56 protein-coding genes, 5 tRNA genes and 1 pseudogene (1 of these 62 cut by a window edge) are annotated in these 54,973 nt (G+C 60.0%); 24 read left to right on the plus strand and 38 right to left on the minus strand.

Annotated features, from left to right (window positions below; all coding sequences use genetic code 11):
- Positions 1 to 75: 75 nt before the first annotated feature.
- From ACTJKL_RS16170 to metG, 4 genes are all read right to left on the minus strand, one after another.
- Positions 76 to 1,503 carry an ISNCY family transposase gene (locus ACTJKL_RS16170; RefSeq protein ID WP_440852859.1) on the minus strand — a complete coding sequence of 476 codons (1,428 nt, stop codon included), beginning with the start codon at positions 1,501 to 1,503 and terminating at the stop codon, positions 76 to 78.
- Positions 1,504 to 1,752: 249 nt separating this feature from the next.
- Positions 1,753 to 2,589, minus strand: a complete 837-nt coding sequence (locus ACTJKL_RS16175) for an MBL fold metallo-hydrolase (protein WP_440853297.1) — start codon at positions 2,587 to 2,589, stop codon at positions 1,753 to 1,755.
- A gap of 1 nt (position 2,590) precedes the next feature.
- Positions 2,591 to 3,370, minus strand: coding sequence for a TatD family hydrolase (locus ACTJKL_RS16180; protein ID WP_440853298.1), 780 nt, complete (start codon positions 3,368 to 3,370; stop codon positions 2,591 to 2,593).
- A gap of 13 nt (positions 3,371 to 3,383) precedes the next feature.
- Positions 3,384 to 4,934, minus strand: coding sequence for a methionine--tRNA ligase (gene metG / locus ACTJKL_RS16185; RefSeq protein WP_440853299.1), 1,551 nt, complete (start codon positions 4,932 to 4,934; stop codon positions 3,384 to 3,386).
- Between the two features lie 286 nt (positions 4,935 to 5,220).
- On the opposite strand from metG, the gene ACTJKL_RS16190 reads away from it, so the two are divergent.
- Positions 5,221 to 5,526, plus strand: coding sequence for a pyrophosphohydrolase domain-containing protein (locus ACTJKL_RS16190; RefSeq protein WP_338283076.1), 306 nt, complete (start codon positions 5,221 to 5,223; stop codon positions 5,524 to 5,526).
- Here ACTJKL_RS16190 and ACTJKL_RS16195 read toward each other — a convergent pair.
- From ACTJKL_RS16195 to ACTJKL_RS16210, 4 genes are read right to left on the minus strand one after another with little or no spacing between them, the layout of a single operon-like run.
- On the minus strand, positions 5,521 to 6,552 hold the full coding sequence (locus ACTJKL_RS16195; RefSeq protein WP_018094911.1) for a DNA polymerase III subunit delta': 1,032 nt from the start codon (positions 6,550 to 6,552) through the stop codon (positions 5,521 to 5,523). The two genes, ACTJKL_RS16190 and ACTJKL_RS16195, sit on opposite strands and share 6 nt — an antisense overlap.
- On the minus strand, positions 6,549 to 7,253 hold the full coding sequence (gene tmk, locus ACTJKL_RS16200; RefSeq protein ID WP_440853300.1) for a dTMP kinase: 705 nt from the start codon (positions 7,251 to 7,253) through the stop codon (positions 6,549 to 6,551). The genes ACTJKL_RS16195 and tmk overlap by 4 nt, the downstream gene beginning before the upstream one ends.
- A 57-nt stretch (positions 7,254 to 7,310) precedes the next feature.
- The gene (locus ACTJKL_RS16205; RefSeq protein WP_324763384.1) at positions 7,311 to 8,465 is read right to left on the minus strand and encodes a D-alanyl-D-alanine carboxypeptidase family protein; all 1,155 of its coding nucleotides are present in this window, start codon (positions 8,463 to 8,465) and stop codon (positions 7,311 to 7,313) included.
- 56 nt (positions 8,466 to 8,521) lie between these two features.
- Positions 8,522 to 9,562 carry a septal ring lytic transglycosylase RlpA family protein gene (locus ACTJKL_RS16210; protein WP_440853301.1) on the minus strand — a complete coding sequence of 347 codons (1,041 nt, stop codon included), beginning with the start codon at positions 9,560 to 9,562 and terminating at the stop codon, positions 8,522 to 8,524.
- 450 nt (positions 9,563 to 10,012) lie between these two features.
- Here ACTJKL_RS16210 and ACTJKL_RS16215 point away from each other — a divergent pair, with 450 nt between their 5' ends.
- From ACTJKL_RS16215 to ACTJKL_RS16240, 6 genes are all read left to right on the plus strand, one after another.
- Positions 10,013 to 10,225: a hypothetical protein gene (locus ACTJKL_RS16215; RefSeq protein WP_440853302.1), complete on the plus strand. Its 213-nt coding sequence runs from the start codon at positions 10,013 to 10,015 to the stop codon at positions 10,223 to 10,225.
- A 193-nt stretch (positions 10,226 to 10,418) separates the two neighbouring features.
- Positions 10,419 to 10,508 (plus strand) — tRNA-Ser (locus ACTJKL_RS16220).
- 267 nt (positions 10,509 to 10,775) lie between these two features.
- Positions 10,776 to 10,851, plus strand: a tRNA-Ala gene (locus ACTJKL_RS16225).
- A gap of 195 nt (positions 10,852 to 11,046) precedes the next feature.
- Positions 11,047 to 11,211: a hypothetical protein gene (locus tag ACTJKL_RS16230; protein WP_013844460.1), complete on the plus strand. Its 165-nt coding sequence runs from the start codon at positions 11,047 to 11,049 to the stop codon at positions 11,209 to 11,211.
- 222 nt (positions 11,212 to 11,433) lie between these two features.
- Entirely contained in the window at positions 11,434 to 12,150 is a 717-nt protein-coding gene (gene lexA, locus ACTJKL_RS16235) for a transcriptional repressor LexA (RefSeq protein ID WP_018094916.1), read from the plus strand.
- Positions 12,151 to 12,368: 218 nt separating this feature from the next.
- A tRNA-Cys gene (locus tag ACTJKL_RS16240) sits at positions 12,369 to 12,442 on the plus strand.
- A gap of 46 nt (positions 12,443 to 12,488) precedes the next feature.
- On the opposite strand, the gene ACTJKL_RS16245 is transcribed toward ACTJKL_RS16240, so the two are convergent.
- The gene (locus ACTJKL_RS16245; RefSeq protein ID WP_440853303.1) at positions 12,489 to 13,568 is read right to left on the minus strand and encodes a calcium-binding protein; all 1,080 of its coding nucleotides are present in this window, start codon (positions 13,566 to 13,568) and stop codon (positions 12,489 to 12,491) included.
- Between the two features lie 396 nt (positions 13,569 to 13,964).
- Here ACTJKL_RS16245 and ACTJKL_RS16250 point away from each other — a divergent pair, with 396 nt between their 5' ends.
- Entirely contained in the window at positions 13,965 to 14,312 is a 348-nt protein-coding gene (locus ACTJKL_RS16250; protein WP_440853406.1) for a hypothetical protein, read from the plus strand.
- Positions 14,313 to 14,359: 47 nt separating this feature from the next.
- Here ACTJKL_RS16250 and ACTJKL_RS16255 read toward each other — a convergent pair whose 3' ends face one another.
- A complete protein-coding gene (locus ACTJKL_RS16255) occupies positions 14,360 to 14,641 on the minus strand; it encodes a hypothetical protein (protein ID WP_440853304.1) in 282 nt (93 codons plus the stop codon).
- Between the two features lie 142 nt (positions 14,642 to 14,783).
- Between ACTJKL_RS16255 and ACTJKL_RS16260 the strand changes: the two genes are divergently transcribed.
- A tRNA-Asn gene (locus ACTJKL_RS16260) sits at positions 14,784 to 14,858 on the plus strand.
- A 375-nt stretch (positions 14,859 to 15,233) separates the two neighbouring features.
- Here the strand turns inward: ACTJKL_RS16260 and ACTJKL_RS16265 are convergent.
- From ACTJKL_RS16265 to ACTJKL_RS16280, 4 genes are all read right to left on the minus strand, one after another.
- Entirely contained in the window at positions 15,234 to 15,407 is a 174-nt protein-coding gene (locus ACTJKL_RS16265) for a DUF3606 domain-containing protein (RefSeq protein WP_100674268.1), read from the minus strand.
- Between the two features lie 537 nt (positions 15,408 to 15,944).
- Positions 15,945 to 16,787: a type 1 glutamine amidotransferase domain-containing protein gene (locus ACTJKL_RS16270; protein WP_440853305.1), complete on the minus strand. Its 843-nt coding sequence runs from the start codon at positions 16,785 to 16,787 to the stop codon at positions 15,945 to 15,947.
- Positions 16,788 to 16,841: 54 nt separating this feature from the next.
- Positions 16,842 to 17,144 (minus strand): putative quinol monooxygenase, encoded by a 303-nt coding sequence (locus tag ACTJKL_RS16275; protein WP_440853306.1) that lies wholly within the window; start codon positions 17,142 to 17,144, stop codon positions 16,842 to 16,844.
- Between the two features lie 13 nt (positions 17,145 to 17,157).
- Positions 17,158 to 17,949 carry an SDR family NAD(P)-dependent oxidoreductase gene (locus ACTJKL_RS16280; RefSeq protein WP_440853307.1) on the minus strand — a complete coding sequence of 264 codons (792 nt, stop codon included), beginning with the start codon at positions 17,947 to 17,949 and terminating at the stop codon, positions 17,158 to 17,160.
- Positions 17,950 to 18,046: 97 nt separating this feature from the next.
- Between ACTJKL_RS16280 and ACTJKL_RS16285 the strand changes: the two genes are divergently transcribed.
- On the plus strand, positions 18,047 to 18,964 hold the full coding sequence (locus tag ACTJKL_RS16285) for a LysR family transcriptional regulator (RefSeq protein WP_324763394.1): 918 nt from the start codon (positions 18,047 to 18,049) through the stop codon (positions 18,962 to 18,964).
- 17 nt (positions 18,965 to 18,981) lie between these two features.
- Here the strand turns inward: ACTJKL_RS16285 and ACTJKL_RS16290 are convergent, their stop codons facing one another.
- Positions 18,982 to 19,371 (minus strand): cupin domain-containing protein, encoded by a 390-nt coding sequence (locus ACTJKL_RS16290; RefSeq protein ID WP_440853308.1) that lies wholly within the window; start codon positions 19,369 to 19,371, stop codon positions 18,982 to 18,984.
- A gap of 167 nt (positions 19,372 to 19,538) precedes the next feature.
- Positions 19,539 to 19,922 carry a VOC family protein gene (locus ACTJKL_RS16295; protein WP_440853309.1) on the minus strand — a complete coding sequence of 128 codons (384 nt, stop codon included), beginning with the start codon at positions 19,920 to 19,922 and terminating at the stop codon, positions 19,539 to 19,541.
- A gap of 462 nt (positions 19,923 to 20,384) precedes the next feature.
- On the opposite strand from ACTJKL_RS16295, the gene ACTJKL_RS16300 reads away from it, so the two are divergent.
- The gene (locus tag ACTJKL_RS16300) at positions 20,385 to 20,729 is read left to right on the plus strand and encodes an SMR family transporter (RefSeq protein WP_440853310.1); all 345 of its coding nucleotides are present in this window, start codon (positions 20,385 to 20,387) and stop codon (positions 20,727 to 20,729) included.
- On the plus strand, positions 20,726 to 21,052 hold the full coding sequence (locus tag ACTJKL_RS16305; protein WP_100674260.1) for an SMR family transporter: 327 nt from the start codon (positions 20,726 to 20,728) through the stop codon (positions 21,050 to 21,052). The genes ACTJKL_RS16300 and ACTJKL_RS16305 overlap by 4 nt, the downstream gene beginning before the upstream one ends.
- 77 nt (positions 21,053 to 21,129) lie before the next feature.
- Here ACTJKL_RS16305 and ACTJKL_RS16310 read toward each other — a convergent pair whose 3' ends face one another.
- Genes ACTJKL_RS16310 through ACTJKL_RS16320 form a run of 3 tightly spaced genes read right to left on the minus strand, consistent with a single transcriptional unit; the run spans position 21,130 to position 22,619 of the window.
- Entirely contained in the window at positions 21,130 to 21,528 is a 399-nt protein-coding gene (locus ACTJKL_RS16310) for a type II toxin-antitoxin system VapC family toxin (protein WP_440853311.1), read from the minus strand.
- Positions 21,525 to 21,731, minus strand: a complete 207-nt coding sequence (locus ACTJKL_RS16315; RefSeq protein ID WP_440853407.1) for an AbrB/MazE/SpoVT family DNA-binding domain-containing protein — start codon at positions 21,729 to 21,731, stop codon at positions 21,525 to 21,527. Before ACTJKL_RS16315 ends, ACTJKL_RS16310 begins: the two co-directional genes overlap by 4 nt.
- A 6-nt stretch (positions 21,732 to 21,737) precedes the next feature.
- Complete coding sequence (locus ACTJKL_RS16320) at positions 21,738 to 22,619, minus strand: SDR family NAD(P)-dependent oxidoreductase (RefSeq protein WP_440853312.1); 882 nt, start codon at positions 22,617 to 22,619, stop codon at positions 21,738 to 21,740.
- A 313-nt stretch (positions 22,620 to 22,932) separates the two neighbouring features.
- Here ACTJKL_RS16320 and ACTJKL_RS16325 point away from each other — a divergent pair, with 313 nt between their 5' ends.
- The 5 genes and pseudogenes from ACTJKL_RS16325 to ACTJKL_RS16345 all read left to right on the plus strand — a co-directional run bounded on the left by ACTJKL_RS16325 (position 22,933) and on the right by ACTJKL_RS16345 (position 26,784).
- Positions 22,933 to 23,973: a cysteine synthase A gene (locus tag ACTJKL_RS16325; RefSeq protein ID WP_026168589.1), complete on the plus strand. Its 1,041-nt coding sequence runs from the start codon at positions 22,933 to 22,935 to the stop codon at positions 23,971 to 23,973.
- Between the two features lie 7 nt (positions 23,974 to 23,980).
- Positions 23,981 to 24,730, plus strand: a complete 750-nt coding sequence (locus ACTJKL_RS16330; RefSeq protein WP_440853313.1) for an alanyl-tRNA editing protein — start codon at positions 23,981 to 23,983, stop codon at positions 24,728 to 24,730.
- A gap of 52 nt (positions 24,731 to 24,782) precedes the next feature.
- Positions 24,783 to 25,646 carry a 3-mercaptopyruvate sulfurtransferase gene (gene sseA, locus ACTJKL_RS16335; protein ID WP_440853314.1) on the plus strand — a complete coding sequence of 288 codons (864 nt, stop codon included), beginning with the start codon at positions 24,783 to 24,785 and terminating at the stop codon, positions 25,644 to 25,646.
- A gap of 5 nt (positions 25,647 to 25,651) precedes the next feature.
- Positions 25,652 to 26,215, plus strand: a complete 564-nt coding sequence (locus tag ACTJKL_RS16340; protein WP_440853315.1) for a GNAT family N-acetyltransferase — start codon at positions 25,652 to 25,654, stop codon at positions 26,213 to 26,215.
- Positions 26,216 to 26,317: 102 nt separating this feature from the next.
- Positions 26,318 to 26,784 (plus strand): annotated as a pseudogene (locus ACTJKL_RS16345) (DUF1203 domain-containing protein).
- A gap of 41 nt (positions 26,785 to 26,825) precedes the next feature.
- On the opposite strand, the gene ald reads toward ACTJKL_RS16345, so the two are convergent.
- Positions 26,826 to 27,944: an alanine dehydrogenase gene (gene ald, locus ACTJKL_RS16350; protein ID WP_100674253.1), complete on the minus strand. Its 1,119-nt coding sequence runs from the start codon at positions 27,942 to 27,944 to the stop codon at positions 26,826 to 26,828.
- A 158-nt stretch (positions 27,945 to 28,102) separates the two neighbouring features.
- On the opposite strand from ald, the gene ACTJKL_RS16355 reads away from it, so the two are divergent.
- Positions 28,103 to 28,564 (plus strand): Lrp/AsnC family transcriptional regulator, encoded by a 462-nt coding sequence (locus tag ACTJKL_RS16355; protein WP_018094938.1) that lies wholly within the window; start codon positions 28,103 to 28,105, stop codon positions 28,562 to 28,564.
- 119 nt (positions 28,565 to 28,683) lie between these two features.
- Complete coding sequence (locus ACTJKL_RS16360) at positions 28,684 to 30,657, plus strand: bifunctional 2',3'-cyclic-nucleotide 2'-phosphodiesterase/3'-nucleotidase (protein WP_440853316.1); 1,974 nt, start codon at positions 28,684 to 28,686, stop codon at positions 30,655 to 30,657.
- A gap of 94 nt (positions 30,658 to 30,751) precedes the next feature.
- Here ACTJKL_RS16360 and ACTJKL_RS16365 read toward each other — a convergent pair whose 3' ends face one another.
- Both ACTJKL_RS16365 and ilvA read right to left on the minus strand, forming a co-directional pair.
- The gene (locus ACTJKL_RS16365) at positions 30,752 to 31,072 is read right to left on the minus strand and encodes an HlyU family transcriptional regulator (RefSeq protein WP_100674251.1); all 321 of its coding nucleotides are present in this window, start codon (positions 31,070 to 31,072) and stop codon (positions 30,752 to 30,754) included.
- Between the two features lie 76 nt (positions 31,073 to 31,148).
- The gene (gene ilvA, locus ACTJKL_RS16370) at positions 31,149 to 32,396 is read right to left on the minus strand and encodes a threonine ammonia-lyase (RefSeq protein ID WP_100674250.1); all 1,248 of its coding nucleotides are present in this window, start codon (positions 32,394 to 32,396) and stop codon (positions 31,149 to 31,151) included.
- A 160-nt stretch (positions 32,397 to 32,556) separates the two neighbouring features.
- Between ilvA and ACTJKL_RS16375 the strand changes: the two genes are divergently transcribed.
- Positions 32,557 to 34,011, plus strand: a complete 1,455-nt coding sequence (locus tag ACTJKL_RS16375; protein ID WP_100674319.1) for a TrkH family potassium uptake protein — start codon at positions 32,557 to 32,559, stop codon at positions 34,009 to 34,011.
- Positions 34,012 to 34,096: 85 nt separating this feature from the next.
- Positions 34,097 to 34,687, plus strand: a complete 591-nt coding sequence (locus ACTJKL_RS16380) for a hypothetical protein (protein WP_100674249.1) — start codon at positions 34,097 to 34,099, stop codon at positions 34,685 to 34,687.
- A gap of 876 nt (positions 34,688 to 35,563) precedes the next feature.
- On the opposite strand, the gene ACTJKL_RS16385 is transcribed toward ACTJKL_RS16380, so the two are convergent.
- From ACTJKL_RS16385 to ACTJKL_RS16425, 9 genes are all read right to left on the minus strand, one after another.
- On the minus strand, positions 35,564 to 36,265 hold the full coding sequence (locus tag ACTJKL_RS16385; RefSeq protein WP_440853317.1) for a DUF4238 domain-containing protein: 702 nt from the start codon (positions 36,263 to 36,265) through the stop codon (positions 35,564 to 35,566).
- A gap of 311 nt (positions 36,266 to 36,576) precedes the next feature.
- The gene (locus ACTJKL_RS16390) at positions 36,577 to 36,831 is read right to left on the minus strand and encodes a hypothetical protein (protein WP_440853318.1); all 255 of its coding nucleotides are present in this window, start codon (positions 36,829 to 36,831) and stop codon (positions 36,577 to 36,579) included.
- 236 nt (positions 36,832 to 37,067) lie between these two features.
- A tRNA-Leu gene (locus ACTJKL_RS16395) sits at positions 37,068 to 37,156 on the minus strand.
- A 40-nt stretch (positions 37,157 to 37,196) separates the two neighbouring features.
- Positions 37,197 to 37,982: a DUF4145 domain-containing protein gene (locus ACTJKL_RS16400; RefSeq protein ID WP_440853319.1), complete on the minus strand. Its 786-nt coding sequence runs from the start codon at positions 37,980 to 37,982 to the stop codon at positions 37,197 to 37,199.
- Positions 37,983 to 38,049: 67 nt separating this feature from the next.
- Positions 38,050 to 39,060 carry a tyrosine-type recombinase/integrase gene (locus ACTJKL_RS16405; RefSeq protein ID WP_440853320.1) on the minus strand — a complete coding sequence of 337 codons (1,011 nt, stop codon included), beginning with the start codon at positions 39,058 to 39,060 and terminating at the stop codon, positions 38,050 to 38,052.
- A gap of 38 nt (positions 39,061 to 39,098) precedes the next feature.
- Positions 39,099 to 39,461 carry a winged helix DNA-binding protein gene (locus ACTJKL_RS16410; protein WP_440853321.1) on the minus strand — a complete coding sequence of 121 codons (363 nt, stop codon included), beginning with the start codon at positions 39,459 to 39,461 and terminating at the stop codon, positions 39,099 to 39,101.
- 1,119 nt (positions 39,462 to 40,580) lie between these two features.
- The gene (locus tag ACTJKL_RS16415; RefSeq protein ID WP_440853322.1) at positions 40,581 to 43,706 is read right to left on the minus strand and encodes a type I restriction endonuclease subunit R; all 3,126 of its coding nucleotides are present in this window, start codon (positions 43,704 to 43,706) and stop codon (positions 40,581 to 40,583) included.
- On the minus strand, positions 43,706 to 45,619 hold the full coding sequence (locus tag ACTJKL_RS16420) for a restriction endonuclease subunit S (RefSeq protein ID WP_440853323.1): 1,914 nt from the start codon (positions 45,617 to 45,619) through the stop codon (positions 43,706 to 43,708). Before ACTJKL_RS16420 ends, ACTJKL_RS16415 begins: the two co-directional genes overlap by 1 nt.
- The gene (locus ACTJKL_RS16425; RefSeq protein ID WP_440853324.1) at positions 45,616 to 47,451 is read right to left on the minus strand and encodes a type I restriction-modification system subunit M; all 1,836 of its coding nucleotides are present in this window, start codon (positions 47,449 to 47,451) and stop codon (positions 45,616 to 45,618) included. The genes ACTJKL_RS16420 and ACTJKL_RS16425 overlap by 4 nt, the downstream gene beginning before the upstream one ends.
- A 275-nt stretch (positions 47,452 to 47,726) precedes the next feature.
- On the opposite strand from ACTJKL_RS16425, the gene ACTJKL_RS16430 reads away from it, so the two are divergent.
- On the plus strand, positions 47,727 to 49,415 hold the full coding sequence (locus tag ACTJKL_RS16430) for a DUF262 domain-containing protein (RefSeq protein WP_440853325.1): 1,689 nt from the start codon (positions 47,727 to 47,729) through the stop codon (positions 49,413 to 49,415).
- Between the two features lie 226 nt (positions 49,416 to 49,641).
- On the opposite strand, the gene ACTJKL_RS16435 is transcribed toward ACTJKL_RS16430, so the two are convergent.
- From ACTJKL_RS16435 to ACTJKL_RS16450, 4 genes are all read right to left on the minus strand, one after another.
- A complete protein-coding gene (locus tag ACTJKL_RS16435) occupies positions 49,642 to 50,379 on the minus strand; it encodes a BRO-N domain-containing protein (protein WP_440853326.1) in 738 nt (245 codons plus the stop codon).
- 397 nt (positions 50,380 to 50,776) lie between these two features.
- Entirely contained in the window at positions 50,777 to 51,082 is a 306-nt protein-coding gene (locus ACTJKL_RS16440; protein ID WP_018094956.1) for a hypothetical protein, read from the minus strand.
- A gap of 258 nt (positions 51,083 to 51,340) precedes the next feature.
- Complete coding sequence (locus tag ACTJKL_RS16445; RefSeq protein WP_440853327.1) at positions 51,341 to 51,730, minus strand: YciI family protein; 390 nt, start codon at positions 51,728 to 51,730, stop codon at positions 51,341 to 51,343.
- A gap of 180 nt (positions 51,731 to 51,910) precedes the next feature.
- The gene (locus tag ACTJKL_RS16450; protein WP_440853328.1) at positions 51,911 to 52,171 is read right to left on the minus strand and encodes a hypothetical protein; all 261 of its coding nucleotides are present in this window, start codon (positions 52,169 to 52,171) and stop codon (positions 51,911 to 51,913) included.
- A gap of 207 nt (positions 52,172 to 52,378) precedes the next feature.
- Between ACTJKL_RS16450 and ACTJKL_RS16455 the strand changes: the two genes are divergently transcribed.
- Positions 52,379 to 52,618, plus strand: a complete 240-nt coding sequence (locus ACTJKL_RS16455; protein WP_324763406.1) for a hypothetical protein — start codon at positions 52,379 to 52,381, stop codon at positions 52,616 to 52,618.
- Between the two features lie 44 nt (positions 52,619 to 52,662).
- Here ACTJKL_RS16455 and ACTJKL_RS16460 read toward each other — a convergent pair whose 3' ends face one another.
- The 3 genes from ACTJKL_RS16460 to wrbA all read right to left on the minus strand — a co-directional run bounded on the left by ACTJKL_RS16460 (position 52,663) and on the right by wrbA (position 54,166).
- The gene (locus ACTJKL_RS16460; protein WP_018094960.1) at positions 52,663 to 52,881 is read right to left on the minus strand and encodes a hypothetical protein; all 219 of its coding nucleotides are present in this window, start codon (positions 52,879 to 52,881) and stop codon (positions 52,663 to 52,665) included.
- An 86-nt stretch (positions 52,882 to 52,967) separates the two neighbouring features.
- The gene (locus ACTJKL_RS16465) at positions 52,968 to 53,210 is read right to left on the minus strand and encodes a DUF2188 domain-containing protein (protein WP_003528075.1); all 243 of its coding nucleotides are present in this window, start codon (positions 53,208 to 53,210) and stop codon (positions 52,968 to 52,970) included.
- Between the two features lie 356 nt (positions 53,211 to 53,566).
- Complete coding sequence (gene wrbA, locus ACTJKL_RS16470; protein WP_100674230.1) at positions 53,567 to 54,166, minus strand: NAD(P)H:quinone oxidoreductase type IV; 600 nt, start codon at positions 54,164 to 54,166, stop codon at positions 53,567 to 53,569.
- A 161-nt stretch (positions 54,167 to 54,327) separates the two neighbouring features.
- Between wrbA and ACTJKL_RS16475 the strand changes: the two genes are divergently transcribed.
- A protein-coding gene (locus tag ACTJKL_RS16475; protein WP_018094962.1) for a competence/damage-inducible protein A crosses the window boundary here: on the plus strand, positions 54,328 to 54,973 show its 5' portion. 116 nt of this gene lie beyond the right edge of the window; 646 of the gene's 762 nt are visible here — the first part of the coding sequence; its start codon is at positions 54,328 to 54,330; the stop codon falls past the right edge of the window.

Here is a 54,973-nt window from a genome sequence, read left to right on the forward strand (position 1 = left end):
CTGGTCAGGGTTGCGCAGCCCGGTCGGCGGCGGATGGCTCCAGCTGCAAGATAAACTTTAGCTTTGACATCCCGATCACTCCGCCGCTTTCAGCTGCGCAAGGGCTTGCTGGCGCTTGGCGATGACCACCGGATCCTTGGTAAAATCCGTCTTCCGGCCAGGCTTCGTGCCGCGCTTTTGATAGCCATTGCTCTGGCTGCCGTCGCGAATGCCGAACATATGGTCCGTCTGGCCGGTGCGGCGCGGCCCGCCCTTGCTGCGCTGTTGCTCTCGTCCGGCCTGCATCTCGGCCACCACCGCCAGCATGTCATCAAGGCGCTTGTTCTCAACCACCTCGCAGCGGTGCACCGAGCGCAGCGTGTCGAAGGTTCTGTAGGGCAGGGACGTCCCCTCATGGGTGACCTCGAGGCGACCGTCGGGATAGTCGCAGACAATGACCTTCTTGCCGGCGAGCGCCGTGGCGAGGTCGGTCGGATCGAGGATGAACATCACCTTGTCATAGCGCAGCGTCAGCGACTGCGACAGCTTGCGGATCTCCTTGCGGCACATCGCGCCATCGAGGTTCTCATGCGCGGCAAACGGCCGATGCATGTCCTTCGGATTGCGCGGCGCCTTGCCAAAGCGGCGATTGAAGTCGGCCATGAACTCCGGCGCATAGGCATTCGCCGCCGCGATCGTGTCGATGCCGCGCAGCCGCAGTTCCTTGACGAGGCGATCCTGCAGCGTCTGGTTGGCGCGCTCGACGCGTCCCTTGGCCTGCGGGGTGTTGGCGCAGATGATGTCGATGTTGAGTTCATAAAGGGCTCGCCCGAACTGCGTCAGGCCACTGGTTCTGTCCTTCTTGGAAGCATGGGTGGTGCGGAAGACGCCATGCTTGTCGCTATAGAAGGCGATCGGCTTGCCCCATTGCTGCAGGTAGGCCTTCGTCGCGTGCAGATAGTCGAAGGTGTTCTCCGATCCGGCGAAGCGTAAGTGCAACAGCTTGCCGGTGGCATCGTCGATATAGACGAGCAGGGCGCATTTGGGGCCGCGGCCTTCGAACCACCAATGAAGCGAGCCGTCGATCTGAACGAGTTCGCCGAAACAATCGCGCCGGCCGCGCGGCTGGAAGACCCGCTTCTTGCGCTCGCGTCGCGACACCCAGATGCCGACTTCCATCATCCACTGACGCAGCGTCTCCTTGCTGACGGCAATCCGGTGGCGCTCCAGCAGCTTCTCGGCCGCCAACGTTGGTCCAAAATCCCCGTAATGCTCACGCACCAGATCGAGCACCAGGTTGCGGAAATCCTCGCTATGACGCCGGTTGCTCGGACGGCCGCGCTTCTTCGACACGAGACCGTCGGCGCCGTCCAGGTCATAGGCCTGCAACAGCCGGTGGACCTGACTGCGGCTGAGACGAAGCAACGCGGCCGCCTCGACGACGGTCAGGCTGCCACCGCGAATCCGCTGTATGAGTTCAAGACGATGCAATTCCTTCTGCGACATGGTGATCAAACAAGACATGACGACTCCGAACGCTCATGGTCTCAACCACGCTTCACGTCGCCAGTCTTCCTTCCAAACGTTGACGTTTGACCAGCATCCCGAGAGGCGACGACTGTCGCATCTCTAACCGGCTCATATGTCGCGTCTCTAAACTGCCGCTACATGCATCCATCGCATAAGATAGATTATGGAACGGATCGCTGTGATCTAAGAGAGGCGTAAGTCGCATCGGATCAGTGACTTATATAAGATCTCTGATATGGGACTTTATGCGTCTTCCGCCGACGGCCGGTCGATATCGAATTCCATGCGCATCATGTCGTAAGCCGGCTCGACGTGATCCGGCGTCTCCGCGCACACGGTCTCGTAATCCATCGGCACATGCATATGCGTGAGCACGGCGCGTTTCGGCCGCAGCCGGTTGATCCACACGAGCGACTGCACCAGGGACAAGTGACTCGGGTGAAATTTGTACTGCAGCGTGTCGATGACGAGCAGATCGAGTCCGCCGAGCTTCCCGACCGTTTCTGCCGGAAAGTCGCTGACGTCGCTGCAATAGGCAAAACCGCCGATACGGAAGCCGAGCGAATGGACGTTGCCGTGAAACTGCGTCAGCGGCTCGAACGAGATCGGCCCGCCGGCGCCATGGATGGTCAACGGCGGCAGGTCGTCGGGAATCACATAGGGGTCGACGATCGGCGGATAGCCGCTGCCTGGCGGCGACTCCAGACAATAGCGGAAGCCGTCGCGAATACGGGCCATCGTGAACGCATCGGCCCAGATCGGCACGCGCCTGCGATTCTCGATGACGAAACCGCGCAGATCGTCGATCCCGTGCAGATGGTCCGCATGGGCATGGGTGTAGAGCACGGCATCGATGTGGCGTACATTCGCCGCGATCATCTGGGCTCGGAAATCCGGGCCGGTGTCGATCACCACGGTCGTCTTGCCGCCGTCCGGCGCAAACTGTTCTACGAGCAAGGCCGCTCGCATGCGACGGTTGCGCGGGTTCGACGGATCGCAGGCGCCCCAATCACCGGTGATGCGCGGCACGCCCGGCGACGAGCCGCAGCCCAGAATGGTGAAGACCCGCCGAAACGCCATTTCAAAGCCTCGGCATCTTCGAGAAGATCCTGAAGGCGTTTTCGGTGGTGATTTCGGCAATCTCCTCGCTGGAGACGCCGATGGCTTGCGCCAGCACCTCGGCCGTGTGCGCCACGTAGGCCGGTTCGTTGCGCTTGCCGCGGAAGGGCTTCGGTGCCAAATAGGGCGCGTCCGTCTCGACGATCATCCGATCGCGCGGGACTGTCCTGGCGATGTCCCTCAGTTCCTCGGATTTCGGGAATGTCAGGATCCCCGAAAAGGACACATAGCCGCCGAGCTCGACGCCGATTCGGGCGAGGTCCGGGCCGGACGAGAAGCAATGGAGAAGGAAGGGGAAGGCGCCCTTCCCCGATTCCTCGGTTAGAATCGCAGCCATATCGTCGTCGGCCGACCTGCTATGGATGACGAGCGGCAGTCCGGTTGTTCGCGCCGCCGCGATATGCCGCCTCAATCCCTCCGCCTGCGCGTCGCGCGGCGCGTTGTCGTAAAAATAATCCAGCCCCGCCTCGCCGATCGCGACGACCTTGGGATGGGCGGAGAGCCGAACGAGATCGTCGGCCGTCACGTCCAGTTCCTCATCGGCATTATGAGGATGCGTGCCGACGGAACAGGAGACGTTCGGATATTTTTCGGCGATGGCGAGGATCGTGTCGAACCGTTTCACCCGGGTCGAAATCGTCACCATCTGCGCGACGCCGGCCTCGCGCGCGCGCTCGATGATTGCGTCGCGTTCGGCCTCAAAATCTGGAAAATCGAGGTGGCAATGGGTGTCGATCAGCATGCTTTCGTCTCGTTCAGGCTTCCGGCGCGACGTAGCGCGGGAAGACCGGCTTGGGTGCTTCGAGCGGCGTTCCGGACACGAGGCGCCCGGCTTCGCCAAGATGGGCGAAATCGCGACGGTCGGCCGGCACGGCGACGAGATCCAGGAGTTTTCCCGCCGATTCCGGCATGAATGGCTGCAGAAGGATCGCGACCTGGCGAACGACCTCCGCCGTGACGTAAAGCACGGTTGCCATGCGGCTCGGATCGATCTTCTTCAGCGCCCAGGGCTCCTGGCCTGCGAAGTAGCGGTCGGTCTCGGAAACGACGGCGATGATCGCCGCAAGTGCGCGATGAATGAGCTGCTTGCCCATTTCCTCGCGTGCGGTGTCGATCAGCGAGTCGGCGGCGGCGAGCATCGCCTTGTCTTCGTCGGTCAGCGGTCCACAGAGCGGAATCTGGCCGTCACAATTCTTGACGATCATCGACAGGGAACGGCTGGCGAGATTGCCGATACCGTTGGCGAGGTCGGAATTGATGCGGGTCGCGATCCCCTCCTCGCTGTAGCTGCCGTCCTGGCCGAACGAGACTTCGCGAAGGAAGAAATAGCGGATCTGATCGAGGCCGAAATGCTCGACCAGATTGAACGGATCGACCACGTTGCCGAGCGACTTCGACATCTTCTCGCCCTTGTTGAGCAGGAATCCGTGAGCGAAGACGCGCTTGGGAAGCGGAAGACCGGCCGACATCAGGAAAGCCGGCCAATAGACGGCGTGGAAACGGATGATGTCCTTGCCGATGACGTGGATATTTGCCGGCCAGAATTTCGCGCGCGGACCCGTCGGGTCGGTCAGATAGCCGGTGGCGGTGACGTAGTTGGTCAGCGCGTCGACCCAGACATACATCACATGAGCGGGATCGTTCGGAACTTTGATTCCCCAGTCGAATGTGGTGCGCGAGACGGAGAGGTCCTTCAAGCCCGACTTGACGAAGGAAATGACCTCGTTGCGCCGTTCCGCCGGACCGATGAAGTCGGGATTTTCCTCGTAGTGCTTGAGGAGCTTGTCCTGGTAGGCGGACAGCCGGAAGAAGTAGCTCTCTTCCTCCACCCATTCCACGGGCGTTCCCTGCGGTCCGTAACGTACGCCGTCGCCGCGCAGTTCCGTCTCGTTTTCCTGGTAATAGGCCTCGTCCCGAACGGAATACCACCCGGCATAGGAATCCTTGTAAAGGTCGCCCGCCTCGCCCATGCGGATCCAGATCGCCTGCGAGGCCTCGTGGTGGCGCTGTTCGGTCGTGCGGATGAAATCGTCGTTGGAGGCGTTGAGCAGCCGCGCCATATTCTGGAATTCGGCCGAATTGCGGGCGGCAAGCTCCTGCGGCGAAATTCCTTCCTTCTTCGCCGTCTGCTGCATCTTCTGTCCATGCTCGTCCGTCCCAGTCAGGAAGAAGACCTCGCGCCCATCAAGCCGCTGAAAGCGTGCCATGGCATCCGTCGCGATCAGCTCGTAGGCATGACCGATATGCGGCTTGCCGTTCGGATAGGAAATCGCGGTGGTGATGTAGAACGGGGACGTATCTCTCATAGCGGGCTTCGATATCCTCGGGACAGAAACTATGGGGTGCTATTACCGCATCGCCTTCGGGTAGGAAACCGGTAGATCACGTTGAATTTAGGCCGGAGCGACCTGACCATGGCCGTGAACCGTCTTCGAGGGGGAAAATTCGGGCTCCGCGGAAACCTCGCATACCCTTCTCCACCCGGAGCGCAAGTGAAAGCTTCTCTCCAGCCGCGGGGCTTCCCGCGATATCAGACGGGATTGACACGAAAGATCGTCTGGAACAAAACAAAAACAAACGGGGGGAGAGTGTGTGCTCAACGAACTCAGACGAAAATTCGAGAAAGCGTCGGCGGGCTATGCGGCGATGCATTCGATCAGCCGTGATCCGGATTGGTTTATATTGAAACTGCAGGAGGAAATGGGGGAACTGACGCAGGCCTGGAACAACGCCACAGGACGGGGGCGCGACCGGCAGGTCTCCCCGGAGACGCTGCGCCAGTCGATCGCCGACGAAACGGCCGATCTCCTCGGCCACGTTCTGCTCTTCGCCCACCACAACGATATAGACCTGGCTGCGGCAATCGAGCGAAAATGGAAGTTCGCTCCCTACCTATAGAGCTTCCTTGAGATCATCGAGGAGGGAAAGAACCGTCTGCTTGCGGTCGAGGTTATAGGCCGCGCTCAGCGTCAGGCGTTCGCCAACGGTGCTGGACAGCCTGGCGAACCGTTCGGCCGCGCCGACGTCGCCGGCGATCGCCGCCTCGCGAGCCATCCGCATGATGCGCCCCGACAGCAGCGACGAAAAGAAATCGAAGATCGTTTCGCTGTCCTTGCCCGAAAGCACGTCGGCCAGCTTGTGCATGTTCTTGCGAACGGCCGGGCCCTGCCCCGCCAGAATGTCTTCGAAAGCCTCGGCTATATCCAGCCCGCCATAGTTGACGAGCTTCAGCGCCTCAGAAACGCTGCCGTTTGCGGCGGCGAGGACGCGCTCTGCATTCAGGCCCGCGAGATCGAGCCCGAGATGCGCAAGCGCCTGGCGCAGCGCTTCCGTGTCCAGAGGCTTCAGCCGCAAAGGCAGGCAACGCGAGCGGATGGTCGGCAGGAGTTTTCCCGGCGCATGGGTGAGCACCAGAAACAGCGAACGGCGCGGCGGCTCCTCCAACATCTTCAAAATGGCATTGGCGGCGTTGCGGTTGAGATCGTCGGCCGGATCGATGATGACGATGCGCCAGTTTCCGGTGCCCGACGTCTGGCCGAAGAACTTGCCGGCGCGGCGAACCTCGTCGACCGTGATCGCGCCCTTCGTCCTGCCCGTCTTTTCGTCCACTGGGCGCGCGAGATGCAGGAGATTGTGCGATGCGCCCGAACCGAGCTGTCTCGTGACGATAGAGGCGGGATCAGGGTCGGCAAGCCTTTCGGGGGCGTCTGCCGGATCCGGATGGCTCAGGACATGATTGGCGAAGCGGAAGGCGAGTGTGGCCTTGCCTATCCCCTCCGGCCCTTCGATCAGGATCGCGTGATGACCCTTTCCGGACCGGTAGCTCTGTGCGAGAAAGGCTTCCGCCTCCCGATGACCGAAGAGCTTGCTGTTCATCACGGGAGCAAGCGCGCCCTCCAGCACACCTGGCTGTTCCGGGGTCATGACGTCGCTTCCACATTCGAGGGTTGCGGCTTGCCCTCAAGCGGCAATAGCGCCTCGGCGAGACTCAATACTTCGGCAGCGATCGCGGTCGGCGGACGGTTGGCATCGACGACGCGGCATCGCTCCGGATCGGCCGCGGCAATATCGAGAAAGGCTTCGCGCCGCTTTTCATGCGTCGCCAGCTGTTCCTTTTCAAATCGGTCGGGACTGTCGTTTGCGGCGCGGCGGCGGGCGCGCTCCAGCCCGACCGAGGCGGGAAGATCGAAAATGATGGTGCAGTCGGGAATGACACCGTTCACCGCAACGCGTTCCATGGTCTCGACGAAGGCCGGTTCCAGATTGCCGGTCACGCCCTGATAGACGCGCGAGGAATCCATGAACCGATCGCAAAGGACGATCGTTCCTTGCTGGAGCGCCGGCCGGATCACCTCCTCGACGTGGTCGCTGCGAGCGGCCGCAAAGAGGATCGCCTCCATCCGGACTCCGAAGGACTCCGCCGCGCCCGAAAGAAGGACGTGGCGAACGGCTTCGGCACCCGCGGAGCCTCCCGGCTCGCGCGTGGTGAGCACGCGGTAGCCGCGCGCGCTCAGCGCTTGCGCAAGAAGGCGCATCTGGGTCGACTTGCCGGCCCCCTCTCCCCCCTCGAATGTTATGAACAAACCCTTGGTCAGCGACACTTCAATTCCCGGATCGGCGTGCATTATCGTCCCTGTTTAGCCGATCGGTCCCGCGGAAGAAACCGTCGCAAAGCGCATTTGTCACAGCCAGAAGAACAGCAGTTCCTGCAGCGCGTCGAGCGCCCGGCTCGTGAGCGTTCCGGACTCGACCGCCCTCGCCGTCTTCACGGGAACTTCCCGCAGCAGCTTGTCCCCGTTCCAGAGCTTGACGACGCCGACCTGCTGACCGGCAGCGACGGGTGCGTTGAGCGGCCATTTGTAGACGATGCGTGCCGTCAGCCGTTCGGGATTTTTTACCGGCAGCAGAACGTCGACCGGGCTGCCCGCCACGAGCGCCACTCGGGAATCCGCGCCGCCGTAGACGCTCGCCTCTCCGATGGTTTCACCATCTGCGAAAATGCGCCGTTTCTCGAAAGCGGTCATCGCCCAATCCAGGACCCTGCGGCTCTCGTCGATTCTCTCCTTTTCGCTCTCGAGGCCCCCCATCGCGAGAAAGACCCGGCGGTCGCCCCGTTGCATCGAGACGGCGAGCGAGAAGCCGAAACCCTCCGCAAAGCCGGTCGCCAATCCATCGACGCCGACATTCGCGGCGATCAGAGGGTTCTTGTTGCGCTGAAGGATCTTGTTCCACTCGAATTCCGGCTGCGAATAGAGCCGGTAGTAATTCGGGTGCGCCTCGTACAGGTGCCGCGTAAGGGCGACGAGTTCGCGCATCGTGATCTTGTTTTCCGGATGCGGCAGCCCCGTGGCATTCCTGAATGTGGCGACCGGCAGCCCTAGCTCGCGGGCCCGCTTGGTCATCAGTTCGGCAAAAGCAGCCTCGCTGCCAGCAATTCCCTCAGCCAGGACAATGCACGCATCGTTGGCGAGTTGCACCGTTGCGCCCTGGATGAGATCCGCAACGCGGATCCTGGATTTGATCGCGGCGAACATCGTTGCAGTGCCGGAGGGGGCCCCGCCTGTACGCCACGCATGTTCAGAAACCTCGAAACTCGTCTCGGACGTCAGGTCGCCCTTATCCAGGGCTTCGAAAACCACCTCCATCGCCATGAGTTTGGCGAGCGAGGCAGGCGGGACGGGTGCATCCTCGTCGCGTGAAAAGAGCACTGTGCCCGTCTCGGCATCGACGAGATATATCTGCTTCGCTTTGGTGTCGAAGGCGGGCGTCTGTGCGACCGCTGGTCCCGAAACGATGGCCGCGAGGAAACCTACGACCGCAAGCCACTTCATGCGCATGAGAAACTCCGGTTCTGCATGGGCATATCAGCGCGAAAAGCCCTCTTCAACCGGCGTCAGCGCGAGTCGGCGTTTCGGTACTGGCGCTTCGCATAGGCGAGAATGGAATCGGGGGTCAGCGGATTGCGATCGACCATGATCGCCTCGAAGGGCGAAGGCTTGTCGCTGACGCGAACTTCGACATAGGCCGCAGCATAGGCCATGCTGCCATCCGGCAGCGGGATCAATTGCGGGCGCGACGTAGGCATGGGGCCGATCTGCGGCAGAACGACGAATTCGCCGAAGGCGCTTGGTGCCGCCGAGGCCTGGGCCGGCTTTGCCAGCGCGTTCACCGGTACGCCGGCATCGAGCGTCGATCTGTTCGGAACCGGAACGGCGCGGAGATTCGGAACCATGTCGCGCAGCGGCTCGTTGGAAGCCACCATCACGCCTGAGGCGATCTGCCCTTCCGGCATCACGCTCGGGCCACGGTCGCCCTTCCTGACGTACGAAGCCATGAGGTAGGGCATGTCATTGCCTTCGAGCGGCGCACGACCGACATATTGAACGCGAACATTGGCGCTTCCCTTGCGCTTGATGTCCAGCAGGTCGGCGGTTTTCGAAGAGACGTCGATGATCCGGCCGTACTCATAGGGGCCGCGATCATTGACACGCACGATGACGGACGTGCCGTTCTCCAGGTTGGTCACGCGCGCATAGCTCGGCAGCGGAAAGGTCGGGTGAGCGGCCGAAAGGTGATGCTTGTCATAGACTTCGCCATTGGCCGTCAGCCGGCCATGGAAGGCAGACCCGTACCAGGAGGCCATCCCGCTCTTGTTGTAGCCGAAATCCTCCTTCGGCTGATACCACCTGCCTTTGACCTGATAGGGTTTGCCTACCTGGTAGCGGCCACCGCCCTTGGGAATGTTGTTTCCGGTAGCGACTCTGGGGCTGGCTTTGACGCCATAGACGGACTCGGCGAAGTATTCCTTGCTCCGCGACTTGGTCTTCTTGACGCTCGACGTCGACCCGCAGGCCGCAAGCACCGCGCAAAGCAACGGAACCGCTGCGAGACGGAGCCCCCTCACAAGATATGCCGCACCGTTATTGGATGTCATCTGTCCCACAAGATCATTCGCAAAGCCGCACCCGAAATCCGCTCCTGCAGCGCTCGCGCATCCGACCGAACGCGCAACGATCGTCGCAATCGTGCAGTAGTTCCCCCCGCGAGAATTTCGCCGTCCCGAAACGGAACAGTCGAACAATCATGACAACAACAAGGCGAAATTGCGAACCGGAGGACGAACGGAGGCTAAAAAACGCTCGCTATGGTTTATGAAGCGTAAATGAGTCGCTGGACCATGGTCCGATAGAGCGCGCCAAAGGTCCGAAACCCGTTGCCGGGTTTCCCTGCCGATACATATCGCAATAAGCACCCGCGCGGCTCGTCGGCCGCGGGGTGCGGCGGCCTCAGAGCTGGCCGAAGCTTCCCGTCGGTGCAACTCTGAGGCTCCGTCCCCGGTTGGCGTGGTGCCCGTGCTCCGGCCCAAGTCCGAGAGGATATCGCAATGGACGACAGATACGATTATGGGCCGCCGGAGCGACGGGCGGCAACCGGCCTCCCCTTAGGCATAATGCTCCTGTCGATGTTGGCGATTGCCGTTTATCTGCTTGCCGGAGCGGCGCTCCTGGACGGCAGAAGTCCGGATGTCGCGGCCTACGTCGCCCGGGCAGGCGACGAAAGACCGCCTGCAGCGCCGGACAGCGGACGGCGCCCGTGACGATGGCCCACAACCGTGCCACGGCGTATGCGGCGCGGCACGCCTCGAATGCAAGCAAATGCTCCGGAGCAAGTTGACGCTGTGATCAAAGCTGCTAAAAAGCCAGCCGTTGGTGAATGGGCAGCAAACCCGGTAGCGATCGCCGGTCCATCGAGAACTCGGAAACGAATTTCACGAAGCTCCGCAATCACCTGGAAGAGTGGCCGAGCGGTTTAAGGCACCGGTCTTGAAAACCGGCGTGCGTGAAAGCGTACCGTGGGTTCGAATCCCACCTCTTCCGCCATTTCAGAATTGATCCGGGCACGCCGGAATTCCCAGCTTCTCGTCACTGATGGCCGTCTTCCCCAGCCGCAAGGCTCGTGGCCGCCCTGCCCTTCCGACGCTTTGCGTCACCTGCCGGAGCGGAAGAAGCTGCTTGGGACTCCATCGCGAAGGGGCGATATTCGGGTGGGTGAATTGCAGCGTGCCCTACCGGGCGGCAAGGGTGAAGCCGGCAAACGGAATGCACTGGCGCGCGGGGCCGAAAAATCTTATACAATGGGTGACCAGTGGGGTCGTAGCTCAGTTGGGAGAGCGCCGCAATCGCACTGCGGAGGTCGAGGGTTCGACTCCCTTCGACTCCACCATTCCCATCTTTTGTCCAGCCCGGAGACCTAGGTGACAGAACTTACCTGGGGCAACTTCGACCGATGCCGGACGTCAGGCTGCCAGGGCTCGGTCGATGCCGAGGCTCGGCTGCGCTTGCCAAAAAAGCTGATTTGAGAGAAAGTTTTAGTCTGACCCGTTCGAGGTCTGGGCAACTCCCGCGAGTGGAGAAAAACATGCCTGTTAAATCTTTGGTGGCAGCCGTAATTTTTTCCCTCTTCGCCCTTTCGGGGTGCGCCAGCACAGGCTCGACCAACACGACCTATACCCAGTGGTACGGGCCCTATCCCGAGCCTGAATTCGACGTTCTTACGCCGGGCGGACTGCGGCTTGCCTATTAGCATGGCATAGGCGAGCGACTGGGGCGGCCGCTGTAAGCCAAACATGCGAGAGCGTATCGCCCCCTGCCCCGACATTCCGAGCGATCGCCAACGACACGCCGGATCGGAAGCGGACAGGCATTCAGCAGCAAGCGGTATTCACGGAATTTTAGGCACTTGCGGAACACATATGGAACAGATAGGTTCTGTTCTTGATTTGTTTCGCGATTCTGGAGTGACGCCATGCTAACCCGCAAGCAACAGGAATTGCTTCTGTTCATTCATGAACGAATGAAGGAATCCGGGGTTCCGCCGTCCTTCGACGAGATGAAAGATGCCCTGGACCTTGCCTCCAAATCGGGCATCCATCGTCTGATCACCGCACTCGAAGAGCGCGGGTTCATTCGCCGGCTACCGAATCGCGCTCGAGCCCTCGAAGTCATCAAGCTGCCGGAGGCCTATGCCGGTGTTTCGCAGGTCCGCCGCGGCTTTTCGCCGAGCGTGATCGAAGGCAGTCTGGGCAAGCCTGCGGCCCCGCCCCCCGCACCGAAACCGGCGCCCCCGGCCGAGATCGCGTCGGTCGCTGTCCCGGTCATGGGCCGCATTGCCGCCGGCGTGCCGATTTCCGCAATCCAGAACAACATGCACGATATTTCCGTACCGGTCGAAATGATCGGCAGCGGCGAGCACTACGCTCTCGAGATCAAGGGTGATTCGATGATCGAGGCCGGCATCCTCGATGGCGATACGGTGATCATCCGGAACGGAAGCACTGCCACCCCCGGGGATATCGTCGTCGCCCTGATCGACGACGAGGAAGCAACTCTGAAGCGTTTCCGTCGCAAGGGCGCCTCTATTGCGCTCGAAGCCGCCAATCCGGCTTACGAGACACGGATATTCGGTCCGGATCGGGTCAAGATCCAAGGCAGGCTTGTCGGCCTCATCCGGCGGTACCACTAGCCTCCCGACCAGGTGTGCAGGCGTTTCCCACGGAAGTACGCAATTTCAAAGCGTTAGAAGTGGGGGCATTGCGCCTTGGGGCGCTATGGCCACGCCTCCACAGAACCGAAGCCATATTATACAGAATAAAAAAGACCCTATTCCAAATGTACCCTCTTGCGGATTGCGGGCAATCATTCTAAATCCGCGCCACGATTTGAAAAATCGCAAATCGTAGAGGCCTCGTGGCGGAGTGGTGACGCAGAGGACTGCAAATCCTTGTACCCCGGTTCAATTCCGGGCGAGGCCTCCAAAAAACCACCCCTATTCAGCTTTGTTACCGACAAATCTTACCTGCGTCAGACGAAGGCGAAATCCGCGCCCGCAAAGACGAAGTTGGCAGCGCTGAGGTCGGCAGCGTGGATGCCGATCAGAGTGACCTGATCGACCGTGCCATTCAACTGCAGGACAGCGTTCCCGTCGGCATCGTTGCCGATGTTGGGCAAAAAATCAGCGAAGTCGTCGTAGCCATAGCCAGCGATTTGGATGACGTCCTTGTCCAATTCGAAGTCGAAGATCTCATCCCGACCACTGTTTCGTGAAAACAGGAACTGATCGGCACCGGTCTCGACCGCGAAGGCTGCGGTCAGTCGACCATCACCCCAGAGCTGATCGTTACCGGTGCCGCCGATCAAGAGGTCGTTCCCACCCGCGGTGTCCACGCCGACCTCTGCATCGCCATACAGGACATCATTGCCTTTGCCTCCGTCGAGCAGGTCGTCGCCGCCACTGCCGCCACGTGAGAAAAGAACGTCTCCAACGAGAAAGTCATTGCCCGAACCACCATACAGGTGGTCGTTGCCGCCAATGCCGGATTCCACGACGCCCTGGTCGAGGCCATCGCCGTAGAGCTTGTCATGGCCCTCTCCGCCCTGGAGGCGATCGTTCCCGCCAACGAAAAAATCGCCCAGGGAGAAAGCGTCGCCCGAGAGAGTATCGTCTCCGGCGCCGCCGTCGAGCCAGTCGTCTCCACCACGTCCGCTGAGGCAATCGTAGCCATCGCCATAGAGTGTATCGTTGCCTTTGCCGCCAGAGAGACGATCATTCCCTCCGGCGACGATAGCGGAATCAATCGCATCGATCTGGAAGGCATCGCCGTACAGCGTGTCGTCGCCGGCGCCGCCGTCGAGCTGGTCGTCGCCACCACGCCCCTGATTGGAGATCGTCCAAGCGTCGCCGAAGAGCGTGTCGTTGCCCCCAAGGCCGTCAAGGCTGTCGCGGCCACCCTGCCCCGAAGACAGGAAGCCGCCGATTTCGGAGACTCCCAGGCTATTGCCGGTCGTGAACGGGTCTCCGAAGATAATGTCCGGATCGTTCGTTCCGAAGATGTGGTTGTCCAGCCCGAGCCAAGGGGCGATGCCACCGATTAGATGCGCCATTTTTCTCTCCACAGTGCTGTAAAGTAGGCGATGCTCGTCTTGGGAAACCAGGACGGCCTTCGCGGCGCCGACTTCGTCGGGCCCCGTCGGAGTGACGAGCTAACGCTATGAAAATACGGATTTCCTACGAAAGACCGTTACACCCTTTTCCTGAAAGCGCTCCAATGTTGCCGAACGCGATGCTCCTGTCTATTGACCACTTTGGATTAACTACAAGTTGTACTTTGCGACCACACTCAGCGTCCGGATACTGGAAGAAGGACGAGCTCTCCCACGCTACCGAAGACGTCCGCGAAGGCGAAACCTCGAGGATCGTGTGGTCTCGTGATCGGCGGTTGTGATATAGCGGTCCGTCGGCCGGCCTCATCGGGAGGGCGGCACTCGAAGCGCGACATGATGGATATTCCTTGGGGCTACATTCAGCGCCACTTCGATTGGCTCGGGCATGTGGTCGAGGGCTTCTGTATTGCAGCAGTCGTCGCCCTCCTGTTCATGGCGATTGCGCCGAGAAGGCTGGCGCTGATCATCGGCCTCGCCTTCGCCATCGGACACTTCCACGGCCGCGAGAAACGTGATTTCGAGATCAGCGCAAAGCTGCCGCCGCCTCACCTGGAGGGTTATGAAATGTGGAGGTGGAGTTGGGATCAGGCGACCGATTTCTGGCCGGTCGCTTTGGTCCTCGCCTGCGTCATTGTCGCCCTCCTGCCCGAACGACGTCGAAAGCCGCGCAATTCCGACGACTGAAATGCGTGCATCCGGATGCTGGCGGAACTCTTGGCAAGGCCCACCTCTCAGGACCTGCCGGACGAGTTCGGCTTGCTGCGCCATCGGGCCCACCATACGGCCAGCTTGCGCCGCCGTCGGCGCATCGAGGGAATATCGTGCGAAAGCACGAGCAGGCCCAGAGGAACCATCCAGAAGCCCAGGATGGGCAGAAAACCGAGCAGACCGCCGAAGACGAGCAGAACGCCGATGAGCACGCGCAATGCCGGCGAATTGGGCAGGCTCATCCGCCATTTGCCGAGCACAATCTCACGCGTCTTGGGATTGATGCCAAAATGCTTCTTCGCCATCACTCTTCTTCCGTACCAATGACCCCACAGTTGGTGCCTTCTCCACAGGGCGGCAACCGCCTGCCGACATTTTTTTTGAAAAACCGCTTGGCAAATCGGAAAAGCATTTGTATTAGCAGCCTCACTTCTGCGGCGCAGATGATCCCTGGTAGCTCAGCGGTAGAGCACTCGACTGTTAATCGATAGGTCGCCGGTTCGAATCCGGCCCGGGGAGCCAGTTTCCAAAGCCCTGCACCTCACGGTGCGGGGCTTTTTCTTTGAATATTTTCAATCGCTTAACCGATCATGGCAAATGCACCAAGCCTCTAAGGGTTCGGTGCTGGCTTGCTTTTTGGTTACATTTTGGCTGCTTTTCGGACCACACAGGCCGGCAAACGGGGAATTCCTAGGGTTCGAAGATATTGCGTGTTACGCAATGAGAAACGCCGCAAGCGGCATCTATCGCTATTATCGCCGCGCCCGAGCTGCACAAGAACTATCACGCGGCATGGGAGAAGGCGCGGATCAGGAGACGAACGCCACGAAAGGCGGGACGCGACCGCCATTTGAGCCGGAGACAAAGGAGGTCCAGCAGGCGACGCTCTTTTGAGCGTTATTTCTTGCCGAGATATTCCATCACTTTTTCGCGGTTCGGCCCAGCTTCACGGATCGCCTTCAACGCCTTTTGCCGCGTCACCTTCGCCGTTCTCATGAGGTAGGCCACCTCGTGCTCCTGTTCGGAAACGAGCTCACGGTCGCGGCCTTTCTTCTTCGGATTATCTGCCATGCTTTCCTCTCATCGACGGTCTACCACGAGCCGCCCGACAACCATCTATTGCTGAGATAGTCCTTCGTTTTCACCCCGGCAGGGTTTCCTTCACGGAGGGCCTCCTGCACCATCCTTCTCCTATAGGCCGCACTTTTCTCATCACTGGCGACCCCATGCCCCTCAGTGGAAACGAGATCGCGGTTACGATCCGGCTCCTTGTCATTATCTGCCACTCTTTTTCTCCATGTACTTGGATGAAGAATAGGAGCGGATCACACTTCGGCAAGGGCGGGCTTATGACGCGTCACTAGGTGATGTCATAGTCCGGGGCGCGCCGTCGACCGGTAGCATTTCACTATCCGTATCAGGGACGTCCACGGCTCAATCAGTGCCTCGATGTTCTCAGCTTCAGATGTCCTCTTTGCTCAATTCAACTCGAGGTCCGGCGCGGCATTCCTGCTGCGCCGGGCTTTTGCATTCGATGAGCCCCGCATCAACACCGCAACTGAGCGCGGTCTCGCCGGCTGGCCTCGTGCTGGCCGGACATGTCGCCTCTTACTTCAAGCGCTCGAGGAGTTCCTGCGCCACGGCGGGGGCCGAGGCCGGATTTTGGCCCGTGATCAGTTCCCGATCGGTGACGACATGCGCGCTGAAGGGCGCATCGGAATGACTATAGCGAGCACCTGCTTGCGTGAGAGCATCCTGCGGATAGAACTTCATCGCGCCGCCGCCGAGCAATCCCTTTGCCAGTTCCTCTTCCTCATTGCTGATCACAGTCAGGTTGTAGCCGGCATAGATCCATTCACGGTCTGCTTTCGCTGCGCCTTCGGTTTCGAGCTGTGTGGTGAAAGCCTTCGGGTCCCGCAGGGTCGAGATGAGCGCGATGGGGCCATGGCAGGCGAGCGCGGTCGTCTTGCCCTGTTCATGGAAATGCGTCAGCAACTTGCCGAGCTCAGGGCTGACAAGAAGATCCTGCATCGGGGCATGGCCGCCAGGGACATAGACCGCGTCGAAATGGTCGTAGCCGATCTGCTCGACCCGCGCGAGACTGATTACGGGCGAGGCAGTGTCAGACAGCAAGCCGATTTCCTCAAGCTGCGCTTCGCTCGCCTTCATCGCAGCTTCGTCTCCGCCGAAATACATCTTGTCGATAGAGGTTTTGTCGATGGACGGCGCCGTGCCCTTGGGGGTGGCGAAGGTGATCTCGTGACCGGCATCGAGCAGCGCCTCGACCGGCTGCATCAGTTCGTTGAGGTAAAAGCCGGTCTGGAAGACCTTGCCGTCCGTCAGGTCGAGATGGTCTGAATCGGAAAGAACCACCAGCACGTTTGCTGCATTTGCGCTGGCGGCGCTGAAACCGAGGGCAAGGGTGATGGCGAGGCGACGCAGGTATTTCATCGTCTGTCTCCGGATGCTTGAAAATTGCGTTGTCAGGAGTGTGTTGCGGCTGTGTCAGCCGGCGATCTTCGCCAGCCGATGCAGCGAGAAATCGGCGAAATAGTCGCCGACGCCGCTGGCCAGAAACCGCTGCATGGCAGCGCCTTCCATGTGGGCACGCCATTGTGCTTCGCTCTCCCAGCTTTCGACGAAGATGCGAATGCGGCCGTCATCGAGGGACTGGTGCAGTTCGTAGCGCAGGCAGCCGTCCTCCATGAGAGTCTCGGCGACGAGCTTTTCCTGGGCAGCCCCAAGGGCCGCCTCCTTGCCGTCTTTGGCGGTAGTCATGGCAATGATGGTGAGCGGAGAATTTGACATCGCACGCGCTCTCTCAGGCAATCGTATTGACGAGGCCGCCCTCGGCGCGCAGTGCTGCGCCGTTGGTGGCCGACGAAAGCGGGCTGGCGAGATAGGTGACGAGGTTTGCCACTTCTTCTGCCTCCACCATCCGCTGCAGGATCGAAGCGGAGCGCGCAGTGGCGAAGAATTCGGCCTCGATCTCTTTGATCGGAGCGGAAGGATCGGTGGCCTGGCTGCGCAGGAAGGTCTCGATGCCTTCCGAACGGGTCGGCCCCGGCAGCACCGCGTTCACCGTGACGTTGGTGCCGCGCGTCAGTTGCGCCAAGCCGCGCGAGACGGAGAGTTGCGCCGTCTTGGTGGTGGCGTAATGGATCATGTCGGGCGGGATGGCGAGGCCGGACTCGCTTGAGATGAAGATGATCCGACCCCAGTTCTGCTCCAGCATGCCAGGCAGGTAAGCGCGCGACAGGCGTACGCCGCTCATCACGTTCACCTCGAAGAGATGGTTCCAGTCAGCGTCGGTGATGGCGCCGAAGTCCTTGCTTTCGTAAATGCCAAGATTATTGACCAGGATGTCGACCGACGGCGCGGCCTTGGCGATGGTCGCTGCGCCATCAGCGGTGGCAGCGTCTGCGAGAACGCCGGCAACGGATTCCCCGCCGGACGTCTTGATGTCGGTGATGGCTATGTCGAGCTTCGGCCGGTCGCGGCCGGTGATGATCACATTCGCGCCTTCGCGGGCGAGCGCGCGGGCGATTTCGAGCCCGATACCAGCGGTGGCGCCGGTAACGAGCGCGGTTTTATCGGTCAGTTGCAAATCCATGACGTGGCTCCTGATTGTGTCCGAACGCAATCTATGATCTGAGAGCCCGAGGAACTATTGCCGCCACTGGATATGCATCTGTGAATGGAGATCATCAGTGCCGCGCATTTTGATGGAACGCTCTGGCGAGATGGAGGTGTTTGCGCGAGTGGTGCAGGAGGGCGGCTTCTCGGCGGCCGCGCGCAGCCTCGACATCACGCCATCGGCGGTCAGCAAGCTGATCGCGCGTCTGGAGGCAAGACTTGGCACGCGCCTTCTGATGCGCACGACCCGCGCGCTAACGCTGACCGAAGAAGGCGAGGCTTATCATCACGCCGCGCTCAAGATCTTGCAGGCTCTGAACGATGCTGATCGGGAAGCGTCGGGCGGCGCCGTTCGTGGCCGGCTTCGGGTGAACGCCACCATTCCGTTCGGCACCATGTTCGTGGCGCCTGCGATGCCCGCCTTCATCGCGCGGAACCCCGATTTGATCGTTGATCTCAGCTTCGCAGACGGTATCGTCGATCTCGTCGCGGAAAAGACCGACGTCGCCATTCGCATGGGCAACCTGCCGGACAGCGGCCTGATCGCGCGAAAGCTCGGTCAGAGCAGGCGAGTGGTGTGCGCCGCGCCTTCGTACCTGGAACGCAAAGGAAAGCCCCAGACGCCCGCCGACCTCGAGCGTCATGACTGCCTGACCTTCAACTTTCGCCGCGAGCGGCCCTCATGGCCCTTCCGGTGGGACGGCCGGGAGATCGCCCAGGCGGTCACCGGAAGCCTGGTCGTCAACAACGGTGAGACGATGAAGCAGATGGTGCTGGCCGGAGCCGGCGTTGCACGGCTCGGGCTGTTTCACGTCGCCGCCGACATCGCCGCCGGAAGGCTCGTGCCTCTGCTCGAGGACTGCAATCCAGGTGATCTCGAACTGATCCACGCCATTTACGTCGGCGGTGGACCATTGCCGCATCGGGTTCGAGCCTTCATTGAATACATGATCGATGCATTGGAAGAGTCACCCCTCCTGAAGGGCGGATAGGTGTTATGCGGGGCCGTCTAGTCGAGGTCGGTCTGGATCCAATGCGGCGAATGGTGGACGTCTATAGTCTGTAAACGCCCTGGTCCGAGATTTTCGAACCGGTGTGGGATGTTAGCCGGGCCAAACACAGCCTGACCGGCAGTCGCGTCGAGGACAGTGTCTCCAACGAAAAAACGGGCCCGGCCCTCGATCACGACAAACACCTCGTCATAGGGATGCACGTGAAGACGGGGGCCTTCGCCAGTGCGGTTGGTGCCGTAAGCGAGCACGGTCACCGGTGCTCCGAGTGTGTCACCCGGCAAAGAGCCACGCCAGGGACCTTCAGCACCCGGATCAAAAAGCGTTGCCTGAGCAGGCGCGCTTCCGCTTGGCCTGACCGAATTGACGTCGAAATCTTCGCGCGTCATGTCATCTCTCGCGAATTGTCCATCTCTGTGTGTCACAGTTCAGTATGAAGTCAGCCGGCCTATCCAGAGCCGCGACCGAATTGCCCTGCATCGCGGCTCCAATCTCCGGATATCTGGCGCAGCAAGTGCGCTACGTGATCGTCCCTTCCTTACGTCGGTGAAGCCGCTCATGCGCTGTTCAGATGGAGGATGTTGCCGTCGGGATCCTTGAACCAGACCATCTTGAACCCGTTCGCATCGTGGAGCCCGTCTTTGTATGGCACGCCCTCCATCTCATAGCGCTCGAACGTCACACCCTTGGAACCCAAGTCGGCAACGATGGCGTCGATGTCTGGTCCGCAGTCCCACACCACGGCATTGGCCTTGTTGGTGCCGGCAAATTCCGAACTATAGACGACCAGATACGTCGCGCCCGTCTTGTAGACCAGCACGCCTTCCATGCCTTCGTCGTTGAGTTCAAGCCCCAGTATATCACTGTAGAAACGCCTCGCCCGATCGATGTCGCTCACCGCGACAATGGCCGAGGAAGACTTGTCGTTGAGTGCGTTCATGGAATGTCTCCTTGATTGAGAGGACGCATGACCTGCTTCGGTTCCGACACCGAAGAGGGTGGTCTCGGCAATTATCCAGAAAGTGACACAAACGAATGAGGCTGCATCGGCGATGCTAAATGTCCGCTATTCGGCTCCCGGCCCCAACGGTCGCTGCCAAGATCGCATACGGTCGCTTCGAGTTCAGTCGCGCGATAGAGGCCTTAGCAGACTTTCACGAGCAAACATTCCTGGCACATCGCGCTTGGATACCAGCGAGGAACACCGACGGCGGTGAGATCTCGCGTTCGAACGATGCCTCGTTTCTCGCGCCAAAGCGACAGCTCGCTCTCTGAGTGCTGGTTTCGGGCGTCTTTGGCGTTGACACGGTTAGTGGAATCGAGAATTCGTAATTCGCGGTTTCATCCTGCCCGGCGAGCCAGCTTTCATTTTTTCGGGCTGATTTTTCTCGTAGGCTTCCTCATGCGTTTTGCATGGCTTTTCCTGGTCCTTGCGATCGCGACCGAGGTCGTCGGCCTGACCGTGATGAAGGCGGCATCCGGCTCCGGCACCTATTGGGGGCATATCGTCATGTATGCCTCGATCGCGCTCTCCTACGTCTTCCTGGCGCGAGCGGTGAAGACCATTCCGGTCGGCGTCGCCTATGCGGTCTGGGAAGGATCGGGCGTCGCCGTGATCACGCTCGTCTCTGTTTTCGTTTTCGGCCATGCGCTTTCCGGTCGCGAGATGCTGGGCCTTGCGATGGCCGTCGCGGGAATACTTCTCCTCAATGCCGGCAGGAGCGATGCCGCGGAAACCGCCGCATGAGCGCGTCGGGTCTCTCCTTCGCATTCGCGGTCGCCGCCGGTGTGCTCGATGTGGCAGCGAATCTCGCCTCGACGAAGTCGAACGGCTTTGCCCGCCGCGGCTGGGGTGCCCTTTCGATCGTCCTGGTGCTTGCGGCCTTCGCGCTCCTGGCGGAAGCGATCAAGGACATGGACCTGGCGATCGCCTATGCCATTCTCGGCGCAACCGGAATCTTCGGTACGGCCATCTGCGGCCGCCTTTTCTTCGGTCAGAGGCTGAAACCGATCGGCTGGCTTGGACTGTCACTGATTTTCGGCGCGGTGCTGGTGCTTCACACCGCCTGACGCGGCTGTCCATCTGAGCCTGAGCGCTTGTTCCTCAGGGCCGAAGCGACGGCTGCCTGCCCGGCACCAGCAGCTGATCATCGGTTTACGAGGCGCATTCCGGCATGATCGGCTGCCGGCTTGTCGAAGGTCAGCGTTTCGGCGCAGCCTGCCAAGCGCCCGCCGTGGGCGATCAGCGCATCGGAGAAGTCCGCCTTTGTCGTGCGGTAGGTGGCAAGCGCCAGATAACCGGCATCCGCTCGATCAACCACGATCTCACGCGCCCGCAACAAAGTTTCAATAACGCGAGCAACGGCTTCGCGTGGCATCTTATATGAGCGCGTTAAGACCCCGACGGTTTCGACGAGAACGACCTGCGAGATGTAGCCCGGCGCCTCGGATGTGAAGCCGTCAATGATCTGCGAAGCCAACGGTGACTGGATCGTATCGTCCTGCGCCAGGTAGCGCAGGAGCAGGTTCGTATCGATGCCGATCATTCGCCGGTGGATCCAGCGGCTATCGCTTTCTGCATATCCTCGAGACTGACCGGCCTGTCCGGACGAGGAACGATCCCCTTGAGCGACCTGATCGAATGGGAAGCGGGCACAACGGCGTAGTGGCCGTCCTCCATACGGATGAAGTCCACACGATCCCCGGCGGAAAGACTCATATCGGGGCGGACCTTGGCCGGGCATGGGATGTAGGGTCAAGATTGCAGCGGTCGAGGGCGGTGCTGATGCTTGACACCGCCTGAGGGCTGTCCGTCGGATCCTGAGCGCTTGTTCTTCGGAGCCGATGCGACGGCTGCCCTCCCCGGTACCAGCCGATCGAGAAGCGCGAAATAAAGCCCATAGGGCAGGATCCGCAGCAATTTGACCAAGTACGTAAATCGTTTCGGGAAGGTGATCTCGAAACGCGAAGACTTCAGCCCCGCGCATATCCGCTCCGCCGCCTCCTCCGTGCTCACCAGCGCGGGTCTCGGGAATCCGCCTTTCGGCACGGCCTTCGTATCCACGAAGCCGGGACAGATGACCTGCAGGCGGATGCCGATGCGGTCGAGATCGAATTTCAGGCTCTCCGCCATGTTGATGAGTGCCGCCTTGCTCGCACCATAGGCGGCGCCCATCGGCAGGCCGCCATAGCCGGCCACCGACGACATGATCGCGATTTGTCCATGCCCCTTGGCCTTCATATGTTCGACAAGCGGAACGAGGCAGTTGACAACTCCGTTGAGATTGACCGCGAAGCTTCGGTCGAAGGCGTCTCGGTGCAGGTCGTCGCCACGGACCGGCAGGACGACGCCGGCGTTGAGCACAGCGAGTGCCACCTGCCCGTGCTCGTATTCGATTTTTGCCAAGAGCCGCTCCATGTCTTTCGGATCGGTGACGTCTCCATCGAGAACGATCATCCGCCCTGCTCCGGCCGCCTCGTGCTGAAGGTCTACCAGCTTCTCGTGACTTCGCGCCGTGACGACCACCGAATAGCCTTCCTCGGCCAATCGAAGCGCCACGGCGCGACCGATTCCGGAACTCGCGCCGGTGACCCAGGCCAATCCATGTTCGGGGCGGGCGGTGAATACGGCTGTCATCTTTTCCTCGCTCGTCGACGGGGGTTCTCACCGGGGCCACCGCATAAGCGGCCGGTCCCATACCTCTCCGGACGGCAAGCGCCTGCCCCGCAATCTCCGCTTCCCGCCCGTCGATTGACGGCAGAGACGTTTTTTGCCCGGGACAGGAAAGCTGCGAAACGCTATTCCTTGCCTGTAAGACAGAGTGAGCCGAAAACACGCCAATATTTCGGCAATCCTACCCATGAAACCAAATGTTTATCGGCTTGCCGTCGACCGAGGTTAGTGCTTGGCTAATGCCGGCACCCGTTCCGTCTAGCGCGAGGTTTTCAAAATGCCTGTTCTTCCGTCCGTGCTCGAAGCAATCGGCAACACGCCGCTGATCCGGCTAAAGGCCGTTTCCGAAGCGACCGGCTGCAACATTCTCGGCAAAGCGGAGTTCCTCAATCCCGGGCAGTCCGTGAAGGACCGGGCGGCGCTTTGGATCATCCGCCAGGCCGAGAAGGCCGGGCAGTTGCGACCGGGCGGCGTGATTGTCGAAGGTACGGCCGGCAATACGGGGATCGGCCTTGCCGTTGTGGGCAGCGCACTCGGATACCGCACCGTTATCGTCATCCCCGAAACCCAGAGCCAGGAAAAGAAGGACGCGCTGCGCCTGCTTGGGGCCGAACTGGTCGAAGTTCCAGCTGTGCCTTACAAGAATCCCAACAACTACGTGAAGATCTCCGGCCGGTTGGCGGCCCAACTCGCCGAAACAGAGCCCAACGGCGCCATCTGGGCGAACCAGTTCGATAATGTCGCCAACCGGCAAGCGCATGTCGACACGACGGCGCCTGAAATCTGGCGGGACACCGACGGCAAGGTCGACGGCTTCATCTGCGCCGTCGGCTCCGGCGGCACGCTTGCCGGTGTGGCGGAAGGTTTGCGCGCCCGCAATGCGGCGATCAAGATCGGCATCGCCGACCCGGAAGGGGCGGCACTCTACAATTTTTATGCCCATGGCGAGCTCAAGTCGAGCGGCAGCTCGATCACCGAAGGCATCGGTCAGGGCCGAATCACCGCCAACCTCGAAGGCTTCACGCCGGACTTCGCCTACCAGATTCCCGATGCTGAAGCGGTACCCTACGTGTTCGATCTCATCGAACAGGAAGGTATCTGCGTCGGCGGCTCGACCGGCATCAACATCGCCGGAGCCGTGCGGCTTGCCCGTGACCTCGGGCCGGGACACACGGTCGTGACGATCCTCTGCGACTATGGTAACCGCTATCAGTCGAAGCTCTTCAATCCGGACTTCCTGACCTCCAAGGGCTTGCCGGTTCCGGACTGGCTGAAGACGACCTCGAACATAGCAGTGCCATACGAACCCGCTGGATAGGATTGCCATGACCGGAACCGTCACCGCCCTCTTCCGAGACGATTTTTACCTCTCGACCTGCGAAGCACGTGTGACGGCAATCCTGGAAGGCGGCGGCATCCAGCTGGATCAGACCTGCTTTTATGCGACATCCGGCGGGCAACCGGGAGACACGGGTTTTCTCGAGCGTGAGGACGGCAGCCGCATCGACATCGTCGAAACCCGGCACGGCGCGACCAAGGACGTCATCGCTCACATGCCTGCCGGCGGCGCGCCCACGCCGGCGGTCGGCGAGAAGCTCGTGCTGCACATCGACTGGCCGCGCCGCTACCGGCTGATGCGCATGCACACGGCCTGCCATCTGCTGTCGGTCGTCTGCCCCTTCCCGATCACCGGCGCAGCCGTGGGCGAGGAGGAAAGCCGTGTGGACTTCGATATGAGCGAAACGATCGACAAGGACGAGGTCACGGCAGCGCTGATGAAACTCGTCGAAGAGAACCATCCGGTCTACTTGCAGTGGATCACCGACGAGGAGCTGGCCGCCAATCCGGGCATTGTCAAGTCGAAGAACGTCCGCCCGCCGATGGGGCTTGGCCGGGTCAGTCTCGTCTGCATCGGCGAGAATTCATCGATCGACAGCCAGCCCTGCGGCGGAACGCATGTTTCCGAGACGCAGGAAGTGGGCGCGATCCACATTGCCAAGATCGAGAAGAAGGGCAAGGAAAACAGGCGTTTCCGTATACGCTTCGCGACGCCCGAAGATGGGGTTGCAGTTTAGTGCGGCCAGGGAAATTGTTCTTTCACATGAGAAAGCCAGTGGAGTGACGACGATGAATGGTGATAACGAAAACAAGAGCCGCTTTGTCGTTTCTGCGGATTGGCTTGAACAGCGCCTCGATGATCCGTCGGTCAAGATAGTCGATGCCTCCTGGTATCTGCCGGCGCAGAACCGCGACGGGCAAGCCGAATACGCCGCCGCGCACATTCCCGGGGCGGTCTTCTTCGATCAGGACGCGATCGCCGATCGGTCGAGCGCGCTGCCGCACACCCTGCCCTCCCCCGTGGCATTCGCCAACGCCGTGGGCGCAATGGGAATCAGCGAGAACGACACGATCGTCGTCTACGACGGCCCGGGGATTTTCACCGCTCCGAGAGTCTGGTGGATGTTCCGAATCATGGGCGCCAAAAACGTCTTCGTTCTCGATGGCGGAATGGACAGCTGGAAAGCGGACGGCCGGCCGACGACGACCGAGGTCCCGAAATTCAGCCCGCAGGTTTTCAACGCAGTCTTCAACCCGAACGCGGTCACCTCGTTCGAGCGCATGAGAGATGTGGTCGAGCACCGGCTCTCGCAGATTGCCGATGCGCGCAGCGCCGGGCGCTTTGCCGGAGAGGAACCGGAACCGCGGGCAGGCATGCGGTCGGGGCATATGCCGGGTGCAAGGAGCCTCCCTTCGGGCGTATTCTCCGAGAAGGGCAGGTTCAAGGATCTCGATGCTCTGCGCCGGACTTTTGCGGATGCCGGCATCGATCTGACGAAGCCGGTCGTCACGAGCTGCGGCTCCGGCATTACCGCCGCCATCATCACGCTTGCGCTTCAATCCTTGGGACATGAGGACAATACGCTTTATGATGGCTCCTGGTCGGAATGGGGTAGCCGGCCGGATACTCCGGTTGCAATCGGTAAAGAGTGAGAGCCATGCCAAGGTCAAAGCCTGCCGCGATCACGGCGCACGTGACCGAACTCGAAATGACGTCGCCGCCGAAGCAAAGTCTGCCGATGCCGATCAACATCCATACGGCGATCCTGCGCGTTTCGGATATTCCCCTCGCCTATTACCGCTTTCTCTATCTGCGTGTCGGAAAGCGCTGGCACTGGGCGGAGCGCCTGCGCATGAGCGACGACGATCTGGCGGCTATCCTCCACGACAAGCGAACGACGGTCATGGTCCTCTATGTGGACGGTGCGCCGGCCGGTTTCTTCGAATTCCGGCAACTCGACGATGACCTCATCGACCTCACCCATTTCGGGCTCATGGAGCACGCGCTCGGCCTGGGACTCGGTAAGTGGTTTTTGCTGCAGACATTGTTTGCGGCCTGGGCCATGAACCCGCGCAAGGTCACGGTCACGACGAACAATCTCGATCACCCCCGGGCGCTGCAGCTTTACCAGCAGTTCGGCTTTTCTCCGGTCGCGACGCGGGAGACGGTGGTCGAGCCGCTGAGCGACGAGGAACTTCTCACCTTCGCGAAGAAGCTCTGAACGGCTTCAGGATCTTAGATCTAAGTTCGGCAAGTATCGGGTGTCGTTCCCTGACGCCGGTGCGCATCTTTCTCCTGAATTCAGCCAATCGGGAGAAGCGCCATGAAACTCAATTACGTTGCAATGCCCGTCGAAGAGGCGGAACGGCTAAGGCAAGGCGGGCGGGATGCCTATGGCCACCGGCCCGAGCGGCGCATTTCGGACGGCGACGGCGTGCCGTGCCGGCACTGTCTTCGTAATGTCGATGAAGCCAGCCTTATCTCGTTCTGGCCTACCGGCCGTTTTCGTCGGTCCAGGCCTATGCCGAAACGGGACCGATCTTCATGCATGCCGAAAATTGCGCGGTTCACGACGGAGCCTCCGTGCCGCCGATTCTCGCGTCCAGCAAGAGCTATCTTCTGCGTGGCTACGGGAGTGATGAGCGCATCGTCTACGGTACCGGCGGAGCCATCGATGCCGAGTACCTCGAGCAGCGGGCCGAGGAATTGCTGGCACGGCCGGACGTCGCCTTCGTGCATGTTCGCTCGGGAAAATACAACTGCTACCAGTGCCGCATCGAAGCGGCCTGAGTGGGAGCCCGGCGCTTGACGGCGCCGGGCGGTTCAGCGTGTCAGGCGACGTGAAGGACGGCCTCGGGAGCGTGGGCGTCGTAGCCGAGCGCTTCGGCCACGGCCGCGTTGGTTACGCGGCCTCGGTGGACATTGAGGCCGGCGCGCAGATGCCGGTCCTCGGCAATCGCCTTGAGGCCGCGGTCGGCGAGCTGAAGTCCGTATTGGAGCGTCGCATTGTTGAGGGCGTGCGCCGACGTGATCGGCACGGCCCCCGGCATGTTCGCGACGCAGTAGTGCACGATGCCGTCGACCTCATAGGTTGGTTCGGAGTGCGTCGTCGCATGCGACGTCTCGAAGCAGCCGCCCTGATCGATCGCGACATCGACAATGACAGCGCCTTTTTTCATGGCGGACAGCATTTCGCGCGTGACGAGCTTCGGCGCAGCAGCGCCGGGAATGAGCACGGCTCCGATGACCATGTCGGCGGAGAAGACTTCCTCTTCCAAGGCATCGATCGTCGAATAGCGCGTATGGACACGGCCGTTGAAGATATCGTCGAGTTGGCGTAGACGCGGCAGGGACCGGTCCAGGATCGAAACGTCGGCCCCGAGACCCGCAGCCATCTTGGCAGCATGCAGGCCGACGACGCCGCCACCGATGATCGCGACCTTGGCCGGAAGGACGCCCGGTACGCCGCCGAGCAGGATTCCGCGGCCTCCATTTGCCTTCTGGAGCGAGGTCGCGCCCGCCTGGATCGCCAGCCGTCCCGCGACCTCGGACATCGGCGCAAGCAGCGGCAACCCGCCGCGCTCATCCGTCACGGTCTCGTAGGCGACCGCCGTGACGCCGGACTTGAGAAGTCCCTGGGTCTGTTCCGGGTCCGGTGCGAGATGAAGATAGGTATAGAGAATCTGGCCTTCGCGCAGTTGCGCCCATTCGGAGGGCTGCGGCTCCTTGACCTTGACGATCATATCCGCCTTTTCGAAGACTTCCCTGGCTGTCGGTACGATCCTCGCACCGGCTGCGCGATAGGAGTCGTCATCCGCCCCGATCCCCGCCCCGGCCTTTGTTTCCACGATGACCTCGTGGCCGTGGGCTACATATTCCCGTACTGATCCGGGCGTAAGGCCGACACGGTATTCATGGTTTTTGATTTCCTTCGGGCAACCGACACGCATCTTTGCGTTCCTCTCCTATCTGTGGGCTTTTTTGCCGCGCTGATGAGGGGTCCAGCAAAGCAGATGGCATTCCGAATGTCCTTGCAAAGACGTGCTCGTCCATGCATTGCTTTCGGGAGTTATTGCGCAAAACAGCGACTATTCGAAAGAAGATACGAATGGCTGGCTTGGATGCTATCGATCGTTCGATTCTGCGCATTCTGCAGCAGGATGGCCGAATCTCGAACGCCGACCTCGCAGGGAGGGTCGGCCTCTCGCCGTCCGCCTGTTCGCGGCGGGTCGATATCCTCGAAAAGTCCGGGACGATCGCCGGTTACCATGCGCGTATCGCCCACAAGGCGCTCGACTACAAGATCATGGTCATCGTGCACATTTCGCTCTCCGGGCAGTTCGCCAAGACGCTTGCGGAGTTCGAAGCCGCGGTGAAGCTCTGCCCCAATGTGCTCGTTTGTTACCTGATGTCCGGGGAATACGACTATATCCTGCGCGTGGCAGCGAAGGATCTGGAGGACTATGAACGCATCCACCGCGACTGGCTTTCGGCGCTGCCGCATGTGGTAAAGATCAATTCGAGTTTTTCGCTGCGCGAGGTCATCGACCGCCCCAATGTCGGCATCTGAGACCGTGATCCGCCGAGACGCGGCGGTAACCCCGTCTGCAAAAATCAGCCGCTTTGCGTAGCCGGGCCATTCCGCCATAGTTGCGCTTATCTGAACGCGCTTTCGAGGGGAGATCACCGATGACCGTTTTGCATCCCATTTCGCGCCGGACCCTGCTCGGCGGTCTTGCCGCCACGTCGGCATGTGTCGTGCTGCATCCCTTCGCGACCCGCGCGGCTGCGAACCAGGCGCATCTCAGGATCATGGAAACCACGGACCTGCACGTCCATGTCTTTCCCTACGATTACTATGCCGACAAGCCGAACGACACGCTCGGCCTGGCGCGCACCGCTTCGATCGTCGACGCCATCCGCGCCGAGGCGACGAACGCGATCCTCGTCGACAATGGCGATTTTCTTCAGGGCAATCCGATGGGCGATTACATCGCCTACAAGCGCGGCATGAAGGAAGGCGACATGCATCCGGTCATCGCCGCGATGAACGTACTCGGCTACGACTGCGGCACGCTGGGCAATCACGAGTTCAATTACGGCCTGGACTTCATGTTCAATGTGATCAACGGCGCAAACTTTCCGATCGTCTGCGCCAATCTGACCAATGGCGCCATGGCCGCCGCCCCGCGCCAGGACAAGCTCTTCCTCAAGCCCTATGTGATCCTCGACCGGAAAGTGAAGGACGGGGCCGGTCAGGAACACCCGATCCGCATCGGCCTCATCGGGTTCGTGCCGCCGCAGATCATGACCTGGGACGCCAAGAACCTGGAAGGCAAGGCGAATGCGCGCGACATCGTCAAGACCGCGCAAGCCTGGGTGCCGCAGATGCGTGAGGAAGGTGCCGACATCGTCATCGCTCTGTCCCATTCCGGCATAGGGCAGCAGGCCTATGCCGAAAATCTCGAAAACGCGTCCGTACCCCTGGCGGCAATCGAGGGTATCGACGCCATCGTCACCGGCCACAGCCACCTCGATTTTCCGGGACCCAAGTTCGACGGAACTCCGGGCGTCGACAATGCCAAAGGGTTGATTTCCGGAAAGCCCGGCGTCATGGGCGGCTTCTGGGGATCGCATCTCGGCCTCATCGATCTCCTGCTCGAACGCGACGGGGGTGAGTGGCGTGTGATCGGTTCGACAAGCGAGGCGCGGCCCATCTTTCGCCGGGAAGAAAAGAAGGTGATCGCCGAGGTCGGCGACAAGCCGGAAGTGCTGGCAGCCGCGCAGAAGGACCACGAAGCGACGCTCGCCTATGTCCGCACCCCCGTCGGCAAAACGTCGGCCCCGCTCTACTCCTATTTCGCGCTCGTCGCGGACGATCCGTCGGTGCAGATCGTGAGCCAGGCCCAGACCTGGTATATCCGCGACATGCTCAAGGACACCGAGCACCGCGACCTGCCGGTCCTCTCCGCCGCGGCGCCGTTCAAGGCCGGCGGGCGCGGCGGCGCCGAGTACTATACGGACGTTCCAGCGGGCGACATCGCCATCAAGAACGTTGCCGACCTCTATCTCTATCCGAATACGGTGCAGGCGGTCGTCATCACCGGCGACGAGGTGCGCAACTGGCTCGAAATGTCCGCCGGCATCTTCAACCGGATTGCGCCGGGATCAGCCGATGCAAGCCTGATCAATGGCGACTTCCCTTCCTATAACTTCGACGTGATCGACGGGGTCACCTACCAGATCGACCTCTCGCAGCCTGCGAAATACAACAAGGACGGCAACGTGGCGAACCCGGCGGCCAGCCGCATCCGCGACCTGAAATACGATGGCAAGCCGATAGATCCCAAGCAGAGATTTGTCGTAGCGACCAACAACTACCGTGCCGGCGGCGGCGGCAATTTTCCGGGCATCGCCGGCGACAAGGTCGTCTTCGTCGCGCCCGACACCAACCGTGACGTCATCGTGCGCTACATCGTCGAACAGGGAACGATCAACCCCTCCGCGGACGCCAACTGGACATTCGCGCCGCAGAAGGACACGAGCGTGCTGTTCGATAGCGGCCCGAAGGCGCGTCGATTCCTGGCGGAGGTCAAGGCGGTGAAGATCGAGGATGCAGGCGACGGCAGCGACGGTTTCGCCCGGTTCAGGATCAAGCTTTGACTCCCGATGCGGGCGGAGAGCCGAACATGCTTTTCCTCGTCCGGCTCGGCTTGTTTGATTGCCTGGCCCCTGTGCTCGTCACAGGTACCGGACGTCAGACTGGCCGGGACTGAGCGTCGTCGGCAAAAAGGGCCGCGCGCTGCTCGTCGATGATCTGCCGTCCCTTGCGCAACGCCGAGTCGATGGCGTCCTGCTCGGAGGTGAAGAGATCTGCCCGGATGAAGCTGCGGACTTTCGTTGCACCGTCAGGCATCGACTTTTCGATACTGCCGGCAAGCCGGTACTGCGACCCCTCCCGCTGAGGCGTCGCGCGGATTACGCAATCCGCATAGTTCTCGGACTTGCCTGCCGCAGGCTGCGCCTGCGTTTCAGAGCCGCCGGAGCGACCGAATAATTTCGAGAAAAACGATGCCATGTCTCACAGTTAGCTGTGCTCGCCGGCCCTGTCAAAGCGAAAATTGGTGAACCGGCGCCGGTCACGTGCCGCCTTCTCAAATGACGAAGTTGGCCAGCATCTCGTTCTCGGTGATATCCTGGTAGCGCAGTCCCGCTGCATCGAAACGCTGTTTGAGGACCGGAAAATTCTCGGCGTGCTTCGTCTCGATACCGATAAGCACGGAGCCGAAGTTTCGGGCCGATTTTTTCAGATATTCGAACCGGGCGATGTCGTCCTCCTCGCCCAGGAGACCGAGGAAATCGCGAAGCGCGCCCGGGCGCTGCGCCATCCGCAGGATAAAGTATTTCTTGAGCCCCGCATGGCGCATGGCCCGCTCCTTCACGTCCGGCAGACGCTCGAAGTCGAAATTGCCTCCGGAAACGACCGCTACGACGATCTTGCCTTCGAGACTGTCGCGGCCAAGCGCTTCCAGTGCGGTGACTGAAAGCGCGCCGGCGGGTTCGAGAACCACGCCCTCGACATTCAGCATTTCGGTGATCGTCAGGCAGATCGCATTCTCCGGCAGCAGCAACACCTGCTCCGGCGAAAATCTCCGGAGCGCAGCAAAGTTCAGGTCGCCGATCCGTGCGACTGCCGCGCCGTCGACGAAATTGTCCACCTGGTCGAGCGTAACGACGCTGCCGAGTTCCAGGCTGCGCCTGAAGCTCGGCGCCCCCTCCGGTTCACAGAACAGAAAGCGATCGGCCGAGAGGCTGTCGCCCAAATAGCCGGTCACGCCCGCGGCCAGGCCGCCCCCGCCGACGGGCAGGACGACGAGATCGGCGACGAGGCCGGCAGGCAATTGTTCGGCTATCTCCGCTGCAACCGTGGCCTGGCCTTCGATGATATCCTCATGGTCGAAGGGCGGCACCATGACGCCGCCGATCGCTTCCACATGCTCGCGCGCCGCCTTGTAGCATTGATCGAATATATCGCCGACGAGGCGGATCGTGATGAATTCGGCCCCGAACATTCGCGTCTTGTCGATCTTCTGCTGGGGCGTCGTCACGGGCATGAAGACGACGCCGGGAACGCCGAAGTGACGGCAGACGAAGGCAAAGCCCTGAGCGTGATTGCCTGCGGACGCGCAAACGAAGGTCTTCCCGGCCGCTCCGGAGCCGAGCGACTTGCGGAAGAAATTGAAGGCGCCGCGGATCTTGTAGGAGCGCACCGGCGAAAGGTCCTCGCGCTTCAGGAAGACGGTCGCCCCATAGCGCGCGCTCAGGTGCTCGTTGAGCTGAAGCGGCGTCGGCGGAAAGATTTCGCGCATTGCCGCTGCCGCTTTTTCAACATCCTGCTTCATCACGTGACTTCACCCGTTGAGTTTGCCGATTGCAGTCGCTATTGCACATTGCCGCGCCGGAGACCATCGATTTGACACGAATCAGTCACGCACGGCACTATCGCGCCCGCTTCGGGCGATCGCCGGCCCACCGACAAACCGCTTGCAGGAAATCAAGAGCTTGAACGCGAATCTGATCCGGCATGCTGTCCATCTCGCGGCGATCCTGGGGCTCTATCTCTCCGGCGCGATGCTGATTCCGGCTCTGGTCGATCTCTATTACGGCCACGCGGACTGGCAGGTCTTCGCCGTGACGGCCTTCATGACGGGCGCAATCTCGTCGACGACGTTCATGGCGACACGCGCAGGTCCTCCGCCCTTCTCGAAGAAATTCGGCTTCCTGGTGGTGAACATCCTGTGGATCGTGTTTTCGATCGTCGGCGCCATTCCACTCTGGCTTTCCTCGGTGAATCTGGATTTCGCCCAGGCCCTGTTCGAGTCCGTGTCGGCGGTAACAACGACCGGCTCGACCGTAATCGTCGGGCTCGATGACGCGCCGCCCGGCCTCCTGCTCTGGCGGTCGCTCCTGAGCTGGTTCGGCGGCATAGGCATCGTCGTTCTCGGCCTGTTCATCATTCCCTATCTGCGTGTCGGCGGCATGTCCTTCTTCAAGATGGAATCCTCCGACACCAGCGACAAACCCTTTGCCCGGCTCGCAAGCTTCGGCCGCGCCTTCCTCGTCGTATACGTATCGATAACTCTGCTGTGCGCGATCAGCTACGCCATGCTCGGGATGAACAGGTTCGACGCGATCAACCACGCGATGACGACCGTCGCGACAGGCGGCTTTTCGACTCACGATGCGTCATTCGGCTACTTTTCCAGCATTCCCCTGCTCTGGGTCAGCACGTTCTTCATGACCCTCTGCAGCCTGCCCTTCTCCATCCTGATCGTGCTCGTCGTGCGCGGACGGCTGGACGCGCTCCGCGATCCTCAGATCATCGTATTTCTGGGCTATCTCACGGCATTCTCGGTTGCGGTTGCCGCCTATCACCGGCTCGCCAACGGTGTCGAATTCCACCTGGCGCTTACCTATGCCTTCTTCAATATCACGTCGATACTGTCGACCACGGGCTATGCGAGCGAAGACTACAGCCTTTGGGGACCGTTCGCGGTCATGGTCGCGTTCATATGCACCTTCATCGGCGGTTGTTCGGGCTCGACGGCGGGCGGCATGAAGGCCTATAGGTTCGTCGTGCTCTTCAACGCCATTCGGTCTGCCCTGAACAAGCTCGTCTACCCGAATGCGATTTATGCGGTCCGGTACGGGAAGAATACGGTCGACGCGGACGTGCAGCGCGCCATCCTGCTGTTCTTCATCACCTATATCCTGCTCTGGGTCTTCGGCAGCCTGGTCATGGGCGCCCTTGGCTATGATCTCGTCACGGCCGTGTCGGCCGTGATCACGTGCCTCTCCAATGTCGGCCCCGGCCTCGGCAGCCTTATCGGCCCTGCGGGCAATTTCTCGACACTCCAGGATCCCGAGCTCTATCTGCTGTCGCTGATGATGCTGCTCGGGCGTCTGGAGGTCCTGACCGTCCTCGTCGTGCTCACTCCGATCTTCTGGAAGCAGTAACGGCCGCCGCCCGCTTCAGCCTTGCCTTGACTTGGGGTGCCAAATACCGAAAGCTCAGAGCGATCGGGCATTCTGGAAAAGCGCGATGCCGAAATACCTGCTCCTGCTGGCGGCCCTCACGAACGCCACCGTCATGCTTGCCGACACGCAGGCAGAGGCGGGTCCGCTTGCCGACGCTGCGGCGAAGGCCGAACAGCAGGCGAGCTCCGGCGATGCCGCCGGCGCGCAGGAAACCTTGCGCAAGGCCGTGGGCGACTTTTCGCAGACCCTTCCCTTCGCCATCGGCAAGGCGGTTTTCGTCACAGAAGCACCGGCGGGCTTTGCAATGTACGAGCCCCGGCCCGACCCGGTATTCGAAGCCGGCGAAACGCTCATATCCTATGTGGAGCCCGTGGGACTTACCTGGAAGGAAGCAAGCGACGAGGGCAAGCTCGAGACACGCTTCACGGTCGACTTCGACATCCTGAACCCCAAGGGAGAGGTGCTCGCCAGCCAGAAGGCGTTCGGCGACTTCACCTTCAAGGGCTATCAGCGCAACCAGGAAATCTATGCGACGCTGAGGATCGACGTCGCCGGGGCACCATCCGGGAATTATGTGCTGCGCTACCGCTTCAACGACACCAACAGCGGCAGGAGCGCAAGCGTCGATCAACCATTCGAGATCTCCGGCTCTTGAGAGTTGGCGATCTAAGCCAGTAGCATGCCGGAATCGGAAGGCGGAGCACTTGGCTGGTGGGAGAATCTGGCGGTTCTGGTGCGGACGACGGGACGGACTGCCGGGGCCCGCGGGTGAGTCGCGCGTAGTTTTTGAGTTGGTGGGCAATAGCCCGGTTTTAACCCCGTCTAACCGGCCGCCGCTGATCTCGGCGCGACCGCCCACCATTCCGGAGCCGGAGTCGAAACACCCGTTTCCACCCCATTGCAGCCATCCGAACCTGCTCGCGCCATGGCGCAACTCAGCCCTAAGCGGACGTCTAGAACCAATATTGTTTCATCCGTGTCAGGAAATTGACCGTCGTCACGGGGAAGTCGGAGGCGTCACCGATGACGGAATCGATGCCGCAGCGTGGGCAAAGAGCGGTGCGGTCATCGTCCACCCAATCATCAATCTCGTTAGGTGGGAAGGTTGAGCAGCAGTAGAAGCAGCCACAGAGTGAACTCGTTTCGATTTCCGCTCGATGGTTAGCACTATGCTTGTGCGCTAGGGCGATATCGTCTTCCATAAACTACCATTATTTAAGCGTATTAGGCGTTGTCCAGTGGTGGCTTACTACGGCGCCTCAGCGACATGGCGGCAGTCGGCCCGAAGCGGACCGCCAATTCGTTGCGCGGAGACAGCAGGTTTGCGCCCCCATTCCGGTCATTAGTTGAGCAAAACAGCTTACTCAAAAGCTGCCGTACATTTACCTCGTATGATCGAGCCATTTTTAGCGGTTTGTGCTTTCGAGCAGCTTGTCGATATCTGTACCTAGAGGGATCTCAATCCTAAGCCCTTCTGGTCCGTGCCAAGGCAACATTCCCAATTGCCACATCAACCTTTCGACATGGACGTCTAGTGCGAGAAACTCGTCGAAGGACTCCCACCGTCCGAGCCGCATCCGAAGACGCTCAAGTCGCTCACGAAAGATGGGGAACCACTGCTGCAAACCGACATCTGCAAGCGCAGCCGACAGTTCGCCTTCGGCATCAAAAGGGTCGGCGCCACTCGCGGCGCAATGCCCAAGAAGGTCTGCCGCGAACTGAAGGGCGTAGGACCGCGTTCCATATTCACGCGAACATGGGCGGTGCGCGGCACGAGATGGTTCACGATCTCGGCGGCGTCGGTCGAGTTGACGACGGCGCCGACAGGCTGGGCACGGATACCGGCTAATATTCTGGAAATAGGTGTCTCAATGTCCGTGATGTCGTCATCAAGAGTACGTGCACTATCGGCCGCAGGGTCAGAATAGAAGTACTCCGAAGCACCCACTTCCTTAAGCCGCTTCGGTTCAGGAGCGACGCCACGGGCGAAGACCCAGATTTCTTTGCGCTTCGGCCGAATGCCGAAAGGCTTTTGAAGGAAGCGGGGGAGATAGTGCTGGTTTGGTCCGCTAGACAAGTTCTCACCGGTGGCATCGGGTTCCGAATCTATAAAGTGTACCCGCCGGTCGCGCTTGTCTGCAATTGACCAGCGGCAATCGCAAAGCAGACAGGCGGTACACGGCCCATTTTGGTCATCGCCAACCATGTTCGAGATGACCGCTTTTTGGCGCAAACTAGCATCTAGCACGTGGCGTCAAACCTCAGCAGTCCCCACAGCGGGAGTCTATGTCCGGTGGCGGCTTGCGACAGCGGCCGAGCAGATGATCGTTTCGCCTCCGTAATTATCTTATTATGCTTCCCGGAGCCGAGAAACTGGCCCGGCGCCGCCCCTCTCCTGGAAGAGCCTCCGCGCCGCCATGGCTGACGGAGGTATTTTATGGATCAGCTCTCCTGCATTGAGGCAGCGCTTTCGGCGCAAAAACATTTTCCTCATCTCCCTTGAACGCCGAGGGCGCAAACGCGCCAGGGGGCCGCATGAAGCGATCATCCGCGCCGCCGTCGCTCGAAATGCGAACCGGACGAGGTGACGACCTCGATCTGTCGCGGCGACGTCGATGTGAGCCGAGCGCTTGCCGGCATCGGAAGCATGCCGGTGTGCCCAGCCGCGATGATAGCGTGGCGCCGAATATGGCCGGCGTTTTCGTCGGCCGAACTCGCCAAGCATTCGATATCGACTTTCGAGGCGATCTTGCGAGCCATCACCTCCGAGGATATGGCGCTGGCGTTGGATAGTGCCATGCTCTCGGACGAGGCGGCACGGCCGATGCGCCGCGGCCTCTGCGGGGAGGCGTGGGAAAGGACAAACCGCGCGGGGCCACTACGGCAACGATAGGACCAAATGTAGGGCCAAGCGCGTTTTTGTATTTAGCGACGCGGGCAGTATATTTTCGATTTTCCGAACAAAATCAACGTGGTGCGGACGACGGGAATCGAACCCGTACGGTTTCCCGAGGGATTTTAAGTCCCTAATTTGGTGGTGCGGACGACGGGGGTCGAACCCGTAAGCCTTTGATAAGGCGACGAATTTTAAGTCCGTTGTGTCTACCAGTTTCACCACGTCCGCCTGTCACCGGCCCGGTTTGTCACACGGATTTGTCACAAGATCAAGCCGTTAAGCCGGGCTGCCCATTCTCCTCTATTTGTGGTGTATCCGATTGGTCTGTCTCGCCGGTAGATCGCTGCTTAGCGGCCTTCTGTTGAGAACGTTTGTCTTTGAGAACCTCACGAAGAGAGTTACTCGTTTGCTGCCGCTTCGCGCGTTGAATGTACCAGTCTTGGAACAAAGTCTCGATCAGCTGAATGAGAATTCCAGCCTCTCGCGGAGAGACGTCGACTACCTCATTGACGTTCTTCTCCATGTGGGCGCCAATGTCGCCTACGCTGCGCACAGCTTGGATGTCGTCCCAAAGACCGGGATCGATCCTCTCTTTGATGTAATTCAGCTCCGCGCCCAAGTTGCCGCGCTTGTTCGCCGGAATGTCCCAGAAGTCCCGCACAATGCCCTGTAAGCAGCGTCGCGCCATAGCAGCGCTGGCTCTGCCACTAATCGGTGCTATTAGCTTGGCCTCGCGATAGGTCTGCTGTACTTCGTCAGGGATTTCCTTGGGCAAGGCGAGTAGCGTCGCCTCTGGCAGCAACCTTCTTTCTAAAGTCGTCGAACCTTGTACGATATGAGGTCCGTTCCTACCACCTGCGTCCCAGCTACCCAGTCGCACCTCAATGGTCAGTTCCTTGCATTTCTCATTCGCGCATGAGATGGATGTGACGTTCAAAGCAGGGCGTTGCCCCCGCACACTCCTTCCGTTCAATTGTACAATTGTGCTGCTGTAGTTTTGGCCGGTTATGACCATATGGTGGTGGCAGTAAGGGCATTGCCAGTTTGTCGACACCTGAACGATCTCCTGCTGTTCTCTCCCGAGAACTTACGGAGACCGCCCATAAGTTGCAACTCCGCAGTCAACTCTGGACAATTCGCAGGTTCGGGACCGCAGGTTCCAGAGCCGCCGCGACATCGTCGAGGGCCGAGGGTGACAGCTTCATGTAGCGCTGCGTGACCGACAGGTTGGAGTGATCCATCCAGTCCATGATCCGCTTGGCGTCGATCCCGCGCATCGCCAGACGTGACGCACAGGTGTGGCGGAAGATGTGGAACGGCTGCGTGAACCGGACGTACTTGCCGCCGAGCTTCTCGTAGACCACGTTCAGGTGGCGACGGCATGTGTCGAGGTTCAGATCGCCGAAGGGCCGCGCTGGGTCCTTACCGTCGATGCGGCACTGTGCCAGGACGGCGCGAACCCGAGCGGTCGGCGGGATGTACGAGGTGCGCCCCGACTTCCGGTCACGCAGGATCACATGCTTCGCGGTGATGTCGTCGTAGGTCAGCTTCTTGGCCTCGTTGATGCGGGCCCCGGTGTCGATCAGGAAAGACACCAGCTGCGACAGGCGCTGCCAACCGTGGTGGTCGAGCTGCCGGATGAGCGGGTCCTCTTCGTCGAAGTCGAGGAAGTCGATGCTTCCGACCGACGTCTCCTTGAACTTCTCGATGTACGGGACCTGCGTGATCACGCTCTCATGCACGGCCTTCTTGAGCATGACCTTCACCGCCGACATCTTGCGATTGATCGTGGCGTTATCGTTGCTCAGCTCGGTGCGGAGGTAGTCGACGAAGTCGTAGAGGTCACGCGAGGTGATGTCCTTGATCGGCGTCGTGCGGCCTTTCCAGTCGATGAAGAACTCGGCGTTCCGCGCCAGCTTCTCACCGCTGTTCTTGCCCGACCACCGATCCTTCTTCGTGACCTTCCAGAAATCTTCAAGTGTGCGGAGGGCCGACCCGCGCTGGCCCAGAGTGTCGACCGTGGGCTGGGGGATCGGTTTGCCGAGCTTGGCCGCGAGTAGCGCCTCGCTCTCCCATGTGATGGCCGCTGCTTCCGTCGCGAACGTCGGGCGATAGCGCTTGCCGTTGATCATGAGGTCGGCCTGATAGCCCTTCCCTCTGGGTCTGACTGTCATACTTGTTCGCCTCCCAAGATGCTCACGAGGGTCGCGTAGACGCGCTGGCCCTTCGCTGTAAGTTCGACGCGTTTTGTCCGTCGGTCCATGGCATCCTCGTAGGACCGAAGCAGGTTGTGCCCGGGCTGACCACCACGGTGCGTCTCGCTGAGAGCGGCGACGTTGCGGCTGACGGAGGAAGAGGCCAACCCAGTCGCTTGGATCAGTTCCTTCATCGTTATCCCCGGGCGGTCCACCACCCTGAGGAAGACCATGATAGTCTGGGCCTGTATCTCGGGGTCGAGCTTTCGAAATTCCTCGACCACGGAGATCAACTGCCGCGCGTTCTTCTTGTCGGTTATGCTCACAATGTTGCTCACGTAATGGTGTTCCCTTGGCTCACAAATCCTTCAACCAACTCGCCGGGTGGCTCCGTCTCATGACTATACCGACGGTGTTGCCGCGAGAGGATCTCATCCTCCTCTAATCTCTCCACTCACGCAACGAGTTTCACCACTGGAAAGCCACGTCACGCCATACTTAGTTGATTTAACATCGATATTTTTTAGAAGCGCACAAACAAAATCTCTCCATATGGGGAAAGATATCGCTCCGGAGAGGGGTCCAATCGCACAAAAAATCGAGTCCACCTAACGGGTTACGGGAGGTACACCTCGGTCAGACCCGCGTATCGCTTTGCCATGACTGGAAGTTCCGTGGCACGACCTGACAGGCCACCGGCTGCACCCTGCAGCAAATCACGAGGCACATCGTTGCACCACAGCTTGAACGCAGGGGAATGTTCGAATGATGGTGAGTGAACGAATGAAACCGATGAGCGAACGTGCGCCGTGACCTTTCGATGACTTTGGTCCTGGCTCGGTTCCTGCCCACGGTTCCACTAAGGCAACGATCCGTTCCGGTGATTACGTATCCCCACGCGATCCTAATGAAAACAACACGCTAGGCCATGCGCAGTGACAAATGCTGTGACAATAGCCAGCCGAGAGCGTGAACGAAGGGAGAACGTGGGCGGATCGAGGGGGGTACCGGGGGGTCGCGCCCCATCCGTTGATCTGATTGGGTCGCTCAGAAATTTCCACCAAACATTCCGGCCCTCCGATCCACCTCAGTCGGAACCCTTGGTCGGGAGGAGGCACAGCACTCGGGATGATCTCGGGTGTGACCTGCGAGGTAGGGGGAGGATTATCTCCTCACTCCCCCTGACCACAGCCTGGGCCAGAGTGCGATCCAGAGCCCTACCCCCGGTCTTGACTGAAGTCTCTCAGGTGGGGCCTCTGGTGTTCACCGAGGTCAACCTTGAGCGATAGCTCTCAGGTGGAATCCTTAGTTATAACTATAGATGAACCCCCAGCGTACCTACTGTTGTCCCTATTCCACGCTGTGTCTCTGAACCCATCCCGAGAGGACCATTCGATTAGAGACGAGCAGATGGAAAGTCATGTTGGGGCATGACCGGCTCAGGCATTGTCGAGGAACTACACGTCGTGTTCAGCCAAGGACCCTCTGCGCTCCCTGAGGCCCTCCCAAAGCTGTCCTGGTCCAAGAAGGATGTCCTTGATACCTTCGCGGATCTTGGGAGAATCGAGGGCCTGTTTGCTCATTACCGAATGGGCCTCGAAGGCGTCCATGATCGCGTCGAGAATAGCCTTCGAGAGATCCGGGGAACTCGCGAACTGCTCCTTCGTGTTGTGCTCGGCTTGCTGGACGAGCGTTTCCGACTCCAGCAGCTTCCCCTTCAACACGCTGTTCACATAGATGACCTGGTCGTCATCCGTCAGTTCGCCCTGGAACAAGTCATTCACCCTCGCAACGATCTCAGCGAGCAGCGCCTTCTCTTTGTCCTGTACCGAGCCTGAGCCCGGAGCCGTGTAAGGCGTCAGCGGCTCAGAGAAACCCGAGAGAGTGAGTTGCCGCGGCCCCTTCGTCGACAGCCTGTGATGCGTCAGCTTGATCTGAGAAACGTCAACGGTGTCCCGTTCGCGACCGAAGTCGAGCAATGAGATCAGCCGCTTGTAGAAGATCGATCGCTTCTCAATGTCGGTGTTGCCGTAATCGAAGATCTGCGACAGGAAGGCATAAACGCGGACAAACGCGCCCATGTCGCTGCGGAAGAGCAGAAGCGCCTCCATCTCGTCCTGGGCATCCTTCGCCGCCTTGGTATCCTCTTTCGTCAGGGCAACCGTTCGGCGCTCCTGTGCGGCCTTGTAGGCCCTGAGCAGCCGATCCACGACAGGCATGATGGCGGCCACAAGATTGCTCTGCTTCGACTGCGGGTCGAGTTCGGCCTTCACGACACGATCGACCTCGAAGCTGTCATAGTATCCAGCGGCGTCCAGCTTCGCTCTGAGGTCGAACACGAGGTTGGGATCGGTGACCCCGGCAAGTTCAGCCGTCTCATAGTAGGTTTGGAACGCCTTCAGGATGTCGTCGCCGCTGTTGACGAAGTCGAGGACATAGGTCGTGTCCTTGCCCGGGTGTGCCCGATTGAGGCGCGAGAGCGTCTGGACTGCCTGTATCCCCGCTAAGCGACGATCGACGTACATGCCGCACAGGAGCGGCTGATCGAAACCGGTCTGGAATTTGTTGGCGACGAGCAGCACGTGGTATTCCGGCAGCTTGAAGGCCTCGCGGATGTCCCGCCCGTTCAATCCCGGGTTCAGCTCCTTGCTCGACTCCGAGAAGGGCTCCGGTCCGCTTTCCTTGTCGTCGACCTCCCCGGAGAACGCCACGAGGGTGCCGAGGTCGTACTTCTGGTCCCTGATGTACTTCTGCATCGCGATCTGCCACCGCACCGCCTCGACGCGGCTGCCGGTGACCACCATGGCCTTCGCCTTGCCGTCGAGCAGCGGCTGCACATTCGCCCGGTAATGCTCGACGACGATCTGAACCTTTTGGCTGATATTGTAGGGATGCAGCCGCACCCAGCGCATCAGCGCCTTGACAGCCTCCTTGCGCTCCACCTCCTTGTCGTCCATCTCGCCGCCAGCATTGGCCAGCTTGAAGGCGAGATCGTAGGGCGTGTAGTTCTTTAGGACGTCAAGGATGAAGCCCTCTTCGATGGCCTGACGCATCGAATAGACGTGAAAGGGCTGCGGCTTGTTGGTCTCGCTCGCCGGTTCGCTCGGGTTCGGGCGGCGGCCAAAGAGCTCCAGCGTCTTGCCCTTGGGGGTCGCCGTGAAGGCCACATAGGTGATGCCGCTCTCGCTCGCCCGAGCCGCCATCTGGGACGCGAGAATGTCTTCGCTGCTGACCTCGCCTCCGTCCCCGAGTTGCGCCAGTTCCTCGGCTGAGAGAACCTGCTTCAGTTTTGATGCGGTCTCGCCCGTCTGGCTTGAGTGCGCCTCGTCGGCGATCACTGCGAACTTCTTGCCCTGGGTCGCTGCCAGCTCCCGCACAGCCTCCAGCGCGAAAGGGAAGGTCTGGATGGTGCAGACGACGATCTTCTTCCCCCCAGCCAGCGCTTCGGCAAGCTTGCTGCTCTTGGCACCGCCTTCGCTGGTGATCGTCTCAACGACCCCTGTGGTGCGCTCAAAGCTGAAGATCGCTTCCTGAAGTTGGGTGTCGATCACATTACGGTCAGACACAACGATGACAGTGTCGAAGATTTTCTTGTGCTGCTCATCATGCAGATCGGCGAAGAAATGCGCCGACCATGCAATCGAGTTGGTCTTTCCCGATCCCGCCGAATGCTGGATCAGATACTTGCCCCCCGCGCCCTCAGCGAGAACCGCAGCTTGGAGCTTCCGACTTGCATCCAGTTGATGGAAGCGCGGGAAGACCAGACCCGTGATCTTCTTCTTGACGTCCTTCGCGGCAACGATGTAGCGGCCCAGGATCTCCAGCCAGGAATGGCATTCCCAAATCTCCTCCCAGAGATAGGCGGTAGGGTGACCGTTCGGGTTTGGTGGATTGCCCTTGCCGCCCTCATTGCCCTTGTTAAACGGCAGGAAGCGGGTGTCTGCCCCTTCGAGTTTCGTCGCCATCATGACTTCGGCATTGCTGACCGCAAAGTGGACGAGGGCGCCGCTGGGAAAGCCCAGGAGCGGCTCAGGCGATTGTCCCTTGAGGCTCGGATGCCGATCGAACCTGTATTGGTCCACCGCGTCCTGGACGCTTTGGGTGAAGTCCGTCTTCAACTCGATGGTCGAAACAGGAAGCCCGTTGAGGAACAGGACGAGGTCGATGCAATTCTCGTGGCTGTTTGAGTAACGCACCTGCCGCACGACACGCAGCCGGTTGGCGTTGTACCGGGCGAGGATCTCCTCGTTGAGCCCAAAGGCCGGTTTGAACTCGGCCAGCTTCAGGGGTGCCCTGAGGCCGATCAGTTCGACGCCGTGGCGCAGGACATCCACAGTCCCGCGCTCATCGAGTTGCTTGCGGATGCGGTCGAGCAGCATGGTCTCGGCGGCGGAACCGTGGTTCTTCGCCAGCGTCTCCCAAGCCTTGGGCTGCGAAGTCTGGACCCACGCCACGACATCGGCAGGAAATAGCGCCCGGGTGCGGTCGTACTTGACTGCATCACCCTCCGCATACATCCAGCCATGCGCCGCGAGGTGACCGCAGATTTCCGTTTCGAAGCTGATCTCCCGATGTAGAGTCATCAGACGAACAACCTCCCAGTGTTCGTCACGGGGGCATTTCCTTTCGGCTTCAATCCGTTGCGGCGCATCCAAGCCAGCCAGTGTTTGAGGTCCGCCACGGTGAACGTCTCAGCCTTCTTTGGATGCCACTCGTTCAGCACTTCCCTAATGATCTCGTCATCACTCGGAACCGTGCCGGACGCGAGAGCGTCATTCCAGGCTGCATAGAGTGTCGCCACGGCTTCTGCTCCCCGGGTGTCGAGCGCTCCCACCGTCTCGATTATTTCGGAAAGGGCCGAAATTCTGTCCCCAAGAAGTGTCTCCAATTCCGTTTGGAATGCTCCCCTCATTCCGCGAAGTTGATAGTTCACGGCAGTGCCCCGGCCTTCCGGCTGTTCAATGACGACATGGCCGGAAGCTTGCAATGCCGTCTCGACTTCCCGAACCATCTCCCTGTCGAGCGGCCCCGCGGCTTCTCGGACGTAATGGCCACTCAGTTCGTGTATGCCGCCATGAGCTTCTGCGAGATAGAGCAGCTTCTGGAGCTTGACACGACCGAATGTCTTCTGGCCCGACAGTTCTTCGACAATTTTGGCGGCGACCAGTTTCTGGCTCTGGCGAAAGTCAGGAGTGACAACTGTAGACGTTGATTGACCGCGCACATCGATCTTGCCGGTGACGGCGGCTGAGATTAGGGCAGAGCGGCGTTCTCGGAGCAGTTCGATCGCGTCTTCGGCTTCGCCGATGAGGCTATCCACGCGACTGGTTCCATGCTCAAGATATGAGGCGATTTCTGCTTGCTCGTGGAGCGGCGGTAACGCGAGCCAGATCTTGACTAAGCGCGTCAACCCCAAGTCCTTGTTAGTCGCACCTTGTGTGTACAACTGCGATTGCTCATAACCTCCGACGCTATTCAGCGCATGGGCGATGTAGTGCGGGTTGCCTATCGAGCGGTTGACCTTAAGAACCGCCACGTGGACCCAGACCTGGAAGCGGTGATCTAAATCAACAACTCTCGCGATACCAGTTGTTCCCCCCTTCGTGTAAAGAATATCTCCCTTCTCCGGAACTACTCGGCGATCAAACTCTGCGCAGTCCTCTTCGGAAATATATTTTGCGTCTTCCAGCGACCAACCGTCGACCTTAATGTTCCTTGCGGAAAGGAACATCACGCCGTCGTCTGTGTACTGAGGTGAAAAGTGCGGACCATCTGAAACCTGGAGGCAAAGCTTTCCGAGTTGAATTCGCTCCCAGTGCTCCGGGACCTCACCGATCCATTCGATCCCCGTGTCCTTCATCGGAGCATTTAGGTTGAGCCCCTTGGTGACCGCATGGGAGATAACGGCTTGGCGCTTTTCCTTCAGCAGGTCGATCAACCGCTGCTGCTCTTCCACCAGCGCATCGATCTTGCCGGTTTCGCGGTCGAGGTATGCGGCGATAGCGGTTTGCTCTGGCAGCGGAGGTACAGCGAGTGTGATCGCTTTCATGTCGCTATAATTTGTGCTCCAGAGATCGGCGACAATTCCCTTTCCGTACCGATAGAACTCTTCATGGAACGCCGTGCTCCTCAATAGGTAGTGCACGAAGCGCGATCTTATCTCTGGGAGTGGGATCAGGACAGTGTTTATCAGCGAGACCGAGCCATGCTGCTCCGCTATACCGGATGAGCCCTTCCTATCTGAGCGACTGTTGATAACGAAATCACCCGCCATGACCTTCTTGCGGTTGTCGCCATCATCCGTCTTCGCTGCGGTCTCCAACTGTGGAACAACGCCATTTTTTGTAACAGAAAGCGCTGGATACTCTTTGTCGCTGACCTTCTCCCGGCGCTCTTGAAAATAATACCCAAGCCGCCGAAGCCGCCAATGGCTCGGTACTTGGCCTAACCATTCCGTGCCGCTGTCTTGGTAGCTTTCATAGGAGTGAGCACTCATGCCGACAACTCCCCAATCATCTCCAAAATGCGCCCGGTGACCTGCTTCAGGTCGGAGTCGATTTCAGCAAGCGGTCGCGGCGGCTCAAAGACATAGAAGTGTCGGTTGAACGGGATCTCATAGCCTACCTTGGTCTTCTCGTGATCGATCCAAGCATCAGGAGCATGGGGCAGGACCTCCCGTGCGAAATACGCCTCGACCCCTTCGCCGAGCGGCACGTTCTCGGAGTCGCGAAGTGAACTGTCGGCTTGTGGCTTGCCCTTTGCCTTGCCCTTGGTGCCGAGGACGATATGACCCTTCTCATCCCTCAGGGGACGCTCGACGGTGATCGTGCGATAGCCGAAGGTCTCGGTGGGGAGGATGCGCGACAGCGGCGCAAGCTTCACCTTGCCGCCCTGGGGGATAGCTGGGGGCTTCTCACCCTCAACCACGATCTCTCGCGCGATCTCCTTGCCCTTTGCATCCAGTACCGTGGCGATCTGAGCCTCGGAGAACCTGCCGAACAGTCTGGTGACGGTGGCAATGTCGGGGTCTCCCATTTCCTTGCGTTTGGACCCGAGGCTCTTGCGCATCTTCTGCCAAAAGGAGGAGGCATCGATCAGTTGGACCTTGCCCTTGCGGTGGTCCGGCTTGCGGTTCGACAGCACCCAGACATAGGTGGCGATGCCCGTGTTGTAGAACATGTCGATCGGCAGAGCGACAATGGCTTCAAGGAGATTGTTCTCCAGCACATAGCGGCGGATCTCGCTTTCGCCGCTGCCAGCTCCACCGGTAAACAACGGGGAGCCGTTGAGAACGATGGCGAACCGGCTGCCACCATCGACCGCAGGACGCATCTTCGAGATCAGGTGCAGGAGGAAAAGCAGCGACCCATCGGACACTCGGGGAAGACCGGGGCCGAAACGCCCGTTGAAGCCTTTCTGCTCGTGTTCCGCCCGGATCTCCTTCTCAGCCTTCTTCCACTCCACTCCAAACGGCGGATTGGAGAGCATGTAGTCGAACTTCGCACCGGCATGGCCATCGTCAGACAGGGTATTGCCGAAGACGATGTTGCTGACATCCTGTCCCTTGATCAGCATGTCGGCCTTGCAGATCGCGTATGACTCCGGGTTCAGTTCTTGCCCGTGCATAACAAGCCGGGCCTGTTCATTGTGCTCGCTGAGATACTCTTCCGCAATCGACAGCATTCCGCCCGTCCCAGCAGCGGGATCGTAGATCGTGCGGACCACGCCCGGCTTCGACAATATGTCGTCATCCTCTACGAATAGCAGGTTGACCATCAGCCGGATCACCTCGCGGGGCGTGAAGTGCTCCCCGGCGGTCTCGTTGGAGAGTTCGGAGAACTTGCGGATCAATTCCTCAAAGACGAGGCCCATCTGGTGGTTGCTGACCCTGTCGGGGTGAAGGTCGATCCGAGCAAACTTCTCGGTCACCTGATAGAGCAACTTGGCCTTGGCTAGACGATCGATCTGGGCCGCGAACTCGAAGCTCTCGAAGATGTCCCGAACGTCCGCCGAGAAGCCCTGGATGTAGCCATAGAGGTTCGCCGCGATATTGTCCTGATCGCCCATCAGAAGCCGCATGTCGAGTTTCGAGACGTTGTAGAAGGTCTGCCCGGCTTTGCGGAGGACGAAGGGCTCAGGATTGATCCCGGCTGCAGTTTTGGCGGCATGTTCGGCGAGCACCGCTTCCTTGGTAGGCTCCAGGGCGCAGTCGATGCGGCGCAGCACCGTAAACGGCAGGATTACCTTGCCATAGTCGGCTTGCTTGTAATCGCCGCGAAGAAGATCCGCTACGGACCAGATGAATGCCGATAGTGCCTGTTGGTTCATTCCAAATTCCCATATCGCTGCAACCGGCAATAAAGACGGTCCATGATGCTCTCGTCAATCTCTACCCCTGAATGATGGAGCGAGGCTGGTCTTCGGGGGCTGATCAAGCTGGCAAACGGGGCGGCGCCGAGGTGGCTCACGTCGGGCTCCAGCCCAACCTGACGCTGGAATTCTCGGGATGAAGCGCCAAACGAATTCTCCCTATTGTTGTAGAAGAAGTAACCGGTTGCGGATATTACCGGATGAAGGATTCGGCGATTCCATGGAGGGGCTTGATGAAGGTTACGCCAGTTTCAAAAACGCTCAACGAAGTATTGAGGGGAAGCTTCCTTCGCGTCCCTCGTTTTCAACGCCCCTATGACTGGGATCGGGAGAATCTTCTTGAGTTTTGGAATGATCTAAAGGATCGTTCTGATCCCGAATACTTCATGGGATCGCTAGTTGTATTCAGCGACCAAAAAGAAAAAAACCTCCTTTCACTCGTAGATGGGCAACAAAGAATCACGACGATCACGATAATGCTTGCGATAATTCGCAACTACCTTGAGGAATTGGGTGAATCTGGGCCTGCCTCAGCCATTCACGACCTTATAGAGTCGCGTGACCTCGACAATAAAAGCCGCTTTGTTTTGGAGCACGATCCCCCAGACAGGTTTTTTCAGTACGTTGTCCAGTCGAGGTCGCCGGATCAAAAGACGACGCCCGAAGGGACACAGCAGGAAAACCTAGACAGTGCACGACGGTACCTGGAGGGTGTGCTGAGGGCCCACTTGAAGTCAGGCTTGGGGTCCGACAAGGCGAAGGCAATCGCGTACCTTAAGCATCTGCGTGACTGCCTTCTTCAGATGCACTTTATTTCTATCGAGCTCGACAATGAGGATGATGCCTATCTCATTTTTGAGACACTCAATACGCGCGGTAAGGACCTAAGGCCGTCTGACCTACTGAAAAACCATTTCATGCGGTTGCTACCGGCAAAGACAAAAAATCTAGATGTGGCTAAGAACCTTTGGACGGATACAACAGAAAAGCTTCACAGCGTCCAGATGGCCATAGATTTCGACTCGTTTCTTCTTCATTACTGGCTTTCACATCAGACGTCAGTGTCGAAAGCCAATCTTTTCCTCAGCTACAAGGCGGCGATCAACAAGAAGAATGCTAAATCGTGGCTGGAGAGCATAAGGTCTGCAGCGTCTACTTATGTCCGTTGCATGGCTCCGATGGAGGTTAAGTGGACGAAGGAAGAGAGAGCTCTCAGGGATGCACTCCACGCGATCCGTATATTCGGTGTTGCTCAGGCCGCTCCGTTAATGCTCGCGTTAATGACCCAGTACGAGAACAAGATCATTTCACTGAAGACAACGCGCTCTGCATTTGAATTGATCGAGCGGTTCACGTTTCAGTTTAATGCTTTGACTCAGTCGCGCGGCGGTGGCGGCGTCTCAAATATGTACGCAAAGCTCGCCCAGAACACGATGGATTGCGACGACGCACAGGACTTCACCGCAGTCCTGCAGGATATGCGCAGCAAGTTTCGGGAACGGACGCCTGACGAAACTGAGTTCAGTCTGCCATTTATGCGGCTCATCTTCCGCTCCAGCTACACCAGAGAACGCAATTTGGTGCGGTACGTACTCACAAAACTAGCTCGGCACTTCGGTATGCCCGAAGAAGTTGATCAGTCGCTGCTTACAATTGAGCACATCCAGCCGCAATCAAAGGGCGAAGAAACCGGCGATGAGTTCGACGTTGGCGCAATCGGCAATTTGATACTCATCAATGAATCGCTGAATGGGAAAGTGGACGACAAGCCGTTTAAAGAGAAGATGAAACACTTCAAGGCTGCAAATAATGTCTACATGGATGATTACTTGAAGAACGCAACAGACTGGAACTACCAGTCCATAGCGGATCGTGGCCTCGCCTTGGCAAAGATCGGCTACGACAAGATATGGAAAATTTGACGGCAGCCCTACCGGCAGCGAGCCGATGGGGCTCATGTCGCCGCCATTTTAATTCAATACTCATTGTTGGCTCGTTCCGTATCCTGCTCGAATGGGCCACGACGCGCCCTCCGTCGAGCACCGATTAGTCCTCGTGGCGTGATGCGTGACGAGCCGGTGGTGGGCCTTGGTGAGGAGCACGAGGATTTTCGGGCACGGGACGACCTCGGGGCGTCGTCTGCGATGATTAGGTGGGCATGGGTGCCGACGAATTGGGCCATCGCGCGGCCTCCTCGAACACCCGGAGTTCCGCAGCAGCCCGTTCCAAGACCGCGACCGGGTAGACGTTGACCGCCGTGTCGATGGTGCGGTGACCGAGATCGAGCTTCCGGTGCTGCTTGGTGACCGCGATCCCCTCGGCTTTGCAGATCGCCCGGGCCCGAGCCGAGAGACGACTGGTGACCGACTGCGGCCAGTAGCGATGATTGTGCTCGCGGTATTCACCGACCGTCATGTGCGTGAGGTGCTCGTTGATGACCGCTTCCATCTTGGCGTTCTCGGCTGAGAGCCGGTCGACCTTCCGCTTCATGACCTCCATGGCCTTGAAGACCAGCTCGTCCTCGGTCATCGCCCCGGAGACCACATGCTCCTCGCCGTGGATGTAGCCGCCGTCCTTGCGGATTGCCGGGAGCACGACGCGGGTGATCCAGTTCTGGAAGTCCTTGGCCTCCGGTTTGTCGGAGCGCATGACCAGCTTGTAGAGGCCGCTCTCATACAGGACCGCAAGGCCGCGACCTTTGAGGGAGGCTCCGCCACACTCACGGATGACCCGCTTCTCCTCCGCCCCAACCGGGTCGAGCCATTTGCCGTGCTTGGCTATGCCGAGCGTGTTGCGGACGTCAGCCGCCACGAACCACGGTTCGCCGTCGAGCTGGACGGTACGGACGTTGCTGCCTTTGAAGTTGAAGAGAGCGGTGCTCGTCATGGGCTGTTTCCTTGGTTGTCACAGGAGGATTGTCACATGAGCGGGTTTGTCACCGAAATCTCTCCGTCAGTGGAGAGAATGCGCTCAGGGCCCGAAACCGCAGGGTTTCAGGCATAAATTTCAGTGAGTTGAGGGATGATTGCAGGAGCGGAGAGATCGCCTAGGGGATTTTAAGTCCCTTGCGTCTACCAGTTTCGCCACGTCCGCCCGCAGCCTAAATCAAATACTTAGTCGGTTCAGTCAAGGGAATGTTTTGCGAACTGCGTTTTCCGGACAGTCCCAGCGAGATCGCTGAGCAACGCCAGAATTTCACATCATGCGAAAGCGCCGTGCGTCTGAAATGACGCACGGCGCAAAAAACGACACCAATTTCATCGCGAAGCGTAAATGGACTGGCTTACCGACCTCGGCCGGTCTTCGAGCTTTCTTGTGATTGTCCAGCGCCGCGGCCGCCGCGAGCTACGCCCTTGCCATGGGAGCTGCCGGGGTTCCTTGGATCTGCGCCGTTACCCCAGCCGTTGTTGCCTTTAACCTTGCCGCCACCGCCGCCGCCGGACTTGGCGATTGCGTTTGACGTCAGGCTGGTGGAAAGCAACATTGTTACTGCAGGAGGTGTCACAACGGCGAAACGACCGCAATTTTTCAGAAACTCTCGCCGGTCTTCATCGCTCGTTGATAGTGGTTCGTGTGGTACTTCGGGCATGAACGCCTCTCCTTCGGGTTGCATCGATTACACCCGTAGAGATTGCCATCGCAGCCCGGCGTTGAACATATGGGGTACGATATAGAACCAAAGAGAGCGGTTGGGACCTGGCTCAATCCTGAGTTCCGGCTTTCGAACGCATATACGCCGCACCGGCACGGCCCAGACGGCGCGTCGCGTAGGTCGAGGCACGAAGCGTGAGCAGAAGGTCGACGAAAACCGCCCCCTTCCCACGGTTACCAACCATGCCGCGCGAAATCAGGCCGGACTCTCGTCGGGGGCCGAGAGCGCGGCACCGGGCAGATAGAGCGAAATCGGCCGGATCTCGTAGACGGCGGTCGGATTGACGCGGCGCAATTCGCGCGCCGTCTCGACGGCGGCTTCGAGGTTCGGGCAATCGACCACGTAGAGGCCGAGCAACTGCTCCTTGGTTTCGGCAAAGGGACCGTCGATGATCATGCCGGCACCCTCGCCCCGCAGCGTCACGGCGTCCCTGGTCGAGCCAAGCCGTGCGGCCGGCCCCAATCGCTTCTCCCGGACGAGGCGATCATTGACCTGCAGCAGATCGTCCATCAGCTTGGCATCTGCTTCCCTGGTCCAGGATTCGACCACCTCTTCCTCGTGATAGGCCAATATCGCGTAGAACATGGATCCCTCTACAATCTCCCATACGGTGCCCAGGTCAGGCACAACGACATGCATGAAACGCGGTTGCATAGTCACGCGGGATGCGAAGCGATCCCGATGAACCGGACCTCGTGAATCGAGGCGATTAGATCGTTTCCGAAGCGCGCGGGCAAGCCCAGCTGCGTCAGCCGCTCGACGTGCTCAAAGCTCGCCTTTGGTCACCTTTGGAGGAACACGGCCGGTGTGATGGATCGGATTGTCCGATCCTGCGCCTTCGGTCGGTTTCTCTTTCTTTGTGGTCTGGCCATTTCTGGCCGGCGGCTCGTCTGCTTCCTCGGTACCGGACTCTGCGCCCTGGTCCGGGAGCGGCTGTTGCTCCATATCCAATTCTTTCGGTTCCGGTTTCCATGTGGGAGACGGCATCGGCTGGTCGGTCAGATCGTCATGTTTGGGATCGCTCATGGGCTTGCTCCTTTCGGTCTTGCCAGATCAACCCCGGACATTTCTGAAGGTTCCTCATGGCCTGGCCGGTCCGTTCGAGGATCGCGGATGGCGTCTGCCCAAGAAATTTTGCAACCCCTGATTCGCCAGGGGTTCAATCGCGGCATGTCAATGGCAAGATAATGCAGGGCTCAATGGCATCCCTGATGATGACTAGGAGGGTGGGGCGTGCGTTCACTGCAAGCGTTCGGCGGCATCGCCTTGCTTCCCGAAGACCTGGACACGCTGCAGCGCGTGTTCGACATGCTGTGTCGCGAACATCGATGGCCCCGCGAGAGCGCGCAGGCTCGACGGTTCGGGAGAATGCTGATCCGGGAATATCAGGCCGGCACGACGGATGAGGGACTTCTTCTGCGAGCCGGGCAAGCCTTCGTCAGCCAGGCCAACGCACAAAAGAGATTGGCCTGAACAGAAATCCCGGCCGTGCGGCGAGGAGCCGGTCAATGACCGGCTCAATGATAGTAGAAACAGTCGCAGTCGGCTCTCGTGGCGTCCTCTCCCTTCCACACCCTGACCGCCAGCTTTGACGACTCGCCAGTCTCCTCGAGCCGCAATCCCAACAGCGAAATCGCCGCCGCCTTGGGGTTCGGCGCGTCTATTTCGATGACCGATCCGACCTGGTGAACGCCCAGGCGTGCAGTCCAGGTAAAGATCTGAACATTGTAATGCATGGAAATTCTCCATTCAGTCGCCGGCTGTGCCGGTCACATAGCCAAGGACAACTGCCCCGCGTCACTTGCCCTCCAACGCAACATCGTCAGCCATCCTCTACGGTCGCTTCCGGTCGATCGCCGCCGTCGGCATGCTCGAAATGCCAGTTTCCCTTCTCATCCTGGAAGCTGATCTCCTCGTCGTCGCCACCGACCTGCTGTTCGGCTGCTGCAGCTTTGGCGGCCGCTAGCGCCATCTCGCGACTGGGAAAGGGCTCTGAATATGCATCGGCTGCCTTGTAGGCCCAGCCTCCATCGTGTGGAACGATGAAATATGTGATCTGCACCATCCGTCACTCCCATGGATGTTCAAGGACAGTCCCTGCCCTCGACGGGCCGCGCCGCGCGGGCCCCTTATGCTCCTCCTTGTTGCCGCATGCTTCCCTGAATCGGAGCCGGTTTGAGAAGCGCCGCAGCCATTCAAGTGCTGTAGCGACCGTGGCTACCTAAAAAGCGCACGTCGCCGTCGGGCATTTCTGATGCCGAATGCTGCGATGTTAACACAAAATTGCCCCATTGGGCCACATTTGCGAATGCTTCTCGGCCGATGTTCGGCGACCCCGCCGATGGGCGAGTTGTGATGCGAATCGCCCGCTAAAAAAAGCGCGCGGCTCGATCGGGAGCCGCGCACGAACGTTGAAGATCGTCAGTCTGCAAGCTTCGCTGCAATCCGCGCGACATGCGCACCCTGAAAGCGAGCCGCTTCGAGTTCGACCGCGGACGGCTGCCGCGAACCGTCGCCGCCGGTAATGGTCGAGGCGCCATAGGGCGATCCGCCCTTGACTTCCTCAATGCCCATCTGACCCTGGAAGGCATAGGGAAGTCCGACGACCACCATGCCGTGATGCATCATCGTGGGGATGAGGCCGAGAATCGTCGATTCCTGGCCGCCGTGCTGGGTCGCCGACGAGGTGAACGCGGAGCCTACCTTCCCGACGAGCTTGCCTTTTGCCCACAGGCCGCCGGTCTGGTCGATAAAGTTGCGCAATTGCGAAGCGACAGTCCCGTAGCGGGTGCCCGCGCCGAAGATGATCGCATCGTAATCCGCCAGTTCCTCGACGGTCGCGACCGGTGCCGGCTGGTCGAGCTTGAAATGCGAAGCCTTCGCCACGTCCTCCGGCACGAGTTCCGGAACACGCTTGACGACCACTTCGGCGCCGGCCGATCTTGCACCTTCCGCGACCGCATAGGCCATCGTCTCGATATGCCCATAGGCCGAATAGTAAAGAACCAGTACTCTAGCCAAAACGATACTCCTTGTTGTCCGGCAATTCCGCTTGATCGCCGCGGCCGGCAGGATTTATCAAAACACATACCACTGCCAGTGCAGGGATGGTCGACAGACTGTTCAGCTTTTTTCAACACCGACGAGATCGCGTTCGCGATCCGAATACGCCCGGAGCGCCAATGACCAGCCCCACGATCGTCACCGCCGCCATGCTCGCCATTGGCGACGAGCTTCTCTCCGGCCGGACCAAGGACAAGAACATCGGCCACCTTGCCGATATGCTGACGATGGTCGGAATCGATCTGCGCGAGGTGCGCATCGTCGCCGACGACCAGGACGCGATTGTGGAGGCGGTCAATGCGTTGCGCAGCCGCTACCGCCACGTGTTTACTTCCGGCGGCATCGGTCCGACCCATGACGACATCACTGCCGATGCGATTTCGAAGGCCTTCGGGGTCGAGTGCATTCACGAGCCGAAGGCAATGGAGCTGCTTGGCGCGATGTACGAGCGCCGCGGCATGGAGTTCACCGAGGCGCGCAAGCGGATGGCCCGCATGCCTGATGGCGCGACCCATATTCCCAATCCGGTATCGACCGCGCCCGGCTTCGCCATCGAGAACGTCTATGTCATGGCCGGCGTGCCCCAGGTGTTCCAGGCGATGCTTGACGCGCTGTTGCCGAGCCTCGAGGCCGGCACGCCCGTTCTGTCCCGTACGGTTCGCTCCCCCTATGGCGAGGGCGACATCGGAGCGCCGCTGACCGAGGTGCAGAAGAACCATCCCGAAACGAGCATCGGCTCCTATCCGAAATTCGACGGCAAGAGCT

It is taken from the genome of Sinorhizobium sp. 22678 (assembly GCF_052044265.1).
In the GTDB taxonomy this organism is placed as follows: Bacteria; Pseudomonadota; Alphaproteobacteria; order Rhizobiales; family Rhizobiaceae; genus Sinorhizobium; species Sinorhizobium meliloti_A.

Coding starts and splice junctions, on each gene's coding strand:
- ACTJKL_RS16405 (WP_440853320.1), bottom strand. CDS start 39,060: ATGATCAACGGCAAGCGCTATCGCCCGACGTTCGCGACGGAAGCAGCG.
- ACTJKL_RS16270 (WP_440853305.1), bottom strand. CDS start 16,787: ATGAAATACCTGCGTCGCCTCGCCATCACCCTTGCCCTCGGTTTCAGC.
- ilvA (WP_100674250.1), bottom strand. CDS start 32,396: ATGAAGCAGGATGTTGAAAAAGCGGCAGCGGCAATGCGCGAAATCTTT.
- ACTJKL_RS16280 (WP_440853307.1), bottom strand. CDS start 17,949: ATGGATTTGCAACTGACCGATAAAACCGCGCTCGTTACCGGCGCCACC.
- tmk (WP_440853300.1), bottom strand. CDS start 7,253: ATGCACGCCGATCCGGGAATTGAAGTGTCGCTGACCAAGGGTTTGTTC.
- ACTJKL_RS16210 (WP_440853301.1), bottom strand. CDS start 9,562: ATGACATCCAATAACGGTGCGGCATATCTTGTGAGGGGGCTCCGTCTC.
- ACTJKL_RS16355 (WP_018094938.1), top strand. CDS start 28,103: ATGGCTGGCTTGGATGCTATCGATCGTTCGATTCTGCGCATTCTGCAG.
- ACTJKL_RS16440 (WP_018094956.1), bottom strand. CDS start 51,082: ATGCCCGAAGTACCACACGAACCACTATCAACGAGCGATGAAGACCGG.
- ACTJKL_RS16415 (WP_440853322.1), bottom strand. CDS start 43,706: ATGACTCTACATCGGGAGATCAGCTTCGAAACGGAAATCTGCGGTCAC.
- ACTJKL_RS16230 (WP_013844460.1), top strand. CDS start 11,047: ATGCCTGTTAAATCTTTGGTGGCAGCCGTAATTTTTTCCCTCTTCGCC.
- ACTJKL_RS16255 (WP_440853304.1), bottom strand. CDS start 14,641: ATGGCGAAGAAGCATTTTGGCATCAATCCCAAGACGCGTGAGATTGTG.
- ACTJKL_RS16465 (WP_003528075.1), bottom strand. CDS start 53,210: ATGGTGCAGATCACATATTTCATCGTTCCACACGATGGAGGCTGGGCC.
- lexA (WP_018094916.1), top strand. CDS start 11,434: ATGCTAACCCGCAAGCAACAGGAATTGCTTCTGTTCATTCATGAACGA.
- ACTJKL_RS16265 (WP_100674268.1), bottom strand. CDS start 15,407: ATGGCAGATAATCCGAAGAAGAAAGGCCGCGACCGTGAGCTCGTTTCC.
- metG (WP_440853299.1), bottom strand. CDS start 4,934: ATGAGAGATACGTCCCCGTTCTACATCACCACCGCGATTTCCTATCCG.
- ACTJKL_RS16445 (WP_440853327.1), bottom strand. CDS start 51,730: ATGTTCTACGCGATATTGGCCTATCACGAGGAAGAGGTGGTCGAATCC.
- ACTJKL_RS16325 (WP_026168589.1), top strand. CDS start 22,933: ATGCCTGTTCTTCCGTCCGTGCTCGAAGCAATCGGCAACACGCCGCTG.
- ACTJKL_RS16300 (WP_440853310.1), top strand. CDS start 20,385: ATGCGTTTTGCATGGCTTTTCCTGGTCCTTGCGATCGCGACCGAGGTC.
- sseA (WP_440853314.1), top strand. CDS start 24,783: ATGAATGGTGATAACGAAAACAAGAGCCGCTTTGTCGTTTCTGCGGAT.
- ACTJKL_RS16420 (WP_440853323.1), bottom strand. CDS start 45,619: ATGAGTGCTCACTCCTATGAAAGCTACCAAGACAGCGGCACGGAATGG.
- ACTJKL_RS16435 (WP_440853326.1), bottom strand. CDS start 50,379: ATGACGAGCACCGCTCTCTTCAACTTCAAAGGCAGCAACGTCCGTACC.
- ACTJKL_RS16295 (WP_440853309.1), bottom strand. CDS start 19,922: ATGAACGCACTCAACGACAAGTCTTCCTCGGCCATTGTCGCGGTGAGC.
- ACTJKL_RS16275 (WP_440853306.1), bottom strand. CDS start 17,144: ATGTCAAATTCTCCGCTCACCATCATTGCCATGACTACCGCCAAAGAC.
- ACTJKL_RS16340 (WP_440853315.1), top strand. CDS start 25,652: ATGCCAAGGTCAAAGCCTGCCGCGATCACGGCGCACGTGACCGAACTC.
- ACTJKL_RS16390 (WP_440853318.1), bottom strand. CDS start 36,831: ATGGCACTATCCAACGCCAGCGCCATATCCTCGGAGGTGATGGCTCGC.
- ACTJKL_RS16195 (WP_018094911.1), bottom strand. CDS start 6,552: ATGACCCCGGAACAGCCAGGTGTGCTGGAGGGCGCGCTTGCTCCCGTG.
- ACTJKL_RS16310 (WP_440853311.1), bottom strand. CDS start 21,528: ATGATCGGCATCGATACGAACCTGCTCCTGCGCTACCTGGCGCAGGAC.
- ACTJKL_RS16450 (WP_440853328.1), bottom strand. CDS start 52,171: ATGAGCGATCCCAAACATGACGATCTGACCGACCAGCCGATGCCGTCT.
- ACTJKL_RS16305 (WP_100674260.1), top strand. CDS start 20,726: ATGAGCGCGTCGGGTCTCTCCTTCGCATTCGCGGTCGCCGCCGGTGTG.
- ACTJKL_RS16290 (WP_440853308.1), bottom strand. CDS start 19,371: ATGACGCGCGAAGATTTCGACGTCAATTCGGTCAGGCCAAGCGGAAGC.
- ACTJKL_RS16360 (WP_440853316.1), top strand. CDS start 28,684: ATGACCGTTTTGCATCCCATTTCGCGCCGGACCCTGCTCGGCGGTCTT.
- ACTJKL_RS16460 (WP_018094960.1), bottom strand. CDS start 52,881: ATGCATTACAATGTTCAGATCTTTACCTGGACTGCACGCCTGGGCGTT.
- ACTJKL_RS16365 (WP_100674251.1), bottom strand. CDS start 31,072: ATGGCATCGTTTTTCTCGAAATTATTCGGTCGCTCCGGCGGCTCTGAA.
- ACTJKL_RS16205 (WP_324763384.1), bottom strand. CDS start 8,465: ATGCGCATGAAGTGGCTTGCGGTCGTAGGTTTCCTCGCGGCCATCGTT.
- ACTJKL_RS16215 (WP_440853302.1), top strand. CDS start 10,013: ATGGACGACAGATACGATTATGGGCCGCCGGAGCGACGGGCGGCAACC.
- ACTJKL_RS16330 (WP_440853313.1), top strand. CDS start 23,981: ATGACCGGAACCGTCACCGCCCTCTTCCGAGACGATTTTTACCTCTCG.
- ald (WP_100674253.1), bottom strand. CDS start 27,944: ATGCGTGTCGGTTGCCCGAAGGAAATCAAAAACCATGAATACCGTGTC.
- ACTJKL_RS16250 (WP_440853406.1), top strand. CDS start 13,965: ATGGATATTCCTTGGGGCTACATTCAGCGCCACTTCGATTGGCTCGGG.
- ACTJKL_RS16170 (WP_440852859.1), bottom strand. CDS start 1,503: ATGTCTTGTTTGATCACCATGTCGCAGAAGGAATTGCATCGTCTTGAA.
- ACTJKL_RS16175 (WP_440853297.1), bottom strand. CDS start 2,589: ATGGCGTTTCGGCGGGTCTTCACCATTCTGGGCTGCGGCTCGTCGCCG.
- ACTJKL_RS16245 (WP_440853303.1), bottom strand. CDS start 13,568: ATGGCGCATCTAATCGGTGGCATCGCCCCTTGGCTCGGGCTGGACAAC.
- ACTJKL_RS16430 (WP_440853325.1), top strand. CDS start 47,727: ATGAAGGTTACGCCAGTTTCAAAAACGCTCAACGAAGTATTGAGGGGA.
- ACTJKL_RS16180 (WP_440853298.1), bottom strand. CDS start 3,370: ATGCTGATCGACACCCATTGCCACCTCGATTTTCCAGATTTTGAGGCC.
- ACTJKL_RS16320 (WP_440853312.1), bottom strand. CDS start 22,619: ATGACAGCCGTATTCACCGCCCGCCCCGAACATGGATTGGCCTGGGTC.
- ACTJKL_RS16380 (WP_100674249.1), top strand. CDS start 34,097: ATGCCGAAATACCTGCTCCTGCTGGCGGCCCTCACGAACGCCACCGTC.
- ACTJKL_RS16425 (WP_440853324.1), bottom strand. CDS start 47,451: ATGAACCAACAGGCACTATCGGCATTCATCTGGTCCGTAGCGGATCTT.